This window comes from Ruegeria sp. YTSC230 (assembly GCF_059609665.1).
This window is the reverse complement of record NZ_JBXWMC010000006.1, coordinates 278310-332330: the sequence shown is the minus strand read 5'-3', so window position 1 is coordinate 332330 and position 54021 is coordinate 278310. Positions and strand designations below refer to the sequence as shown.

The window sequence follows — 54021 nt, the reverse complement described above, 5'->3', positions numbered from 1 at the left end:
TATGCCTGTTTTTCTTTGATCTAGCGCAACGATACGGCTTGTGCCAAGCCGTATCGGCAGAAATCCACTTGCCTGCGCGCTTACTCACGAAAATTTATAGTCGCGCGGGAAACCATAAGGCGCTTTTTTCCCAACGCTGGCCCGTTTGGCCAGCCACTGTGACATGTCCGCCTCGTGCCGGGTCTTGTCACCGCCCATGGACCACCTCAGCCCCTCTTCCCAGTTGAAGGTCGTGATGTCGGACAGGCCACCATCCAGTTCCAGTGTCCCCTGTCGGCCGCGCGCCATATTGTATTTTTGCAGGCGTACGCCCTTACCGCGACCCATTTCGGGCAGCTCTTCCACTGGGAACACCAAGAACTTGCCGTTCTGCGACACAACCGCGACGTGATCGCCCGAAACGGGCTTACAGATCATCGCCGTCTCGTCAGCTTTGACGTTCAGCACCTGCTTACCGTTGCGGGTCTGGGCCAACACGTCATCTTCGGGCACCATGAAACCGTTACCCGCGTCTGACGCCACCAACAGCTTGCGCCCTGGCTTGTGGATAAGGATGTCGATGATCTGTGCCTCATTCGGCAGATCGACCATCAGGCGCAGCGGTTCGCCCATACCGCGCCCACCCGGCAGATTGGCGGCGCTGAGCGTGTAGAATCGTCCGTTCGAGGCAAACACCAACAAGCGGTCAGTCGTCTCAGCGTGGAATATGAAACGCGGGCCGTCGCCGTCCTTGAACTTTAACTCGCGCTTCAGGTCGATGTGACCCGTCATAGCGCGAATCCAGCCCATCTGAGAGCAGACAACCGTGATCGGTTCTTTGTCGATCATTGCCTCAAGCGGCACTTCTTCGACCTGCCCGGCTTCGGCGAATTGGGTTCGGCGCGCGCCACCTTCATAGTCTTTGCCAAAGGTCTTCTTGGTCTCTTTCAACTGCTCGGCGATTTTGGCCCATTGCAGGGCCGGGTCGGCCAGCAGGTCTTCGAGATTGGCGCGTTCCAACATCAATGCGTCGCGCTCACGAACCAGTTCCATCTCTTCCAGACGGCGCAAGCTGCGTAGGCGCATGTTGAGGATCGCATCGACCTGAACCTCGGACAATTCGCCCTCGCCCGGCTTGGGCGAGACATAGTCGGCCTCGCTGGTGGCGCGAATATGGTCGATGCCCCAATCCTCGCGCATCAACGCAGCCTTGGGATCGTCGTCGTAACGGATGATGTCAATCACACGATCGAGGTTCAGGAAGGCGACGATAAAGCCCTCCAAGACCTCCAACCGGTGGTCGATCTTGGCCATACGGTGACGCGAACGGCGCAGCAGCACCTCTTGCCGGTGATCAAGGAAAGCGCGCAGCACTTCCTTCATCGAGCAGACCTTGGGCGTCACCCCGTCGATCAGCACGTTCATGTTCAAGCTGAATCGCACCTCAAGGTCCGAACTGCGATAGAGCATGCCCATCAAAACCTCAGGGTCCACGTTCTTGGAGCGCGGTTCGAGGATCAGGCGGATGTCATCTGCGGATTCGTCGCGTACGTCGGCAAGGATCGGGATTTTCTTGGTCTGGATCAGTTCCGCGATCTTTTCGATCAGTTTGGATTTCTGAACTTGATAAGGGATCTCGGTGACAATGATCTGCCACTGGCCGCGGCCCAGATCTTCGACCTCGTATTTGCACCGCAGACGGAAAGATCCACGCCCGGTTCGATAAGCCTGCGCAATATTCTCTGGGGGCTCGACGATAATGCCACCGGTCGGGAAGTCCGGACCCGGGACATAGTTCAGCAACGTATCATCGCGCGCATCCGGCACCTTGATCAGATGCAGGCAGGCATCACACAGCTCGGCAATATTGTGCGGCGGGATGTTCGTCGCCATGCCCACCGCGATCCCGCTGGACCCATTGGCCAGCAGATTCGGAAACTGCGCGGGCAGTACGACCGGCTCGGACAGCGTGCCATCATAGTTGTCGCGGAAATCGACGGCGTCTTCGTTCAGCCCCTCAAGCAACGCTTCGGCCACGATGGTCATCCGCGCCTCTGTGTAACGTGAGGCCGCCGGGTTATCACCGTCGATATTGCCAAAGTTACCCTGCCCGTCGACCAGCGGGTAGCGAACGTTGAAATCCTGCGCCAGACGCGCCATCGCATCGTAGATCGCGGCATCGCCATGCGGGTGATAGTTACCCATCACGTCGCCGGAAATCTTCGCGGATTTACGGAACCCGCCCGTTGCGCTGAGTCGAAGCTCGCGCATCGCATAGAGGATTCGCCTGTGCACAGGCTTCAGCCCATCGCGCGCATCGGGCAATGCCCGGTGCATGATGGTGGACAGCGCATAGGTCAGATAGCGTTCGCCAATCGCGCGGCGCAGCGGTTCAGCTATCTCGCCCCCATTGTCGGGGGCCTCCATATTGGGGTCGTCGATCGTATCGTTCATATATGATGTGATACGCCGCAAGCGCGCGCTGGTAAAGCAATCAGCTTAGATTTTGCTGGGGACAAGTCGCGCTTTTTGCAACAGGGGGAGACAAGTCCCGGAATTCCCCCGGTTTTCGACTCGGACCGCGAAATATGGTAAGCTGTCTTCATTAGACTGCTGCCAATTTCTTGTACCTAACGATTGACCTGGGGGATGCGCCATGACGCGCCTTATTATTTTGACTTTCACCGCACTTGGCTGGTGTTTTTACGTTATGAGCGGCGGACCAGATTTCGAACCGCGCGGCTTGCGGAGCGATCAACCCGTGCGCGTTGCTTCTGTACCCCAACCTGCGGAGGTAGCACCCACCCGGGTAGAAGAACTTGTGACCAGTGTGGCCGTACGGGCTCCGACTGTGCGTGCTCAACCCCAACCTGAACCCGAAGAGATCGTGCAAATCGTGGCCGAACCAGCCAGCCTTCAGTCTCTGTCCGGCATCTCGGTGTTCGATGATCAGAGCGCAAACATCACGCTTGCTTCGCTGGAAGACGGAGTAGCGGGATTGCGTCAGACCGATGATGCGCCCCTGCCGGAAACATCAGAGGCCGCGGCGATTCCCGAACCTGAAAAAGACATCCGCGAAATCTCGGGAACGCGGGTGAACATGCGCGATGGGCCCGGCACCATATACCCAATTGTCGGCAAAGCGGCCATCGGACAAAAGGTCGAAGTACTGAGCGATTCCGGAACCGGCTGGCTGCGCCTGCGCGTGTTGCCCGCGCAACAGGTCGGTTGGATTTCCGCCTCACTGGTTCGAAAAATTCAAAACTGACGCTGCACCGTCATTGTCCTGACCCTCACCTCGCAATAGCTTTGGCCTGAATTGAAGGTCAGGAAGATCATGCAGAAAACCATTCTTATCACCGGCTGCTCGTCCGGCATCGGTCTGGACGCGGCACACGGTATGCGTGCGCGCGGCTGGCGTGTCTTTGCATCCTGTCGCCAGCAGCGTGATTGCGACCGGCTGCGCGCGCAAGGCTTTGAAAGCCCGCGCATCGACTATACCGACGCCGCAAGTATCGCCTCGGGCCTGACTGAAGTGCTTGAGGCCACCGGAGGTACGCTGGATGCGCTGTTCAACAACGGAGCGCACGGCTTACCAGGCGCAGTTGAAGATCTGCCGACCGAAGGGCTGCGCGCGATATTCGAGGCCAACTTTTTTGGCTGGCATGAACTGACACGGCTGGTGATTCCAGTCATGCGCGCGCAGGGGCACGGGCGAATCGTTCAGAATTCGTCGGTTCTGGGCCTGGTGGCCTTCCCATGGCGCGGCGCATATGTCGCCACAAAGTATGCTATTGAAGGTCTTACCGACACGCTGCGTCTGGAACTTGCCGGAACAAATATCAAGGCCATCCTGATCGAACCCGGCCCAATCACGTCGAAAATCCGCGAGAATTCGATCCCCTTCTTTGAACGTTTCATCAACTGGGAGAACTCGGCCCTGCGCGAAAAATACGAGGCTTCGCTGTTGAAAAGACTGTACGAATCCTCAGGCCCGGATCGTTTCGAACTGCCTGCATCAGCGGTGACCGACAAGCTGGCCCATGCGGTTGAATCAAAAAGGCCGCGCGCGCGCTACTATGTCACTACGCCAACCTATATCGCCGGATATCTGCGCCGCCTTTTGCCCACCCGCACCATCGACCGCATTCTGTCGGACGTCTGAGGCGAAATTACCCGTTCGCTTTTCATGTACATGAGGCTAGATGATAGCCAAACGAAACAAGAAACGCGGACGGTGTGCTTATGGACCTTTTGATGGTCATTTTGCTGTTGGCCATGGCGGCGGTTGTCGTCGTGCTGGCGATCGGCATCTCCAATTTCGGCAAAAGCGGCAAAGCTGCTGCGATGAAAAGCAACAAGATGATGCGCCTTCGCATCCTGTTCCAGTTCATTGCTGTGGTGCTGATCGTGCTCTACGTCTACCTGCGCGGACAAGGAGCTCAATAAATGGTCGTTCTGAACAAGATTTACACCCGCACCGGCGATGATGGAAAAACTGCGCTGGGCAACGGCGAACGGGTCGCCAAGTATTCTGGTCGCGTGGCCGCGTATGGGACCGTTGACGAACTGAACGCTTTTGTTGGCGTTGCTCGGACCGAGGCGGAAGGCGACGTCGATGCCGCCCTGGCGCGCATTCAAAACGACCTGTTCGATCTGGGCGCAGATTTCTGTCGCCCCGACATGGAAAAAGACGCCGAGGCGGACTACCCGCCCCTGCGCATCGTTGCATCTCAGATCGATCGGTTGGAGGCGGAGATTGACGTGATGAACGAAACGCTAGAGCCGCTGCGCAGCTTCATCTTGCCCGGCGGGTCGCGTCTGGCAGCGAATCTGCATGTCTGCAGAACCGTATCCCGCCGCGCCGAACGCCTTGCGGTCGAATTGACCAACATGGAGCCCGTGAACGCAGTCGCGGTGAAATACCTCAATCGTCTGAGTGACTGGTTTTTTGTTGCCGCCCGCTGCGCCAACGAAAACGGAACTGCGGACGTTTTGTGGGTTCCGGGCGCAAACCGCTGAAGTTGGCGCGGGATCCGGCGAACCCTGCAGCGACCAACAAAGCAAAACCCCAGCCAAACGGGTGGGGCCCAAAGCTCTGGCACCGGCCACCAAAGCAATAAAATTTCACGCCGTTGCGTCAAAATACATGAAACGCGACGTCTCAAGTTCATGACGTGACGATTTTGCCCTGTTGCAGCGTGAACTGAGACGCTATTCAGTCCCCCGAGAGCATTGGTGGAGTCGCTTCGCGGCTTACCGTTTTTTGTGAGGAGCAAGCGCAAAATGAAGGTACTCGTGCCTGTCAAACGCGTGATTGACTATAATGTGAAAGTTCGCGTGAAAGCGGACGGTAGCGGTGTTGATCTCGCCAATGTCAAAATGTCGATGAACCCGTTCGACGAAATCGCTGTGGAAGAAGCGATTCGCCTGAAAGAAGCAGGCAAGGCTGACGAAATCGTTGCGGTTTCGATTGGCGTCAAGCAATCGCAGGAAACCCTGCGCACCGCACTGGCCATGGGCGCTGACCGCGCCATTCTGGTTGTTGCCGCCGATGACGTCCATCAAGACATCGAACCGCTGGCCGTTGCCAAGATCCTGGCCAAAGTGGTCGAGGAAGAGCAACCCGGCATCGTTTTGGCTGGTAAGCAAGCGATCGACAACGACATGAACGCTACCGGTCAGATGCTGTCGGCCCTGCTGGGCTGGTCGCAAGGCACCTTCGCGTCCGAGCTGGACATCGAAGGCGACAGCGCCAAGATCACCCGTGAAGTAGACGGCGGCCTGCAGACCATCAGCGTCAAGATGCCGACCATCGTCACTGTTGACCTGCGCTTGAACGAGCCGCGCTATGCGTCTCTGCCGAACATTATGAAGGCGAAGAAAAAGCCGCTGGACGAGAAAACCGCCGCCGATTACGGCGTCGACGTCACACCGCGTTTGGAAGTTGTCAAAACCGAAGAGCCGCCGGCACGTGCTGCTGGTATCGTCGTCGGTTCGGTTGATGAGCTGGTCGAGAAACTCAAAGAAGCGGGGGCTGTGTAATGGCTGTTCTTCTTCTCGCAGAAGTCAACAACGGCGAACTGGCGATGGACGCCACCGCCAAGGCTGTCACTGCCGCAAAGGTACTGGGTGACATCACCGTTTTGGCCGCGGGCGGTTCTGCCGCTGCTGCCGGTGAAGCCGCCGCCAAGATCGACGGTGTGTCCAAGGTACTGGTTGCCGAAGACGCGTCGCTGGGCCACCGCCTGGCTGAATCGACCGCGGCCCTGATCGTCGGTCTGGCTGATGGTTATGAGCACATCGTTGCTCCTGCCACCACCGACGCCAAGAACGTGATGCCGCGCGTTGCAGCCCTGCTGGACGCGATGGTGATCTCCGATGCATCTGGCGTGGTTGACGGCTCGACTTTTGAGCGTCCGATCTATGCGGGCAACGCGATCCAGACCGTGAAGTCACACGATGCCAAAAAAGTCGTCACCTTCCGTACCGCGTCCTTTGACGCGGCTGGCGAAGGCGGCTCGGCTGCGGTTGAGACCATCTCGGTTGGTGACAACCCAGGTCTGTCGTCATGGGTCGAGGACAAGGTTGCCGCAAGCGACCGTCCGGAACTGACTTCGGCTGGCGTTGTTGTCTCGGGCGGCCGTGGTGTCGGCTCGGAAGAGGACTTCAAACTGATCGAAGGTCTTGCTGACAAGCTAGGCGCCGCTGTTGGCGCATCGCGCGCCGCCGTGGACTCGGGCTATGCACCGAACGACTGGCAGGTCGGTCAGACCGGTAAGGTTGTTGCACCCGATCTGTATGTCGCGATCGGCATCTCGGGCGCGATTCAACACTTGGCTGGTATGAAAGACTCGAAAGTCATCGTTGCGATCAACAAGGACGAAGAAGCGCCAATCTTCCAGGTTGCGGATTTCGGGCTGGTTGCAGACCTGTTCCAGGCCGTGCCAGAACTGACCGAGAAACTCGGCTAACCGCTGGCTTAGCTTTTTCATCGCGAAATTTGGAAAGGCCCGCTTAAAGGCGGGCCTTTTTATTAATGCAGATTGCGTATTGGCCCCATCAAAGCTACCGCAATCGCCCGATGGGCAGCTGGGCCAATCATGTGCTCTGCCATTGGCTGTTGCAGTGTACCGAACAACATGTCCTCAATCTCGTCAGACTGGCCGCACACATGGGTTTTGACGTCGACGATATCCGTGCAGGATTTGCCAACGAACTGGATCATCTGATCCGTTACGTCGACATCAGCGAAGTCAATGTGATGCGCGCCCTGCTCTCCTCGAAGGACCTGCAGCCGCAAGAGGATCGCCGGGGTTTCCAGGCCTTGCAAAAATTCACCGATCTTCCGAACCCAGTTTCGACGCAGTTCGTCCAGAACAACTTCGATGCGCGCGTCGCGAACCTTTTGCAGGCAGGTCATCAGGTGGCGCACGAAATGAACCTCGGTGAAGTCAATTTCGGGATACAGGCTGATCAAGTCCTTCGTTGGCGCCAAAAACCGATCGTTGCGCCTGGAATGAACGCGATAAAAACGATTGGACTGCCCAAGAAGCCCTGGCACCTGCATGACGCACAGATCTGCACCCCTTAGCAAATTGCACAACCCCATGTCATCGCACAACGCGTCAACGCCGCTGAACAGGCATCCAAAGTTCAGAACGCGTCTTTCAAGCCGGTCTTCGAGAATTGCTGAGAATGGCCGGTCGACGAATCGCCCAAATGTCTCATCACCGCCAACGCAAGCTGCGTAAGGTTGATCCAGAACACGCCGAGCACCGCGAAACCACAGCCGCGATCCTTCATATTGGCATACCTCATGCCCGGGTCCCCCCGAGCCTGTTTGATGATAGCTCATATCACTCACCCATTTTTTCACCCGGTTGCCATCGTGCAGCCGCAAGTCTTGAGAAAATCCTAATGTGCGCATTTGAAGCAAAATCGAACTGTCGGATCCCCTTGCCGCCCGCCCCGATCTGTCGATACTGTCGCCGTATCCCGAGACACAAAGGCACCTGAACATGGATGTAAAATCGGTCGGAGTGATTGGCGCAGGTCAGATGGGCAATGGCATTGCTCATGTTCTGGCGCTGGCAGAGTATGACGTTCTGCTGAACGATGTCTCGCAGGACGCGCTGGACAGCGCCGTGGCGACGATTGAAGGCAATCTGGCCCGACAGGCATCAAAAGGCAAAATCTCGGACGAAATGATGCAAGCCACACTGAGCCGGATCAACACGACGTTGGAGCTGCCCCAGTTGGGTCAGACCGATCTGGTGATCGAAGCCGCAACCGAGCGGGAAGCAATCAAACAGGCGATTTTCGAAGACCTGCAGCCGCATCTTCTGCCCCATACGATTCTGACATCCAACACGTCGTCAATCTCGATTACCCGCCTGGCCAGCCGAACGGATCGGCCGGAACGCTTTATGGGGTTCCATTTCATGAACCCGGTGCCCGTGATGCAGTTGGTCGAGCTGATCCGGGGGATTGCCACGGATGAAGAGACGTTCAAATCGTGTAAAGCGGTTGTGGACCGGCTTGGTAAAACCGCAGCAAGCGCGGAAGACTTCCCGGCCTTCATCGTGAATCGCATCCTGATGCCGATGATCAATGAGGCCGTATATACTCTCTACGAAGGGGTCGGCAGCGTGCAGTCGATTGATCAGTCGATGCGGCTAGGCGCAAACCATCCAATGGGTCCGCTGGAACTGGCTGATTTCATTGGGTTGGACACATGTCTGGCGATTATGAACGTGTTGCACGACGGGTTGGCAGACACCAAGTATCGGCCCTGCCCACTGCTGACAAAATACGTCGAAGCCGGCTGGCTTGGCCGCAAGACCGAACGTGGGTTTTATGACTACAGAGGTGAAACTCCGGTTCCAACGCGCTAAAGGGGACCACCCCCCTCGCCCGGGATATTATGAGCCAAATGAAGAGCGGATCAGGAATCGCGTGATTTACCAAGCGCCATTGTGCGTTTTCTGAGCCACGCCATGAAACCGCGCGGATCACTTTCCAGCAGCTTCATATCCTCGTCCGAAATCGGCTCGCCAATCACCGGAGATTGCGGCTTGTTGCAAGAGCGAACGATTTCATGCAGCAGCAGCCCCTGTCGCAGGATCGGCGACAGCTTGTTGGCAATCTGATAGGCGCGTGAATTGCTGCCCGGAAAGAAGATCGGAACCACCTGCGCGCCGGATCGGCGGATCATCTTGGCGGTAAACACATTCCATTCCTGCTCTTGCGCAGGACCGAACCAGTCGTCCGAGGACATCACCACACCCGACGGGAACAGCGCAACCACGCCACCTTCCTTCAGGTGTTCCATCGCCTTGCCACGCATCTCAAGCATTTTGGCTTGCGCTTCGGGGTCGTGTGGAAAAGGAACCGGGATCATGAACGAGGTCGCGGCCTCATCCAGTCCGGTCAGGACCGAGCGGGTCAGGATGCGGTAGTCATTGCGAACCTGCCCGATCAATTCGGCCAGTATCATGCCGTCGACCATGCCATGCGGGTGATTGGCCACGACGATCACAGGCCCTTCTTTCGGGATATTTGCATATTGGTCCTGCGGCGTGGTCAGGTTGATTCCCATGACCTCAAGCGCACCGCCCCAGAACCTTTGACCACGATAGTATTCGTTCTTTTTTTCGAACTTATTGACCATCCGCAGAATGGTTAGCTTACCTGTACACCATTCGATGGCGCGGATAGCTGTAGACGTCCAAGCATCGTCGAAGGAATTCGCATAGGTCAGGGTTCTACGATCATAGATTTCGCCCTGATCTTCCGTCCCGTCCACCACCGGGCCTGTCTTGGTCTCGTGCGTCGTTTGCGCCAATTCCTGGTTTTCCCGTTCTTCGTATCGCGACTGGCAGGATTAGAACCCTTCCCCGAACTTTCCGTTCACAAGGGTTTCCAATGCATCCGCCAACGCCTCAGCATCCGGTCCGGACGTCTCGACGTCAATAGTCGTTCCGCGAGACGCTGCCAACATCAAAAGACCCATGATGCTGTCCCCTGATGCAGAAAGTCCGTCTTTGGACACCTCTGCCTGCGCGTCAAACCCCTCGACCACCTCAACCAGTTTAGCCGAGGCGCGGGCGTGCAGGCCTTTTTCATTGATTATTTTCAAGCTTCGGTTGGTCATTCTTAATCAATCCGGTCTTAATCTAACGTCACGTTTTGGGCATTGATATATTTGCGTCCAGCCTCCATCGCCCGCCGGACCGCATCCCCGATCGGCAGGTGGCGACTTTTGGCCAATTTAATCAGCATAGGCAGATTTGCACCGTAAAGAATACGCCGATCCTGCGGCGCACAGGCCTTCAGACTTAGATTCGATGGGCTGCCGCCGAATAGATCCGTGACGACAACCACACCGTCGCCGACATCGACACCGTCAGCGGCGGTGCAGATTTCCGACTGCTTGGCTTCCCGGTCGTGGTCAGCCTCAATCGAGATTGCGGCCAGGCCCGGTTGATTTCCGACAACATGCTGCATTGCGGCCAGATATTCCTGAGCCAGCCCGCCATGTGCTACGAGTACGATCCCGATCAATCCAGCCTCTCATTCAACGATCGACGTTCCATTTCGCGGTGCCTAATTGCCACTTGCTGCCCTTCCTGTGCAAGAGCCTTTGCGACCGCTTCTGCAGTTGCGACCGATCTGTGTTGCCCTCCAGTACACCCGAAGGCCACCGAGAGATGCGCTTTGCCTTCGGCGCGGTAGGCCGGAAGCAACAATTTCAGCAGATCGACAACACGGTCAAAAAACGGCGCGTAATTCGCGTCAGACTGTACATAGCGCGCCACGTCCTGGTTTCGACCATCTTCGGCTCGCAATTCCGGACGCCAGTAGGGATTCGCCAGAAACCTGCAATCAAAAACCATGTCCAATCCGTGCGGCAAGCCGCGTTTGTACGAAAAAGATTCGATGGATACCGCCAGATGTCGACCGCCTTCCGGAGCGAACCAATGCTCGACCTCCTTGCGTAGCTGGTGAACGTTAATCTGGCTGGTGTCGATCAGAATGTCCGCAATTTCTCTGATCGGGGCCAACAACTCTTTTTCCTGCAATACACCGGCTTCAGGGCCTGCATTGGCCGCAACCGGATGGCGCCTTCGGGTTTCCGAAAACCGCCGCAACAGCACTTCGTTTCGGCAATCCAAATAGAGAACTGTCAGCTCGACCTGCTCGGTCCGCCGCAGCCGCATAACAAGATCAATGAACCCGATGGTCGAGAAATCGCGATTTCGGGCATCGATGCCCAACGCCATTGGCCGATCGTTTTCCGAACCGTCCAACAAACGCATCAAAAGCCCCATCGGCAAATTGTCGATGGCTTCGAACCCCAAGTCTTCAAGCACACGGATCGCCGTTGTCCGCCCAGCACCCGAAGGGCCGGTGATCAGAACGATCCGCCGCTGTTGTTTCATTTGCTGGGCCATTCCGGGTTCACGCGCCCCATTTTCATCAGTTGCATCAATGCCGAAGCCAAGTTGGGAACGCCGCGCCCGCGAAGCAAGGGCACAGTTTGCCTAAGGGCTCGGATCGAGATCGGAACTGGCAAACGTGCTTCTTCCCGCTGGTCCAGATCCACCACATAGCGCAAGCCCACTGGTCCTACGGGTGGCGCGCGCAACAATCCGATACCGCGGGCCTCAATAACGCCGCGGATATTTGGGGCCGCATCAGCAGTCACTTCACCGCCGTTATTGCGTAAAGCCACGCGGTCATCACCAACAAGTTCGGCACCCAGCGCCATCATCTGCAAGACCAGCTCGGATTTTCCCGCCCCTGACGCGCCAACAACAAGCAGACCTCGCCCGCCAACGGCCACGCAGCTGGCGTGGAGTATGGCACTGTCTTGTTTTTCCAGATCATAGATTGACGGGGCACTCATGATTTACACGGGCAAACCGACTACAAAGCGCGCGCCTAGTGGGTCCGAGGTGATATCGGCATCGGTTGGCCGGATGTTTTCGGCCCAGATCACACCACCATGTGCTTCGACAATCTGCTTGGAGATTGCCAGCCCCAGGCCCGAGTTATTTCCGAAGTGCTCGGCGGGACGCTCGGAATAGAATCTTTTGAAGACCTTGGTCAGGGCCTGCTCCGGAATACCAGGACCGGTGTCTTCGACCACGACCAGCACCCTGTTTTCGCGCCGGCGGACCCAGACACGGATCGCATCGCCTTCCTCGCAAAACGAGGTGGCATTGGTGATCAAGTTGACAAAGACCTGCGCCAGTCGCGCCTCCAGCCCGTTGATTGTGATCGGATTGGACGGCAGATCGGTTATATAGTCGATCCCCTTGGCCCGTGCATCTTCACCCAGATGCTGGCTGATATTTCCAACCAGCTTCACCAGATCAAACGGCTGTTCTTCTTCCTTGACCAGTTCGGCATCCAGACGGGACGCGTTCGAGATATCGCTGACCAGACGGTCCAGACGGCGAACGTCATGTTCGATCACACCCATCAGTTTTTCACGTTGGTCATCGCGTTTGACCATTCGTAACGTTCCCACAGCTGATTGAAGGCTGGCCAGGGGGTTCTTGATTTCATGCGCGACATCAGCGGCGAACTGTTCGTTCGCGTCAATTCTGTTGTACAGCGCGGTCACCATGCCCCGCAGCGCGCGGCTGAGCAGACCGATTTCATCCGGACGTGCGGTCAGGTCGGGGATGCGGATACGGCCGGGGTTCACTCCGGCGCCTCGGTCCTTACCCAGTTCGGCGGCTGCCGCAAGATCCGCCAACGGGTTTGCGATGGTTGAGGCGAGAACAAGGCTAAGTCCGATCGACACAAGAAGCGCTACAACAAACATCTGAAGGATGCGCTCCTGCTCGCGACGGGCGAGGGCGTCAATCTCTCCGGATGGGCCGGCCATGGCAACTGCCCCGACGGCGACGCCATCCTGCAGGATCGGGGCGGCTGCAACGATGACCGTTTCGCCAAAGTCATCCTTGACGGCCTGCACCTGCATCTGCCCCTGCAGCGCACCGGGTACTATGGTCTGAACCCGTTGCGCCAGCGTAGGCGCTTCGCTGGGTTCTGTGGCGGTAAACACTCGCGACAAACCCGTCCACACGGCGTTCAAGGCGTCGCTGATCAAAGTACTGCCGGTCTGAACCTCGGACTCGGACGCCAACAGCGCCTGCTCGGATGCTGCGCCACGCGCCCATCCAATCAGAGTTCCCCGCTCGTCATAGACAAAGACTTCGCCCCCTTGGGGTAGGGCAAGGCCCTCCAGCGTGTCCTTTACATCCAGTGCGCCGGCATCTTGCGACAGGCCAGACGCTGTTTGGCGCAGTTGTGCTTCGAACACGTTGCTGACCAGTTGCGCATCCCCGATCAGGTTGCGCGCGGTCTGCTGAACCTGCTCATCGCGGGAATCGTCCAGATACAGCAAGCCGGTGACCAGCGTCACCAAGGCGATCAGGTTGAGCGTGATGATCTTGCGCGCAAGCGGCGACCCGCGCATTGCAAACAGGCCGCGGCGGCGGCGCGCTTGCCGAAGTTCGGCTGACTCGGGATCCTGTGGGATGACCCAATCATCCCCCAGAACGACATCACCGTCCCGCAATTCGCTGGCTTGTTCTGTATCGCGCACGAGACCCGGTTACCCCTAGTATATGGCCACGCCTATTCTTCGTTGTACCTGTACCCAATTCCGTACAGTGTTTCGATCGCCGAAAACTCGGGATCTGCGGCGCGCATTTTCTTGCGCAGTCGCTTAATGTGGCTGTCTATCGTACGATCGTCAACATAGACCTGATCGTCATAAGCCACATCCATCAGCTGATCGCGGCTTTTGACAAAGCCCGGACGCTGAGCCAGCGCTTGCAACAACAGGAACTCGGTCACGGTCAAAGAAACGTCCGAGCCCTTCCAGCTAACCGCATGGCGCAAAGGATCCATCCGCAGATCGCCGCGCTCCATAACCTTGGCGTCACCTGTGTTGGCGGTCGTCACATCGCCAGTTGTCGCCTCTTGCCGGCGCAGCAGCGCGCGGATGCGTTCAACCAATAGACGCTGAGAAAAAGGTTTCTTGACGTAGTCGTCCGCGCCCATGCGCAGGCCGAGAACCTCGTCAATTTCGTCATCCTTGGATGTAAGGAAAATCACCGGCATCTGGGTTTTCTGCCGAAGCCGCTGCAACAGGTCCATCCCGTCCATCCGCGGCATCTTTATGTCCAGAACAGCCATATCGGGCAGTTTCTTGTTGAAAGCGTCCAGCGCTGCCTGCCCATCATTATAAGTCTCAACCTCGAACCCTTCGGCTTCGAGTGTCATGGATACGGACGTCAGAATATTTCTGTCGTCGTCCACCAATGCAATCTTCGACATCGGGTTAACCCCTATTCCTGCTCACTCACGCAATAATTCGCTTATTAGTAGGGCATCTTTGTCGTTTTTATGGCTGCGAATCAATCCGTATCTGCGAATCGTGCGATTGTTGTCACACAGATGCGGCAAAAAAGCCGTTAATACGCGCGTAAAAGCGCCTTGTTTTCTGGCGAGAAATTAGTGGTGGCGCTAAACTTTGACTTGGTTGCGCTAACTGCGCCAAACCGTCCTGTTCATGCCCCAAACGACCATGTTAAGACCCGCGCATCCGCCGGTTTTTCCCGGTATACTGCCCCAAGAGCGCCCCCGGCCCAACTGCCGGCGCGCCGCCACAGGAGAAGAAACGCATGACATCTGGACGGGTTAACCCGCAATTCCGCCTCGAAGATCAGGGCATCGAGGGTCTGGGCAATGTCTATTACAACTTCATGGAACCGGCGCTGATCGAAGAGGCGCTGAAGCGCGGCGAAGGCACTCTTGGCAATGGCGGAGCCTTTCTGGTTACCACCGGCAAATTCACCGGCCGTTCGCCCAAGGACAAACACGTCGTCAAAACCGACAGTGTTGCCGATACCATCTGGTGGGAAAACAACGCCGCGATGACCCCCGAGGGTTTTGACGCGCTGTATACCGATATGCTCGAGCATATGAAGGGCCGTGATTATTTCGTGCAGGATCTCGTCGGCGGCGCCGATCCCGCCTATTCGATCAATGTGCGCATGGTCACCGAACTGGCATGGCACAACCTGTTCATCCGCCACTTGCTGCGCCGTCCGGATCGCGAAGATCTGGAAGAGTTCATTGCAGATTTCACCGTCATCAACTGCCCTAGCTTCCTGGCCGACCCGGCCAAGCATGGCTGCCACAGCGAGACCGTGATTGCGCTGAACTTCGACCGCAAAATGATCCTGATCGGCGGTACGGAATACGCGGGCGAGAACAAGAAATCGGTTTTCACCCTGCTGAACTACATGCTGCCTGAAAAAGGCGTGATGCCGATGCATTGTTCGGCCAATCACGCCGTTGGCAACCCGGTCGACACCGCCGTGTTCTTTGGCCTGTCTGGCACCGGCAAGACCACCCTGTCTGCAGACCCTGCCCGCACGTTGATCGGCGATGACGAACATGGCTGGTCGGATCGCGGCACCTTCAACTTCGAAGGCGGTTGCTATGCCAAGACCATCAATCTGAACGCTGAAGCCGAGCCGGAAATCTATGCGACAACCAGCAAATTCGGCACTGTGATCGAGAACATGGTCTTTGACCCCGAAACCAAGGAGCTGGATTTCGAGGATGACTCGCTGACCGCGAACATGCGCTGCGCCTATCCGCTTGAGTATATCTCGAACGCCTCGAGCAGCGCGCTGGGTGGGCACCCCAAGAACATCATCATGCTGACCTGTGATGCATTTGGTGTTCTGCCTCCGATCGCGCGATTGACACCGGCACAAGCGATGTATCACTTCCTGTCTGGCTTCACGTCGAAAGTTGCAGGAACCGAGCGTGGCGTCACCGAGCCTCAGCCCACCTTCTCAACCTGCTTTGGCGCGCCCTTCATGCCGCGTCGCCCGGAAGAGTATGGCAACCTGTTGCGCGACAAGATCGCCCAGCATGGGGCGACCTGCTGGCTGGTAAACACCGGCTGGACCGGCGGCGCCTATGGCGTTGGCAGCCGGATGCCGATCCGCGCAACCCGCGCGTTACTGACAGCTGCCTTGGAAGGATCGCTGCGCGACGCCGAGTTCCGTAAGGATGCTAATTTCGGCTTTGACGTCCCGGTCTCGGTTCCCGGCGTTGCCGAAGTTCTGCTGGATCCGCGCCGCACTTGGGATGATCAGGCAGCATTTGACAAGCAGGCTGAAAAACTGGTGCAGATGTTTGCCGAGAACTTCGAGCAGTATCTGCCCTTTATTGACGATGACATCAAAGCCGTCGCAATCGGTTGATATCAAAGGGGGCGGTTTTCGCCCCCTTCCTCTTCCCACAGACGAGTAACTTCGCGGTAATCTTCTTGTGGTTGTATAATGCACCTTGCATATACAAATTCATTGCCCGCTGCAGCAGATTGCAGTACTCCACTGTGTCATTATGACGTAAAAGCCCGGCGCTTTCGCACCGGGCAGGAAGTAAAAAGACCTTGGGGACACTCAATGAGCGCGCACTCACATTCGCGATTTGAGCAACCTAATCAGATATCTAGTGTAATCCATCGGGGATGGGTGTCAACATGAGACGTGCTGAAAAAATTCAGTTTCGGCGAGTTTCTAACTTTCGCTTTAGCGCGAAAGGCGACAGGGAAAACGACAGGTAAACAAATGACGGAAATCTCGAAACTGACCGAACTTCGCAAATTGATGCAGAGTATGGAACGGACGCTTGGGCTGGAACAACTCTCTCCGGTTGAGCGTGACATTTACTACGCGGCTGAAGAATTGTCGAAAGCCGATCAGGAAGTCCGTACGTTCGGTTTGATCGAGCATACCCTTGTTCAAAGCGTCTCGCGCCCGACATTTTTCCGTGCGCTGAAGTCGCTGGTCCAAAAAGGCTATCTGTCTCAAAGCGGCAACGCCAACCGGGGGCGGTATATCGTACATGCGCCCAGGTGACACCGCCAACCTGCGTGTTGATGGCTAATCATCGTGCGCAGATGGGCCTCTGACACTTTCTTCGCCTCATTGGCTTACATAGTTGCATCATTCCTCACCTTTGAGGTCTTGATGCCGCTGCAAAACGTGTTCTTTCCGGAATATCCAAGCCGGGCCAGCCTGCTGTTCCTACCTCACGGGGTTCGGGTCCTGGCGGCGTGGCTATTAGGGTGGCGTGCGATTTTCGCATTGTTGCCGGGCGTCTTTGCAGTCTTTGCATTCCTGGGGGGTGCAGATGTCTTTTTGCCCAGCCGCTTGTTGGCAATTGTCATCGCGGTCACAACGGTTCCCACCGTGTTCTACTTGCTCAAGTGGGCAGGTTGGGACTTGTTCCCCAGACCCGATCGCAAACCCTGCTGGTTGTGCGTCATGGGTGTCGGCGTGATCACGTCGTTCCTGGCATCCGCTATGACAAACATGAGTTTTGGCAGCGCAGGGGTAGAGTACATCGCCTTTCTGATCGGCGATATCTCGGGGCTGTTTTTCTTGATGCTGGGGCTTTACTTCGCGTTTCGGTTTATGGACCGCAGAACTTAACCTATCAGACCGCGGCGCAGCAAGTTCAACCCAGCGGCCAACAACACAACCAAAGTCACTTTTCGAAACAGCGCCTGATCGATTCTCGATTGCAACTGCATGCCCACCCACATCCCGATCACCGCCGGAACGATCAGGGCAGCCGAAAACGGCGCGGTGTCGGCCCGCAGGATACCTGATCCCATATGGGCGACCATCAAGGCAATTGCGCCCAGCCCATAAATGACCCCCTGCACCCGCATTTGCACGGCTTTCGGCGTGTTCAGAGCCGTCAGGTACGCCACTGTTGGTGGCCCCCAAATACCAGACATACCACCGACAAATCCTGCGACGGCCCCTATGAGAACCTCAACACGGGCCGATGGTTCTTTCAGCGCCAACTTCACACCCAGGACCTGGATCAAGGCAAAGAACGTGACCGGAACGCCAATCATCAACAGGAAGGTCGATGTCGGTACCAAAGTGACCAGCTTGGCTCCGGCCAGAAGGAACACCAAACCCACGATTAAAAAGATGCGAAACTCCCTGACCGACGACACGGCCGCGGAAACACCCTGTCCCAAAGCCTGAAAGACATTAGTTACCAGTGTCGGAAGGATCAGACCCGCGATGGCCAGCTCGGGCGGTAGAAAGACACTCAACCCTGAAACCATAACCATCGGCATGGCAAAACCGACGATACCTTTGATCCACCCAGCCAGAAACGCAACGCTCAGAGCCAGCAGAAGATCCTGTGGAGGTAGTAAAGAAAACAATGTCATGGCCCCCTGATATCATTCCTGACGGGCGCTGCACTGCAAAAACGCTCGAGAAATATTAGAACTTTTTCGCAACGTAATACGTATTTTTGTTGCGCTGCACGTGCAGCATGATATGACCAGACGACACGAGAAAAGGACACGATTCATGGCCCATGACGGACAGGATATGACCCAGATGACGACACCTGCGATTTTGCCCGATCTTCTGACGCTGACCCGTGCGGCCGCACCCGCCGTTGAAACAGTGTTTGAGCGTGCGCGTGAGTCGGTGCGCGGTATGGTTTCCGCTGATGGCCGTGTATCCGGTGCCTTGATCGAAGCCAATCAAACTGCCGCCCATGGCTTGTCATGGCTGGCCACATATTCTCAGTCCCTAAAACAGATGCAACGCTGGGCCGAGGCGCTGGAGGCCGATGGCAAGTTCGGCGAGATCGAACAATTGCTGCACCAAATCGCCTTTGGCGAATACCTGCACCAGGTTGCGGGCGGCATTCCGATGAACCAGGGCGAAGTCGTGCGCCTGCAGGACATGGGTCTTGGCTGGGACGCGCTTTCCGGATTTCAGATCCCCGAAATTCAAACGCTGATGGCACAGGCCAATTCTCAGGCCGCCCGCACACGGCTGGTGGCTCTGATGGAAGATCAGGCCGGTGCCACTATGTTCGGCGCCTCAGGCCTGGATGAAGAACTCGAGATGATCCGCGACCAGTTCCGCCGCTATGCGGTCGAAAAGGTCGAGCCCCACGCTCATGATTGGCACCTCAAAGACGAACTGATCCCGATGGAAGTCATCGAGGAACTGGCGGAAATGGGTGTCTTTGGCCTGACCATCCCCGAAGAATTTGGCGGCTTCGGCTTGTCCAAAGCCTCGATGTGCGTCGTGTCCGAGGAATTGTCGCGCGGTTATATCGGCGTGGGCTCTCTTGGTACACGCTCCGAGATCGCGGCCGAGCTGATCATCGCGGGCGGCACCGATGAACAAAAAGCCAACTGGTTGCCTAAACTGGCCAGCGCCGAAATTCTGCCGACAGCCGTTTTCACCGAACCAAACACTGGCTCGGATCTGGGCAGCCTGCGTGCACGTGCGGTCAAGAACGCGGACGGTGACTATGAGATCACCGGCAACAAAACCTGGATCACCCACGCGGCACGTACCCATGTGATGACGCTGCTGGCCCGAACCAACCCGGACACTACCGATCACCGCGGTCTGTCCATGTTCCTTGCGGAAAAGACGCCAGGCACAGACGAGACCCCGTTCCCTACCCCCGGCATGACCGGCGGTGAGATCGAAGTTCTGGGCTATCGCGGGATGAAGGAATACGAGCTGGGCTTTGACGGTTTCAAAGTCAAAGGCGAGAACCTGTTGGGCGGTGAAGAAGGCAAAGGCTTTAAACAGCTGATGGAAACCTTCGAAAGCGCGCGCATTCAAACCGCTGCCCGCGCCATTGGTGTGGCCCAAAGCGCGCTGGATATCGCGATGCAATACGCGCAGGACCGCAAACAGTTCGGCAAGTCGCTGATCAACTTCCCCCGTGTGTCCGGCAAACTGGCCATGATGGCGGTCGAAATCATGATCGCCCGTCAGCTGACATATTTCTCAGCCTGGGAAAAAGATCACGGTCACCGCTGCGACCTTGAGGCCGGCATGGCCAAGCTGCTTGGCGCTCGTGTGGCCTGGGCTGCGGCGGATAACGGTCTGCAAATCCATGGCGGCAACGGTTTTGCGCTGGAATACAAGATCAGCCGCGTTCTGTGTGACGCGCGCATTCTAAATATTTTTGAAGGGGCTGCCGAAATTCAGGCACAGGTTATTGCACGGCGTTTGCTGGGCTAACCGGAATTAGGCATCCCGTTTCCCCAACTAGACCCGGTCTTGTGCCGGGTCATTTTCTTTGTTCCGAACTCCAGTTTGAAATTCACGCCGTCTGTTCTGTGACAGGATAGAGACCTTTCTGATCCTCAATCGAAAAAACTTCCCCCTTTGCTTTTTGTTGAAACCCCTTTAGGGCACGCTGCGACCCAAACCGGGCCCAAGGATGGTGATGACAGAATGACCCAACTATTTTTTGCGCTTTGGGCGACCGTTGCAGCTCTGATACTGGGCGGATGCGCCACAACCCAGCCTGTGGCGGGCTACACCGAGGTGGACGAGCTGGCACTGGCGATCGAAAACCTTGGACCCCAAGTCGATCCCGCCGAGGCACAAAAGGCCGCCACCATCGCCTACACCTATTCGCAGCAACTGAAGCGGGATTGGAACGTCACAGACCCGGCGATTATCCATAACGCCAAGGTCATCAACGGGTTCCGGGAAAAGGGATTGTGCAACGACTGGGCGCAGGCCATGACCCGCCGCCTGCAGCAGGAAAACTTCCGAACTTTGGACGTGCACTGGGCTACGTCGCCCCCAACCGCCTTTCGGATCATCCACCATTCTGCCGCTATCAGCGCCAATGGAGACACGATGAAAGATGGCATCATCCTTGATCCATGGCGCAACAGCGGTGCACTGTTTTGGGATCAGGTAACTGACGACACCAGATACAATTGGCGGCCGCGCCTGGACGTTCGCGAAGAACTTATCAGCGGTGAGATCCCCTACTAATCTGGCTTCGCCGGTTCCCTCGGCACCAGTAAGAAAGTAAGACACCCGAATGATGCGTCTGATCCTGACACTGCCTTTGATTGGCCTGTTTCAATGCGACAGGGACGAATCTGTTGCCGCCTACGGCGCCGCGGACCAGACTTGGGTGCTGCAGGAAATCGACGGGCAGCCTTTCGAGGCCAGCGCCATTTTGCGGTTCCCCGAAGAGGGCAAGATCGCGGGTAACGCCCCTTGCAACAGCTATAGCGGCACCCTGAACGCGCCCTACCCCTGGTTCGAGATTATGGACCTGACCGCAACACGTGCGGCCTGTGCCGGGCTTGAGGCCGAAGGCTTCTATTTCGCTGCGCTGATTGCGATGACGCAGTCCGAAGTATCCGGCGACCTGTTGATACTGCGCAATGACGACGGGCACGAAATGGTGTTCAAAGCCGCCGAGTGAACTGATCCACAAATCTTGCCCGCGCATCCGGCAAGGGGTTATGCCCCAGGGACGGGGCTAGATGGTGTTCCAGAAAGTAACCGGTGGTTTTCAACCCTGCGGCAATCTCAGCGTCCGGCGCTTGCCCCTCACCGCGCAAACAGGGTGGCAGGGGCAACAGCTTATCCGCCCATTCGCCAGCACCATCGGCGCTAACGGCTCGACCAGTCTTGGGGGAGACATAGACCAACCCATCCGCCGCCCCTGTCACAGCACAGGCCGACAGGTCCAGGCCAAAGCCCAGTTCTTCAAGCAACGCCAATTCCCAGCGCAGGTAAGCTAGCGGCCAGATTTCGTCCTGCCCCAGCAGATCCAACAACTGTTCGGTCTGTTTGTAGATCGCTGGATGCGGTTCACGCTCGGGCAGGCAAAAGGACAACAGCGCAACGGACGCGTTCAATCCTGCCAACGCCATCCGACCCGAAAATGCCGCTGCTGCGCGTGAACGCAAAGGTTCAACCTGAAAAGCGCCAAGATGTTCTTCCAACCGCGCCCGCCACAAAACATCAAGCTGCGCACCGGGTTGCAGGATCGGGGCGATCTTGCGGCTGGTGCCGCCGCGTACGACGCCTGCATGACGACCGTGGCCTTCGGTGAAGACCTCGATAATCGCCGCCGTTTCGCCATGCCGACGAGACGTCAGAAGGATGCCGTGATCGCGCCAGTCCAAATCAGGCTCCTTTCGTCTCAGGCTCGCCCCCGGTTTGCAACAGACCGCAAGGCGGAAACATCCGCAAGGGCGCAGGCATCCAACTGGTCTTTGGAATTAGAACCGGGCCCTGAAGGCCACCCCAACCAACGGCGCGGTTTCATAGTTTTGGCGGCTGAGTTCCGTGCCGTTCGCATCATCCAGTGTAAGACGCCCATCCAATTCAGCGCCTGCAAAAACGTTAAGCGAAATGCCGGGATTGGGATTGTAGCCAAAGGAAACCACCACTGGAATACTTTTGTCCTCGCCTATCCCGTTTGGGGCCAGCCCTTCCTCGTCAAGCCGGAACCGAATGCGCTCAGAGCGAGCAGAAAGGCCGAGGGTCATCGTGTCATTCAGCGCATAGCTGAGTGTCAACCCCGGCCCCTGCGTTGCGCCAATCCCCGAGCCGGTATTCAGGTTCCAACGGTCATTGATATCCCAATCCACCAGAAGCGCCGGAAAAAAATCGATATCATCGTCTTCGAACTGCGAAAACGCTCCAAACGCAGGGCCGATGGTCAGGCTCTCGCTTAACTTCCAGGCAATACCAGCAAAGACACCATAAGTTCTGCCGTCCGCCGCATCAGCGCCGCTCTGGTAGTCCCAGCGGACCTGCGGTGACACGAAAACGCTTGCAGTATTGCCGGCACGAAATCGAAGTGGAACAGAGATTCTGATGTCGCGGATGTCCTCCCACGGTTGGTTATCCGCCTGACTAAAGTTGTAATCGAACCTGCCGATGCTTGCTGACAGCCCAACCGAAGTTCCACCATTCAGATTATACAAAGCGGTTGTTCGCAAAAACGCGCGGCTGGCCGAGAACTCCCCGCCTTCACTCAGGTCCGCGTTGCTTTGATAAGCGGCCAACCCATCGATTTGATAAACCCACCCCAACCTCTGCTGCGCAAAGGTGGGCGAAGTCACCATGCCCAAGACAAGGATCGTTGAACAGCAGGCCAAAGTGAAGGTTTTCATTTTTTTTCAACTCGATAGGGGCAAGGACACATTCTCAGATAGCATTCTGTCGGACACGATCAAATAATTGAAGGGAACTGAATTGTAGAGTGTGACAGCGAAGTCGAAGACAGACCCTGCGCACTGGTTTTTACTCACCACCGAAACGATGGCCGCCAGAAAAGACCTGAGATTGCGCTGTAACTCCCATCTATGGTCAATAAGTTACCAACCTCGTTTCCTTGACAACGCGGGGTTGCCACCCTTTATTTAACAACACAGTTAAACAGGAGGTCACGATGCGAGGCATAACCATTACATATTCCTTCGATGGCAACGAAGCCGAATGGCAGGCCACCATCCGCACATTTATCGAGGCAATCAACGCCGACCCTGAGGCGGCTGGAAAATTCACCTATCAGGTTGCGGTCGCTGATGACGGAAAGTCCCGGGTTCACTGGGGCCGCTGGGACAGCGTCGAGACATTGGCTCATGTGCAATCGCAACCCTATTTTCAGGCCTTCGCACCCAAAGTAAAGCAATTCGCCGGTGAAACATTGACCACCACCGGGCACGATATCACGCTTAAAAGCAGCGGCTGGTGACGCCTTGGCACCGGATCGTGGCGGCTGGTCAAAACGTTAAACCGGCGTGGATCAGGATGCCCACAACCATCAGGACATTCAGCACCATCGAGATACCGTTGCCCACATAAATAGGCAGCTTGCCGACCACCAGCCCGTAGGCGAACCATAAGAATGACAGCACAGCAAAGAGCGACCAAGACAGCAGAGACTGGCCGGTCGCATGTTGTGAATGCGTGAAGTACAACTTGATCAACTGCGGCAGCGTGGCAAAAGGGCCGACAATGCCAATGAAGATCATGAAGCCTTCAAACCGATGCATCCAATGACCAAGTTCTGATTTTTCAAGCTTTTCAGCGAGTGTTTCGGCCATACATACACCTATTATCTATTCAAACGGTGCGGCGATCCTCGCCGACAGAGTGCGGGTAAAATAGACGTTTTGGTCCGAGCGACCAAGACCCGTTGAACTGCGTGCTAGTCCAATCCCTCTTCGCCCAGCAGATGACGCCCTTGTCGGTCTTCAACCTCGATCACCCAAAGGTCAGGGTCAAAGCTGCGTTGCCGGGTGATGGCGTCGTCAACCTCTGCTTCGGCGCCGGAGGAAAGCTCGACCCATTTGCGCTCACCGCTCATCAGATCAAAGCTGCGCTGAAATGCGGCCGCTTGCCCATCCAAGGTGTTTAGTTTGACCAACACCGCGCCCGCTGTGTCGTCGCCGTGTGCCACGACAAAAGCCGGGATTTCCTGAAAACGCAGCCGCGCCAGATAGGCGTGGACCCAGAAATCAGCCGTCAGGCGGGTCATGCGTTTCCGTCTTTGAAATCCAGACCCATTTCAGAGTAACGCTCGGATTCCTCCAGCCAGTTCGGGCGCACTTTGACCTGCAGGAACAGATGTATCTTGCGGTCCAGGAACTCTTCCAGCTCGGCCCGCGCGGCTTGGCTGACCGCCTTGATCGTCTCGCCCTTTTTGCCCAGTACTATGCCCTTGTGACCGTCGCGCATGACATAGATGATCTGGTCGATCTTGGCAGAGCCGTCTTTGCGCTCTTCCCAGTTTTCGGTCTCGACCGTCAGCTGATAGGGCAACTCCTGATGCAGGCGCAGGGTCAGTTTCTCGCGCGTCATCTCAGCCGCGATCATGCGCAGGGGCAGATCGGCGATCTGATCTTCGGGATACAGCCACGGGCTTTCGGGCAATTCCGCAGCCAGCCATTTGCGCAGATCCTCAACGCCATAGCCCTTTTCGGCGGAAATCATAAAGGTTTCGGAAAACGGGTAGCGTGCGTTCAAGTCACTTGTCAGGGCCAGCAGCACCTCAGACTGGACCTTGTCGATCTTGTTGATCGCCAACGCAACCTTTCGGCCCTGCCCGATCTCTTCCAGACCTTCGAGGATACGCTCGACCCCTTCGGTGATGCCGCGATGCGCTTCGATCATCAGAACGACGACATCTGCATCCGCGGCTCCGCCCCAGGCCGCGGCAACCATGGCCCGATCCAAACGACGACGCGGTTTGAACAGGCCGGGTGTGTCTACAAAGACCAGCTGCGCATCGCCTTCCATTGCCACACCGCGAATGCGGGTACGGGTCGTCTGAACCTTATGCGTCACGATCGAAACCTTGGCCCCGACCATGCGGTTCAGCAGGGTGGATTTGCCTGCGTTGGGCTCTCCGATCAGGGCGATAAATCCGGCGCGTGTGGTCATGTGTCTGGCGTTCCTGGTTGCAAGTGCGCACCCCTATAGCAGAAAGGCCGCGCGGGCCAGAGGGATTTGTCGCATTGCGGTCATGCAAAATCGGTGGCACGCCTAATCCAAGCCGCGCCAATTCCAGCCAGGCGACCATCGGAAAATGAGGCAAGACATGAAACGTCGCGAGTTTCTTTTGGGCAGCGGGGCCGCTGCCGGCGCGCTGGGTCTGGGCGGTTTCGGGTTGGCGCAGGGGACGCCGGAGTTAACCATTCAACCAGCAAGCTTTGCCCTGCGGGATACGGTGACGACCGGAATGGTCAGCCTGTCCCCTAACGCACCGCCGCCGGTATTGTATGGCAAGCAAGGGGAAGTGATGCGGTTACCCGTGCGCAATACGCTGTCGGAATACACGGCAATGCACTGGCACGGGATGCGGATCGCGAACAATATGGACGGCGTCCCTTACCTGACCCAAATGCCATTGGGTGAAGGAGAGGTCTTTAACTATGAATTCACTCCGCCCGATGCAGGCACCTACTGGTATCATCCACATTGCATGACGATGGAGCAGATGGCCCACGGTTTGACGGGCGTCATGGTGATTACAGAACCCCATGACCCCGGATTTGACAGCGAACAGGTGATCAACCTGCGCGGTTTTCGGTTGGATGAAGATGGCGCGTTCCTGCCCGCCTATACCCAGCGCGGCGCCGCGCGGGCCGGGACCTTTGGCAATGTCCACACCGCCAACTGGGTGCAGGGTGCTGTCTACGATCATGCCGCAGGCAGTCTGGTGCGACTGCGAGTCGTAAATACGGACACAACGCGTATCTACAAACTGCATCTTGAGGGCGGCGATGCACGGATTATCGCGTGGGATGGCCATCCGCTTGAGATTAACATCCCGATGCCCAACACTGATGAGCCACTTCTTGTCGGGCCCGGTCAGCGTGTGGATTTTGCGGTAGAAATGCCCGGCGACGAGGGGCGCAGCGTTGCGCTGATGGCAAAATTGCCCGGTCAGCCGCACAGACCTATGGCACAGCTGCGCGCAATCGGATCATCAGCGTCACGGGACCTGCAAGAGTTGCGCCCTCTGCCCGTCAACCCGGTCGCGAAACCCGATCTGACCAATTCCGAGCTGCACGAGTTTGTATTTGGCTGGACCCCCGAAGGTGGTAAACCCAACAACGGGTTCTGCGGCTCGCTGGGGTATAACTTCTGGTCCATCAATCGCAAACCATGGCCCGGCGACGCGGCGCAGGGTGTTGGGCCTTTGGCAACGCTGGAAATGGGCAAAAGCTATGTCCTTCGGCTGCGAAATGAATCTCCTAACTTGCACCCGATCCACCTGCACGGGTTGGCTTTTGTGCCGATACGGTCGAACCTGCGCCAACTGCTGCCTCTGATGACCGACACGATGCTGTTGCTAAAAGACGAGGTTGCCGAGATCGCGCTGGTCGCTGATAACCCGGGCGACTGGGCGTTCCACTGTCATGTCATCGAGCACCAAAAGACCGGGCTGACTGGATTTATCCGGGTGGTCTGAGGGGCGTGCTAGACGCCCCCCAGGCATTTCATGCGTTCTGGCGCTCAATCAAGCGCAAGACGGCAACCATGACGATCCCGTAAAGAACATGCCCGATTAGTGCGACCCAAGTGATCGCCGAGAAGTTCAGGAACGTCGGCAGACCGGACAAGGTCGTGATACCACCCAAAGCAAAAACCCAGAGACCAAATCCGTAAATAGCCGAGGCCACAAACATATGAACGGGGCCAAGTACCTTAACCCAGACCGGTTTGAAGATCAGAAACCACCCCAGCGGATAGGCAATCAGGCCCACAAGATAGAAATGCACGAAAAAGCCCAAAAACGCATTGCTGGGCAGGCCGAGACTGGACAACAGGCTCTGGGCCAGCCCTTCCGGTGAAAGATTGGCCCAGCCGATGCCGGGGCTGACAACCTGCCCCCAGAAATCGAAGGCGATCGTCGCGATAAAACCGGCGATGAACAAAAAGCCGATATTCACTGTGGTCAGTTTTGCGCTTTGCATTTGAATGCCTCAAATCATTGTATCTGTTTCGCTTTGCTCGCTTGTTCTTAGACATGCGCCAAAGCGGATGATGTTCAGATACGCCCGCGACCCGAGATCTGCTATAGGCCTCAAGTTAGATTGAGAATTGTGACATGTTCGGGCTGTCGAGGGTTGCTATTTCAACTGATCCAGCAGCGCCTTTGCGGCGGCTTGTTCCGCCTGACGTTTCGACCCTGCCGTTGCCTGCGCTTCGGTTCCGTCCTGCAACCTAGCCGCAATCGTAAACACCGGTGCGTGGTCGGGACCGCTGCGTTTGACTTCGATGTAAGCGGGCGGTTTTTGCCCACGCGCCTGCGCCCATTCCTGCAGCGATGTTTTGGCGTCCCGCGCATCCGCTTCAACGTTGTGGACGCGATCCCCCCACAGTCGCAGGATGACATCGCGCGCAGCCTCAAAACCGGCATCGCGATAGATTGCGGCGATCACAGCCTCCATCGCATCACCCAGCAAGGCCTGTTTGCGGCGCCCACCTGACAGCATCTCGGACCGGCCCAGTTTCAGCACCACGCCAAGATCGATTTGCCGAGCCACATCGGCGCAGGCCTCTTTGCGGACCAAAGCGTTGAACCGAGGGGCCAACTGCCCTTCGGATGCTTTTTTGTCGGCCTCCAGCAGGGCGGTTGCCATGACAAGACCCAGAACCCGATCGCCCAGAAACTCCAACCGCTGATTGTCGGGTCGTGTCGAGGACGAGACCGATCCATGGGTCAGTGCACGCACCAGCAGTTCAGGGTTCGAGAATTCGTACCCCAGACGCTGCTGGAACGCCTTTATCTCGGTCGAAAGCTTCAATTGACCGCCTTAAAGAAACGATCCCCGCGCCATGTCCAGAAGAACAGCATCGACCGGCCAGCGGATGAGAACAGGATGCGATCAGCCCGCCCGATCAGGTCTTCGTAAGGCACATAGCCAACGCCACCTGCGGATTGTGGCACGCGGCTGTCGCTGGAGTTGTCGCGGTTGTCCCCCATGAAGAAGTAATGCCCTTCGGGAACCGTATAGATGCCGGTATTGTCAGCGGCCTGGTTGCCGATGTTCAGCACTTCGTAAGACACACCGTTTGGCAAGGTTTCGATCATCCGCGATTTTTCGCAGTCACCGCCAAAGCCGACAGGACCGTTTTCGCAGCGCGGGCGCAAACCTTGCGAACCTTGTGGTTCGGCGACTTCGGTGAATACACCATCAGGTTCCTGTTGTACGGCTGTGCCGTTTAGAATGATTTGACCGTCCCGCACTTGAATGCGATCCCCGGGCAGACCGATCAGGCGTTTGATGTAATCGCGGCCGCTAACCGGGTGGCGGAAAACAATGACGTCACCGCGTTCGGGGTCACCACCCCAGATACGGGTGTTTTCATCGCTCTGCATCCAGCCACAAAGATCTTCGGCGTCAACATTCAAACCGACGCTTGGGATGATCAGGCTGGGACAGGACGCGTAAGAATAACCGTAAGACATTTTGTTGACGAACAGGAAATCCCCGATCAACAAGGTGGGCTTCATCGAACCCGACGGAATCCAGAACGGCTGAAACAGGATCGTGCGGAAGACGCCCGCGATCAGCAGGGCATAGACGATGGTCTTGATCGTCTCCCAAACGGCGTTACCTGTTTTGGCTTCCTCGGCCATACTGCTCTCCGGTCGTTTATTCGTTGGGGTGCTACATGCGGGTCAGTTACGGGCAAGTCAAGGCTGCGCGGGGCCATCGTGAAGCGGACGCGCCTCGATCACCACGAATGCCTGTGCCCAGGGGTGATCGTCGGTCAGGGTGACGTGGATGATGGCCTCATACCCTTCGGGCGTCATCTCTTTCAGTCGATCCGCCGCCCACCCCGTGACATGCATCACTGGCTGACCCGTGCGCAGATTGGTCACCGACATATCCTTCCAGGCGATGCCCATAGCCAGACCCGTGCCTAACGCCTTGGAGCACGCCTCTTTCGCGGCCCAGCGTTTGGCGTATGTTCCGGCGACATCAGCGCGACGTTCCGCTTTGCTCTGTTCGGTTTCGGTGAAGACACGATTGCGAAACCGGTCGCCAAACCGGTCGAGTGTGCCCTGAATGCGGTCGATATTTGCAAGGTCCGTGCCGATGCCGAGGATCATAGGTTCTCACTTAATACATTGAGCTCAGGTCTGCGCATTTCTCGTAACCCGCGGTCCAATAAAGCGCGGCAGGTAATGGTGCAGACTACAATCGCGACTGCCAAATAGTACGCATCCATCGGATCTACTAGTAGTGAGTCGAAAGGGATACTTTCACCAATGGCCACGACAACGAGCGACGATAGAACCAGGGCGATCACCAAACCCATAACCGCCATCGCGGTACTCGCAGTCAAAAGATGAATCCCTTTGGGCCACTCTGATTGCTTCTTTGCGTAGTGGGAACCTTCCACATATGCGGCCAAGCCAAACGCAGCGAGTTCGAACAAATGAAAATAGTCTAGGACGCTGATCCAAATTTTCTCGGATAAATTCGCAATTAAATACAGATACATAAAGATACTTGGAGAAGCCCCCAGCGATCCGTGATCTACCAACAAGACACGCACAACTGCTTCAATGAAGAAAAGAACCAGAATACAGACGAACGCTGCCGAAAATACCCATGTAAATCTGAGTATGTTAAAGTTCACGCGAATGCCTCTTTCACCCCAACCGCACCGTCAAAATCTTGTAACTCGCCACCCCAAAGAACCCGGCAAAGGCGGAGTCGAACCAGCGACGGGCGCGGCTGTAGACGCGCACCATACGCTCGGAAGAGAAGAGAAAGGCGTACCCGATGAAGACCAGCAACGATCCTGCGTATAGTATGGCGAAATAGCCCAACAACATCGATAGGCTGGAATCACTCGGGGCGACGATGGCATAAATCGACCCCCAGCTCAGGATCGCCTTAGGGTTGGTCAGGTGAATGGCCGCGCCCTTGGCAAAGATTGTGCGAAAAGAGCCGGTGACAGGGTTGCCCATAGCAACCTCATCAGACGTCATCGCCCGGCGCAGCGCCTTGATCGCCAACCAGCCTAAATAGGCCACCCCCACATAGCGGATGATCTCGAACACCCAGGCATTTGCCAACATGACTGCTGACAGGCCCAGCGCTGCGGCGATGCCCCAAGCGGCAGAACCAGCACAAATGCCCAAAGCAAACACCAGGCCAGCGCGGCGACCTTCGTTCATTGCCGTTCCGGCAATCCCCATTGTTGCAGGCCCCGGAGAGCCACCGGCCATCAGCCAGGCAAACCAAATGGCAACAAAACCGGGCGTGATCATCCGCGCGCCTCATCCATTAGACGCCGCATCTCGGCCATGGCAGGCGTGAGGCCGCGAAAGATCGCCTCGCCAATAAGGAAGTGGCCGATATTCAGCTCGCGCACTTCGGGGAATGCCGCGATCGGTTGTACGGTGTCATAGGTCAGGCCGTGACCCGCGTGCACCTCAAGGCCCAGTGAATGGGCAAAAGCGGACATTTCGCGCAGGGCTTCCAACTCACTGTTGGCCTTGTCCGCGTGGCCCTCAGCCATGGCATCGCAATAGGCACCGGTGTGCAGCTCGATCACTTCAGCGCCGATACGATGCGCGGCCTCGATCTGGCGCTGATCAGCAGCGATAAAGATCGATACACGACACCCGGCATCGCGCAGCGGAGCGATAAAATGAGCCAGCTTGTTTTCCTCGCGCGCGACTTCCAGCCCGCCTTCAGTGGTGCGTTCCTCGCGCTTTTCAGGGACGATGCAAACGGCATGCGGCTTATGGCGCAAGGCAATTTTCTGCATCTCGGGCGTCGCGGCCATCTCAAAGTTCAACGGCACCGATAAGACATCCATCAACCCGTCGATATCTGCATCCGAGATATGGCGGCGGTCTTCGCGCAGATGCGCGGTAATGCCGTCAGCCCCGGCCTCTTCCGCCAGCTTGGCGGCACGCAGCGGATCAGGATAGGCCCCGCCCCGCGCGTTGCGAACCGTGGCCACGTGGTCGATATTTACGCCAAGACGCAGGTGGTTGTCAGACATCGCTCGAATCCTTCTTAAGGCCCTGGTCTGAACCTAGGGTATTCATCAATGGAACGGCAGGCTTAGTTTCGGCCAAGCGTTTGATTTCGTCAAACTTTGCCTTGATCTTGTCGCGACGGCGCTGCTGATAGGTGCGGATCAGCGGCAAGCTGAGATAGGAGCAAATTACACCCGCCAGAATGCCCGGAAGAACGCCGCCAATCATGTAGGGAAAGAAAACCTCGTTATAGAAGATGCTGAGCCCATGCCAGTCCGCGACACGGTCGGTGAACATGGCAATAAAGTTGTTCTTCAGATCACCCATTGCATCTGTGAACTTGCCCATCAGACCATGCGTGTCGCCTTTGTGGAACTTGGTTCCCAGCAGGAAATGCCCGGTCTGCAGGCAAACCACACCGATTGGCACATAGGTGAGTGGGTTGCCAAAGAATGTTCCACTCAGTGCCGCCAGAATATTCCCGTTCAGCAAGCGTGCCACCACAGCAGCGACCAGAAAATGCAATCCGTAGAACGGAGTGAATGAGGCAAAGACGCCTGCACCGATGCCACGCGCAATTCGCTCGGGGGAATCCGGCAGCCTACGAACACGATGCTTGACGTAGTGAAAGGCCCGCGTCCATCCACCACGAGGATAGACGAATTCAGACGCGATCTGGACAGGCGAGCGTCGGTCTCGGCGCTTAAATACCACTCCTGATCACCCCTTCTCAGCCAGCCGCTACTGCGGTTTTGGTCCTGTCCCTATAGCGTTCGACCGCGGCAACGTCGCTTTCGGCCTCAAGCATCAGCATCAGCGAATGCAACTGTTCCAGGTCACGCAATTCGACACTGACCAGAAGGCGGTAAAAATCCGGTTTGCGGTCGACAAATTCCAGGTTCGAAATATTTGCCTTTTTCTCGCCTATCAACGTACAAATGCGCCCTAGCACCCCCGCATCATTGCCAATCGTGACGTCCAGCGTCGCACCATGAACGGCCGGGTGCGTGCCAGAATGCCAGTGGAGATCAACCCAGCGATCTGGTTCGCTTTCGAACTCGGACAGGCGGTCGCAATCGATTGCGTGCACCACAACGCCCTTGCCGCGATAGGTAATGCCGACGATGCGTTCGCCAGGCAAAGGTTGACAACAGGGCGCGCGGTCGAATTTCTGGCCGGGTTCAAGGCCGATCACCGCGCGGCGCGGAGAAATGGCGTCACCGTCATCCTGGGTAAGTTCAGGGTAAACGGCGCTGACCACATCATGCGCCGTCAGCTCGGCGCTGCCGAGACGCGCCAGCAATTCGTGACGATCCTTCAGGCGTAGGTGTTTCGCCGCGGTATCCAGCGCCTTGTCGGTAGCCTTTCGACCGACATGTTCGAAACCGGAACGCGCAAGTTCCTTGCCCAGCTTGATGAACCGCTCGCGGTCGACCTCGCGCAGCGCACGCCGAATGGCGGTCCGGGCCTTGCCGGTCACCGCAATCTCAAGCCACGTTACCTGAGGCGTCTGGCCGTCAGCGGTAATTACATCTACCGACTGACCATTCTTGATGCGCGTCCACAATGGCACACGAATGCCGTCCACCTTGGCACCAACGCAGGCATGTCCAATACGGGTGTGGATCGCATAGGCGAAATCAATCGGCGTGGCCCCGCGCGGTAGCTTGACCACATCACCTTTGGGCGTGAAGCAAAACACCTGATCCGAGTACATTTCCAGTTTGACCGCTTCGAGGAAATCTTCGTGATCTTCCTCGCTGTCGAACTGTTCGGTCAGGTTTGCAATCCACTTGGCCGGATCAACGGCAAATGGGTTTTCCGAGCGGACACCGTCGCGGTACGACCAATGCGCTGCAACGCCGGTTTCTGCCACATCATGCATCTGACGGGTGCGGATCTGAACCTCGACCCGTTTCCCGTCGCGGCCGGAAACTGTTGTGTGGATCGAGCGATAACCGTTCGATTTCGGCTGCGAAATATAATCCTTGAACCGACCCGGCACCGCGCGCCAACGCTGGTGGATCGCACCTAGCGTCCGGTAACAATCTTCCTCGGACCGGGTAATGATGCGAAAGCCGTAGATGTCGGACAGGCGCGAAAAACCCTGATCCTTTTCCTGCATCTTACGCCAGATCGAATAAGGCTTTTTGGCGCGACCAAACACTTCGGCTTCGATGCCCGCCTTTTCCAGCTCGTGCCGCATGTCGCCGGTGATCCGGTGAATCACGTCGCCGGTTTCACGTTGCAAGGTGATAAAGCGGCGAATGATCGACTGGCGACCTTCGGAATTCAGAACGCGGAAAGCAAGATCCTCAAGCTCTTCGCGCATCCACTGCATACCCATGCGACCCGCGAGCGGCGCATAAATATCCATCGTCTCGCGTGCCTTCTGCACCTGCTTTTCCGGGCGCATTGCCTTGATAGTGCGCATGTTGTGCAGACGGTCAGCGAGTTTGACCAGAATAACCCGCAGATCCTTGGACATGGCCATGAACAGCTTGCGGAAATTCTCGGCCTGTTTGGTCTCGCGGCTGGACAGCTGCAGGTTGGTCAGCTTGGTGACGCCATCGACCAGCTTGGCAACCTCTTCCCCGAACAGTTCGGACACTTTGCCATAATTGGCCTTGGTGTCTTCGATCGTGTCATGCAGCAACGCCGTAATGATCGTCGCATCATCAAGACGCTGTTCGGTCAGGATGGCGGCCACGGCAACAGGATGCGTGAAATAGGGTTCGCCTGAATGGCGAAACTGACCGTCATGCATCTGCTTTCCGAACTCATATGCTCGGGCGATGCGGTCAGCATTAGTCTTGGGGTTGTAGTTGCGGACCAGCGCAATCAGGTCGTCTGCAGAAATCATCCGGTCCGCACCTTTTTCTTTGGGGATTACCCCTGGCCTTGAGCCTCCATCAGAGCGCGCAGCAGCTTCTCTTCCGACATATCGTCATCGGCAGGTTTGTCCGACTCCGCACCCATCAGCAGAGCCATCTGATCTTCTTCCGGCTCGTCGACCTCAATCTGGGTCTGGTTGGCCTCGATCAGGCGCTCGCGCAGTTCATCCGCGCTTTGAGTTTCGTCCGCAATCTCGCGCAGCGACACGACGGGATTCTTGTCATTGTCACGGTCGACGGTGATAGGGCCGCCAGCAGAAATCTCGCGCGCACGATGGGCGGCAAGCATCACCAGTTCAAACCGGTTAGGAACCTTGTCTACGCAATCTTCAACCGTCACGCGGGCCATGGGGCGCTCTCCGTTACTGAATCCATGTCAGGAAGAGGTTTATCTAAGGGCGAATCCCCGCCTTGACAAGCAAGAAATGCTGCAAATGCACCGTTCACACAGCCGTGACTGCCACAATATCCGACGCGGGCAGGTCTGCCAGCATTTCGGTTACCGTCCGGCCCAGCACCGGATGCCTCCAATCCGGGGCGACGTCCGCCATCGGAACAAGGACGAAGGCACGATCCTGTAGGCGCGGATGTGGAATAATCAGCCGGTCCGGCGCCTTTTGCGTCTGTTCCTGTGCTGGCAGGGTCAGCCAACTGTCAAATTCGGTGCGATCTGGCAGAACCAGATCATCATAGCAGACCAGATCCAGATCCAGCGTTCGCATACCCCATCGCTGCACCCTTTCGCGGCCAAACTGATGCTCAATTTGGTGAAGCAGGTGCAACAAATCGGCCGGTGTCCTGTCCGTTTCGATCAAAGCAGCCGCATTGACGTAGTCAGGCCCGGCACCTGCCGGGAAGCACGGGGTCTCAAAAAAACGGCTGACCTCACGAATCACCACCCCTTGACGCAACATCGCGTCAAGTGCGCTTTGAAGTGTCACCTTGGGGCCAATACCTCTCAATTTGAGATTTGCGCCCAGCGCGATAACCGCTTTTGACATAGATTTGTACGTTCCATTCACTATATTCGGCGAATTGCATGCTTGCGATACGACCGAAATGGCCTAATTATAGAAGATCAGCGCGCCGCATATTTCCAAATACCCACTCACGTAACACCACGGCGTCCTGTATTGTACCGGAAGGACCTATTTATGTTCTATAAAGACGAACGGCTAGCGCTGTTCATCGACGGCTCGAATCTTTATGCGGCCGCAAAAGCACTGGGGTTTGACATCGACTACAAATTGCTGCGCCAGGAGTTTATGCGCCGCGGCAAAATGCTTCGGGCTTTTTACTATACGGCGCTATTGGAAAACGACGAGTATTCCCCGATCCGCCCCTTGGTTGACTGGCTGCATTACAACGGCTTCACCATGGTGACAAAACCGGCGAAGGAATACACCGACAGCATGGGGCGTCGGAAAGTCAAAGGTAACATGGATATCGAACTGACGGTCGACGCCATGGAACTGGCACCGCGTGTCGATCATATCGTGTTGTTCTCGGGCGATGGGGATTTCCGCCCGCTGATTGCCAGCTTGCAACGTCAGGGCGTGCGCGTTTCGGTGGTTTCGACCATCCGCAGCCAGCCGCCGATGATCTCGGACGAGCTGCGCCGCCAGGCTGACAACTTCATCGAACTTGAAGACCTGCGCGACGTGATCGGGCGACCTCCGCGTGAAATGCCCATGGAGCCACGCAGCGTTGCTGCGGGTGGACAGTAAGACCCGGCCACTCACCAAGCCCGGGGGAAGAAATTAGCGCGGTCAGGCTGTACCAACCTGGCCGCGCTTCTTTAACTAAAAGCAGGTACTGAAACACCTGCTGGCTAGCAGTGATTCATGTCAGATCAATGACAACGTCCTGTCTGGACCATAGCCGGGAAAAGACTTACCTGTGGCCTATGGAGACCAAGACATGACCAAGCCGCCCCTTACCCTATACCTCGCCGCGCCGCGCGGGTTCTGCGCCGGTGTCGACCGGGCGATCAAGATCGTTGAAATGGCGCTGCAGAAATGGGGGGCCCCGGTCTATGTGCGCCATGAAATTGTGCACAACAAATTCGTCGTAGATGGTCTGCGCGCCAAGGGGGCCGTTTTTGTCGAAGAGCTGGACGAGTGTCCTAACGACCGACCCGTTATTTTTTCAGCGCATGGCGTACCGAAATCCGTTCCCGCGTCGGCGGCCCAGCGGGAAATGATCTACGTCGATGCCACCTGCCCGCTGGTCTCCAAGGTCCATGTCGAGGCGCAGCGCCATGCTGAAGCCGGATTGCAGATGATCATGATCGGGCACAAGGGCCATCCAGAAACCATCGGCACCATGGGCCAATTGCCTGACGGCGAAGTGCTGCTGGTTGAAACCGTCGATGACGTGGCCTCGGTTCAGGTGCGCAATCCGGAAAAGCTGGCATTTGTCACCCAGACGACGCTTTCGGTGGATGACACCAAGGACATTATCGCGGCCCTCGAAACCCGGTTCCCGGCCATCGTTGGCCCGCATAAAGAAGACATTTGCTACGCCACCACGAACCGGCAAGAGGCCGTTAAGGCCGTGGCTCCGAAGTCGGATGCTTTGCTGGTTGTGGGCGCACCGAACTCGTCGAACTCACGTCGGCTGGTCGAGGTTGCTGCGCGCGCCGGGTGCAACTATGCGCAATTGGTGCAGCGCGCCCACGATATCGACTGGCGGGCGCTGGAAGGCATCTCAACCATCGCCATTACCGCAGGCGCGTCAGCACCCGAAGTGCTGGTGAATGAGGTGATTGACGCTTTCGACACCCACTATGACGTAACGGTTGAACTGGTCGAAACTGCCGTCGAAAATGTCGAATTCAAAGTGCCTCGCGTCCTGAGGCAAACCGCATGAGAGGCGTCCCCAGGGCGCCGTTGGTTCTGGCGCTGGCGGGGCTGATCCCGTTCATTTGGGGCGCGCTGACCTCCTTGAACGGCGATTTGCAGGATTGGGGCAGGCAAGAGCTTGGGTCGCGGTTCGTCGGGCCGTATATTCAACTGTTCTACGGCTCGGTGATCTTAAGTTTTATGTCCGGTGTTCTGTGGGGGTTCGCCACCAAGACCTCGGGCAGTAAGGCAGCGACGTGCTATGTGCTGTCGGTCCTCCCGGCGCTTTGGGCGTTTTTCATGACCGGCGGTGGACCCGTCGAGGCGGGCATCAACCTGATGTACGGCTTCGCCGGTTTGCTGATGCTGGACGCGATATTTGCATATTGGCGACTGACCCCGACATGGTGGCTGAGGCTGCGCGTTCTGCTGACAGCCATCGTCCTGATATGCCTTGCCGTAGGAGTGTACCTGTGACCGATCGCAAGACAATTGACGCCTACACCTCGCGTGTTGCCGAATACCTGAGCGTCCCATTGCCGCCCGAACAGATCGAAGCGCGTATGGCCTTTGCCGAAGCGGTTGCGCCGGGTGGCTATGTGCTGGACCTCGGCTCAGGCCCTGGGGCGGATAGCATGTTTTTCCTGCGTGAGGGGCTGCGGGTTCGGGCATTGGATGCGACGCCGGCCTTTGTGGAACACGCCCGCGAAAATGGCGTAGATGCGCATGTCGGTACATTTGACGATGTGACCGATACGGCCACGTTTGACGGCATCTATGCCAGCTTTTCGCTGCTGCATGCACCGCGCAAGGATTTCCCGCGCCATTTGGCGGCCATCCACCGGGCATTGAAGCCCGAGGGTATCTTTTTCCTTGGTCTGAAACTGGGAACCGGTGAACACCGTGACGACATTGATCGCTATTACACCTATTTCTCACAGACCGAGATCGAAGAGGCGCTGGCCGAGGCAGGGTTCACAATTGACCGGATTACAACCGGAGTCGGCAAAGGTCTGGCCGGGTCTTATGACGGCTTTATTCTGGTGATCGCCCATGCCTGAGTTGTTTGCCTATACCGATGGTGCCTGTTCGGGCAATCCTGGCCCGGGGGGCTGGGGCGTGCTGATGCGCGCGATGGACGGCGAAAAAGTCCTGAAAGAGCGCGAGCTGAACGGCGGCGAGGCTGAAACCACCAACAATCGCATGGAATTGCTGGCAGCGATCAGCGCGCTGGAAACGCTGGAGCGGGCCTCGAAGATCACCGTGGTAACCGACAGCGCCTATGTGAAGAATGGCGTCACCGGCTGGATTTTCGGCTGGAAGCGCAACGGCTGGAAAACCTCGAACAAGAAGCCGGTCAAGAATGTCGATCTGTGGCAGCGACTGGACGAGGCGCAGGCGCGCCATGACGTGACCTGGGAATGGGTCAAGGGCCATGCTGGCCATCCCGAAAACGAAAAAGCCGACGAGCTGGCCCGCGCGGGCATGGCCCCGTTCAAACCCAAAAAGGCGCAAACGTGAGCGGTCTGGCACTGCTCGACTATGCCTCAGTTCTGGTTTTTGCCCTGACGGGTGCATTGGTGGCTAGCCGGGCACAGCTGGATTTGGTGGGTTTTGCCTTTATGGCCTGCCTGACTGCTGTGGGCGGCGGAACCGTCCGCGACCTGCTGCTGGACCGGCACCCGGTGTTTTGGGTTGGTCAACCGGACTATATCCTGATCGCCACAGCGGCTGCCGTGGTTGTGTTTTTTACTGCTCATTTGGTGGAAAGCCGATACAACTTGCTGGTCTGGCTGGACAGTTTCGCCCTGTCGATTGCCGCAGCAGCAGGTGCTGGCGCAGCCTTGTCGCTGAACCAATCCGGTGTGATCGTTGTGCTGATGGGCGTCACAACGGGCTGCCTTGGCGGCTTAATGCGGGACGTGGTCTGCAACGAAGTGCCACTGGTCCTGAAACAGGGTGAGCTCTACGTCTCTTGCGCGTTTGCCGGGGCTTTTGCCGCTGTGATTGCGACCCGACTTGGTTTCGACGAGCTGGCCACACTGGCCGCATGTGCGTTGATCTGCTGGGCATTGCGGGCGGGATCATTGGTGTTTGGCTGGCGGCTTCCGGTTTACAAGGCGCGCCCGCCGCGGCAATAAATGGGTGCAAAATGTTCGATCTGCATTTCCTGTGCCACAGAAATGAGAACTGAAATGAAATTCACTTTCCCCATTTTTGTCGCCTCACTAGCTCTTCTGGGTGCGTGTGCAGAGCGATACGACGCGGTCAGCTTCGTTGTACAGGGCGACGAAATCGTTGCTTCGGGGGCTATTGATCACACGACACTCAGCGCTTTTGAAGAAATCACTGCGGCCAATCCCGAGATCAAGACACTTGTACTGCAGAACATCGAAGGCTCGGTCGATGATGATGCAAATGTCGTTTTCAGCCGCGTTGTGCGAGACGAAGGGTTCGATACTGTGGTGCCCTCAAACGGCTTGGTCGCCTCTGGTGGCACCGATCTGTTCCTGGCCGGCAATCGACGCACTCTGGAACCTGGCGCATGCGTCGGGGTTCATAGCTGGGGCGGCGGCGGATATGTGGCTGCCAACCTGCCCGAAAGCCACCCCGAGCACGATCGCTATCTCGACTATTTCAATGATATTGGTGTCGACCCGGCCTTTTATTGGTTCACGCTTGATGCAGCGTCCGAGGACGAAATGCACTGGATGTCAGCAGAGGAAGCCAATCGTTTCAAAATGGCGACGCGCAATTCGAAATCGTTGGGATCAACAGTGATTTGCGACGAGCGGTAGCCACGCTCAACGTCGTAGATAGGTCTGCCAGATCCAGATCACCAGCAGAGCCCCCAGAACGGCACCCACAAAACCGGACAACCATCCTGCCACGGTGATCAAGGCCCGCAACAGAAATCCGCCAACCAGTGCACCAACGATGCCAATCAACATGGTTGTGGGGATGTTGGCCTCGATCCGCATTAAACGGGTGGCCAGGAACCCTGCGGCGGCTCCGATGACGATCAGGGCGATAACAGGCATGTCACTTCCTCCAATGGGTCGGCACGATGATCAGCGCGCCGACGGATGACACAATAGCGTTCAATCCCGGGGACCCAAAAGCAAGGTTAAACCCGAACATCCTGCCAAACATGATCTGAGCAAAGAAAAACAGAAAGGCGCCGCCGATACAAATGATGATAGATTGCAGATAGCCGTTTCGGGTAAACCCGGTTTTTTCCGCGAGGCTTCCAACGACGGCTGCGATTAACACCGTCCCCATCAAAGTCATGTACAAGTCTGTTATTCCTTCTAAATCCGACTTCCCTTGGCCACAGGCCAGCCCCGCAGAAAGGTTTCCTTATCCTGTGCGCCTTTGCCCGCCCGTTGCAGGCGCAACAGATCAACGGCACCCTCGCCGCAAGCTATTGTCAAGGCATCGTCCAGAGCTTCGCCGGGTACGCCCTGCCCCTCGGCCAGACGCGACGCCAGTAGTTTCACGCGGTCCCCGTCAATCTCGGTCCAGGCACCTGGGAACGGGGACAGACCACGGATCTGCCGGTCCACCTCTGCTGCGGGCCGGGACCAGTCAATCCGTGCCTCTGATTTGTCGATCTTGGCGGCATAGGTCACACCGACCTCGGGCTGCGGCTCGGGCGTCAGATCTGGCAGGTCATGCAAAGCCTCAACGATCAGTTTGGAGCCCATTATCGACAGCCGGTCATGCAACTGGTCGGTGGTTTCCTCGATCCCGATATCGGTTGCTTCGCGCACAAGAACCGGGCCTGTGTCCAACCCGGCCTCCATCTGCATGATGCAGATACCGGTTTGCGCATCGCCGGACATGATGGCGCGATGGATCGGGGCCGCCCCGCGCCAGCGCGGCAACAGGCTGGCATGGATATTCAGACATCCCTGGGCAGGCGCGTCCAGAATAGGCTGCGGCAGGATCAAACCATAAGCGACCACCACGGCCACATCTGCGTTTAGTGCAGCAAAGGCATCCTGTTCTTCGGCCAATTTCAGAGACGTCGGATGGCGGACAGTCAGGCCCAGCGCCTCGGCCCGTGCGTGAACTGGTGTCGGGCGGTCCTTTTTGCCCCGACCAGCCGGGCGCGGGGGCTGGCAATACACTGCGACAATGTCATGCCCAGCTTCGACAAGCGTATCCAGAACCGGGACCGAAAAGTCGGGCGTACCCATGAATACAACGCGCATCTCTACCCCAGCTTTTTGGCTTTGCGCAGCAGCATGTCCCGTTTGACCTTGCTGAGCCGGTCGAAATACATCTTCCCGTTCAGATGGTCGATCTGGTGCTGTACGCTTGTGGCTTCGATCCCGACAAAGTCGCGGCGATCCACCATCCCCTGCTCATTCAGGAACTTGACCGTCACCGCGCGTGGGCGCTTCACCTTGGCCGAAACACCAGGCAGGTTCGGGCTGGCCTCATCATGTTCGCGCAATTCGATTGAGCTGTGCAGGATTTCCGGGTTGGCCAGACGCACAGCCTTACCGCGTTCAGCCGAGCCGTCCACCACAGCCAGGCGCAACATCACGCCGATCTGCGGCGCGGCAAGGCCAACACCGGGCATCGCTTCCATCGTGTCGACCATGTCGTCCCAGATGGCACGGATTTCATCGGTGATCTCGGCGACGTCCTCCGCCTTGGTGCGCAGGCGTTTATCGGGCCATGGCAGGCAGGTGCGAGCGGTCATGCGCGGGCCTGCTCGCGCTTTAGTTTCTGCATCTTCCGCGTGATCATCTGCCGTTTCAGCGGCTTGAGATAGTCGATGAACAGCTTGCCGTTCAAATGGTCGATCTCATGCTGAACACAGGTCGCCCACAGGCCGTCGAATGTTTCCTGTTGCAAGTTCCCATCCTGGTCAATCCACGTGACATCAACCACTTTGGGGCGCGTGACTTCGGCGAATTGCTCGGGGATCGACAGGCAGCCTTCTTCGTAGACATTGGTCTCATCGGACGAGGCGATAACCTCGGGGTTGAACATGATCAGCGGACGTGCGGCTTCGCCGTCTTCCTTAATGCAGTCCAACACGATCAACCGATCCAGCACGCCGATCTGAGGCGCGGCCAGACCAACGCCAGGCGCGTCATACATCGTCTCCAGCATGTCGTCGGCCAGCTTGCGCAGCTCGTCGCTGATATCTGCCACAGGCGCGCAGACCTTTTTCAGGCGGGGGTCGGGATGGATCAGGATATTACGTTTCATGGGGTTGATTTAGGCCATCCCGCACTGCACCGCAACGCCCCCCTTGCACCCGCTGGAATTGTAGCTAGCTTTCGTCCGGACAGATGGAGCAGACATGACTTTCAACGACCTGATCGACCGCCGGGGAACCAACAGTTCAAAATGGGATAAGATGGAGCAAATCTACGGTGTGCCCCCGCAGGACGGGCTGGCCATGTGGACGGCAGATTCCGATTACCCAACAGCGCCTTGCGTAATTGATGCGGTTCGAAAAGCGGCTGACCATGGGGTCTTTGGGTATTCGTGGATTCACCCGGAATATCTGGCATCGATTCAGTGGTGGATGAAGAACCGCCATAGCTGGGACATCGACACCGATTGGGTGCTGACTTCACAGGGGTTAGGCAATGCGATCGCCCTGTCTCTGGATGTCTGGAGCGAACCCGGCGACGGCGTCGTCATCTTCAGCCCCGTTTACCATGAGTTTGCCCACAAGGTGAACAAATCGGGACGTCGCGTTGTCGAGTGCCCGCTAGTTCGCCAAGGCGAAACCTATGGGCTGGATCTGGACGACGCTCAGTCGCGTCTGGACGGGTCGGAAAAGCTGTTGCTGTGGTGCTCGCCGCAAAACCCCTCGGGCCGGGTGTGGACACCGGATGAACTGCGTGCCGTGGCCGCATTCGCCGAACGTAATGGGTTGATTTTGGTCTCGGATGAGATCCACCACGATCTGGTTTATCCTGGCAATACGTTCGTGCCGATGGATGTGGCTGCGCCGGATGCGCGGCCGTGGACCGTGACCCTGACTGCGGCGTCCAAGACATTTAACATCGCCGGTCAACGCACCGGTAACATGATCATTCCGGACCCCAAACTGCGCGCGGCTATGCGGTACCGCATTCAGACGCTGGACTATGACCCCAGCGCGTTGGGCGTGGCGATGATAACTGCCGCCTATTCGCCCGAGGGTGCGGCATGGGTTGACGAACAGGTCGCGCATCTGGCGGGCAACTGCCAGGTCTTTGACGCAGCAATCGCCGAGATCCCTGGTCTGTGGTCCATGCCATTGCAGGCTACTTATCTGGCTTGGGTAGAATTCTCAGGAACCGGCATGACCCATGAAGAGTTTGTCCGTCGCCTGCGCGAAGATGCCAAAATCGCAACGTCCTCAGGCCCTGGTTTCGGCGCAGGTGGTGAGACCTTCGAACGGTTTAACTTGGCCACTCAGCGTGCACGGGTCGAAGAGGCATGCGCCCGGCTAAAGCATGCATTTGCTGATTTGCAGTGAACGAGGCGGCCAACGGCGATGTCGTTGGCCCTGCCCTCAATCCTTGTGCCCAAGCAACGCAATCGGCGCGTCCGGCGCGCGGTAGAAATCCAGCGGAGCCTTGTCGGCTGCGGCCGTGCTGCGTTTAAACTCGTACCGCATTTCGCCTGCTTCATCCTCATCCGCGATGATTAGGCATTGGTACAAGTGACTGACACCATCATAGATATCCACAAGCCCGCGCAGTTGAGGCGTGGTTTCGGCCTCAACTGTAAATCCGTCTTTCCACAATCGAAGAATCTTGTAGGTATTGTCGCCAATATCGACACGAAGGCGGCTGATCTTTTTCAATCCTGCGATTCGCGCCGCATCCAATTCGGCAGTAATTTCCTTTGAAACATAAGTACTCATAAAAATATCTCCCCCGGCAGTGTATTCTATTGTGAGGCGCAAATTGTAAAAATCCAGTGAACCTGATCACAGTCAGCGCCGGGATTTCAATTTGTTGCACAGAAATCCCAATCCTTCCTGTGCGTATGCGCAGGAAGGATGCGCGCGCCCTCGCATAGGAACGCCCCATGTACCCGCCTATGTTTGGCGCAAACGCTTTTCGGAGGGCATGAGCAATGGGCCTGTTGGTCGACGGTAAATGGCACGACACTTGGTATGACACCAAATCCACGGGCGGCGCGTTCAAACGCAGCGCCGCGCAGTTTCGCAATTGGCTGACGGCAGATGGCAGCGCCGGACCATCGGGCAAGGGTGGCTTCAACGCTGAAACCGACCGCTACCACCTCTATGTCAGCCTGGCCTGTCCATGGGCGCACCGCACTCTGATCTTCAGGGAACTGAAAGGTTTGAACAAGCACGTCTCAGTCTCGGTGGTACATCCCGACATGCTGGACAAAGGCTGGACCTTCGAGACTGATGACTACGGCGCAACCGGGGACACACTGTACGGTCTGGGCTTTGCTCACCAGATTTACACCAAGGCCGACCCGACATATTCGGGTCGTGTCACAGTGCCGATCCTGTGGGACAAGAAACAGCAGACGATCGTTTCGAACGAAAGCTCGGAAATCATCCGCATGTTCAACTCGGCCTTTGACGGGATTACCGGCAACGCCGACGATTATTGGCCCGAAGCGATGCGCGATGAGATCGAAGAGGTGAATGCGCGCATCTATTCCAACGTCAACAACGGCGTCTACAAATCCGGCTTTGCCACCAGCCAACAAGCTTATGACGCCGCCGTGGACCCGCTGTTTGAAACGCTGGACTGGTTAGAGGATCGTTTGGCTTCAAAACGTTATCTGATGGGGGATCGCCTGACTGAGGCTGACTGGCGGTTGTTCACGACGCTGATCCGGTTCGATCCCGTCTATCATCTGCATTTCAAATGCAACCGGCGGCGACTGATCGATTACCCCAACCTGTGGGCTTATACGCGCGAGCTGTATCAATGGCCGGGCGTCGCTTCGACGGTGAACATGCACCACATCGTGCGCCACTATCACTATAGCCACGAAAGCATCAATCCGCATCGGATCATCCCGACCAACCCGGTTTTGGACTACATGGAACCGCACGGGCGTGGTCAGCGGCCCGCCGCGTAATGTTCAACCATCGCCGCCAGATCTTCTGGCGGCGTGCCGCTTTGCACATAAGCGCACGCGTTTGGACTGTGGGCAAAGATCGAACCGTCTGAAAAAAAGGTGGTGTTGGTAACAAAGATCACTCGCGCCTCGGGGCGGCGATAGCTGGCGAAATCAGCCACTGCCAACGCACTGCCATTTTCCAGCACCAGATCCAACACGATGATATCGAAATCCGTGCCATACAACGCAAGGATCGCAGCCTCTTGCCCGGCAACAAGCGTCACTTCGGCGCCTTGCCGTTCCAGATGTCTTTTCCAGACCCGACCAAGGTCGGGGTTACTCTCAACAATCAGTACATTCATTTGCAACAACCTCGGCACTTGGTAGAGTGTGCGGTGCCGACCCCCGTGGTTTGTGATCACGCTTATTCCTTAACAAAGTGTTAACGGTGCCGGTCAACCGGGCCGATCACGCGGATTTGCTTGTGTAAGCGGCAAAAATCCGCTTGAAGCACCGGAAACACGCAATTCCGACGAGAACACCGATGGCAAGCCCAAACGCAGATTTGAACCCCCGTGCCGTGCGCGACCATGGCGGCGGGCTGGACGGCGCTATCGCCCGGTTCGGCGGGGCACGCGACAATTGGCTGGACCTGTCCACCGGCATCAACCCACACCCGTATCCGGTGTCGGGACTGACCCCGTCGGATTGGGCCGCGCTGCCGGATCACGGTGCGTTTGAACGGCTGTCTGCCGCAGCACGCCAGTTCTGGTCTGTTCCAGATGGTGCCGCGATTCTGCCCGCGCCCGGCGCATCAGCAGTAATCGCCCGCATGCCTGCGCTTGCTGCGACGGGTCGGGTTCAGATCACAGCACCTACCTACAACGAACACGCGGCAGCTTTCGCCGCGCAGGGTTGGACAGTTGAATCGAACGGTCCAGCCGAGGCGCGCGTCCTTGTGCACCCGAATAATCCGGATGGACGTATCTGGTCCGAACAGAACGCCGATGCCCCGCTAACCGTGATTGATGAGAGTTTTTGTGACGTTTGCCCTGACGCATCCCTAATTCATCTGGCCGAGCAGCCAAGTGTGATCGTGTTGAAAAGTTTCGGCAAGTTCTGGGGTTTGGCCGGGCTACGGCTGGGATTTGCAATTGGCCGCCCTGATTTGATCTCAAAGCTGAACGATTTGACCGGGCCGTGGTCTGTCTCTGGCCCTGCCCTTCGGATCGGGGAACGGGCGCTGCGGGACACGGACTGGGCCAAAGCAACCCGTCAGCAGTTGGCGGCAGCGACAGAACAGCTAGACCGGATCATGACCGGCAAGGGGGCAAAACTGGTCGGCGGCACCACGTTGTTCCGCCTTTATGACGTCGACGATGCCGCCGCTTGGCAGGCCAAGCTGGCCCGCGCCCATATCTGGAGCCGCATATTCCCCTACTCAAACACTTATCTGCGCCTTGGCTTGCCGCCTGCAGACGGATGGCGTCAGCTTGAGGCCGCGTTGTGAGCACGGCTTTTCTGCTGGTTTGCGCCATGTGTCTGGACGCGGCGCTTGGAGAGCCAGATTGGATCTGGTCGCGCATTCGTCATCCGGCAGTGATGATCGGCACTGTCATCGGCTGGTTGGACCTGCGCCTGAACCGCGGAACGAATAGGCGCTTGAAAGGCGTGGCCATCGTGCTGCTGCTGATCTTTGGCGCAGTGATTCTGGGCCGCACGCTGACCTTGTTTGGGCCGGTGATCGAAATCGTCCTTGCCGCAATTCTGCTGGCACAGAAGTCACTGGTGACCCATGTGCGCGATGTCGGTGACGGGCTTCGCTCCTCCTTAACCGAGGGCCGCGCCAAAGTCGCCATGATCGTTTCGCGCGATACGCGGGACATGACCGACGCGCAGGTCGCGCGATCCGCTATTGAAAGCGCTGCAGAAAATCTCAGCGACGGCGTAATTGCGCCCGCGTTTTGGTTTCTGGTCGCGGGCCTGCCGGGGTTGCTGATCTACAAGGCGGTCAACACTGCCGATAGCATGATCGGCTACCGGTCGGAAAAGTACCGCGACTTCGGCTGGGCCGCGGCGCGTCTGGACGATTTGTTGAACCTCATTCCCGCCCGTCTGACCTGCGTGATGATCGTGGCGCTATCCGGTCAATGGGCGCGCTGGCCAGAAATGGTCGCGGATGCACGTCGCCATATCTCACCCAACGCCGGTTGGCCCGAGGCCGCGATGGCGCGCGCCTTAAACGTCGCCCTTGCCGGGCCGCGCAGCTATGACGGACAGGTCTGCGATCTGGCCTGGGTCAACGGTGATGCGCCACGTAACATCGGCGCGCCGGAGATTTTCCGCGCATGTGACATGCTTTGGCGGGTTTGGGGGCTTGCGCTGGGCCTCGTGTCGGTGTGGGTTGGGGTCAGCTTTATTTTCTGACGGACCCTAAAATGCGTTTACTCTCGGGCATCATTGCCGCCACCCTGCTCGCCTCTCCCGCCCTGGCCCAATGTGGCGGCGGGTTCAATTCCTTTGTGAAGGGTCTGAAGGCCGAGGCCGTTCAGCAAGGGTTCGATAAATCCACCGTGAACAGCTTTTTCAAAGGTGTTCAGCAGGACAGCGCGGTTCTAAAGGCGGATCGGGCGCAAGGCGTATTCCAAATACCGTTCATCGATTTTTCACGCCGTCTGATTTCGCAAAACCGGATTGATCGCGGCAAATCCATGTCTCGCAAATACGATGCGGTGTTTGACCGGATTGAGCGGGAATATGGCGTGTCGCGCGGTGTACTGCTGGCGTTCTGGGCGTTCGAGACCGACTATGGCGCGGTACAAGGTGACTTCAACACCCGCAACGCTCTGGTCACTCTGGCGCATGACTGCCGCCGACCTGAGTTGTTCCGACCACAGGTTTTTGCAGCCATCGAGCTCTACACCCAAGGGGATTTCGACCCCAACCGCACGACCGGAGCCTGGGCAGGTGAGATCGGTATGGTGCAGATGTTGCCCCGCGACATTCTGGAAAATGGCGTGGACGGGGATGGCGACGGCAAGGTCTCGCTAAAAACCTCAGCCCCGGATGCGCTGATGTCGGGCGGCAAGATGCTGTCGCATCTGGGCTGGCGTCCGGGTGAGCCCTGGCTGCAGGAGGTAACTGTTCCCGCCCAGATGGACTGGTCCCTGTCCGGCCCCGGCAAGTCGCGGTCCGTATCCGAATGGCAGGCGATGGGCGTTCAAGCGCGCAGCGGATCTCTGGCCAATCTGCCCGCGTCGCTGATCCTGCCACAGGGTCGCAACGGCCCCGCATTCTTGGCCTACCCAAACTTTGACGTCTATTTCGAATGGAACCAGAGCTTTGTTTATGTCCTGACCGCTGCCTATTTCGGTACGCGGTTGGAGGGCGGCCAAATCTATGACGCAGGTTCCCCGCCACAAGGCCTGTCGGGCGCGCAGATGAAGCAATTGCAGACCAAGCTTCAAGCGCGTGGGCATAATGTGGGCAAGATCGATGGTATTCTGGGTGCCGGCACGCGGGCTGCCGTTCAGGCCGAACAGGCACGGCTGGGGTTGCCCGCGGATGCGTGGCCAACAGCTGATTTGCTCAATCAGTTATGAGCCCCGATGCGTCCCGCACAGACGGGACACATCCGGACGCAACACCACAGAGTTATGCAACCTCGGCGCGGTGATGCGGCGCTTTTGGTTCAAACGCGTGTGAAGTCAACGCCCCTCCCCGCGTTTCAATCGCCGTATTGGCAGGGATTTCAGTCCATTCGCCGCTATTCGCGTCCAACGGTTCGGACGAAATAATGAACCCATCCTTACACGCCTTGTAGTGGAGGCTTGGGGCAAAGCGGTCCGAGGCATATCGGGCGGCAAAAAGGCGATCGCCGTCCGACCAACAAGCGGCAAAGCGAAGATATGGCATTGTACCTCGGCGTCGTGACAGATCTTCGACACGTTGGACTGCCCGCTCCATGGCGCCGATCGGATCGATATCCAGACCTTCGCCATGGGCAATCAGGAAAATCGCTTCGCTTTCGGTTGCGCCAAGCCGGTGGCTGTAGAGGTCAGGTGGTATCATCCCGTCCAACTCCTGCCGGATACGGTCATGCCCTCCGGCCTGCCCATTATGCATAAAACTCCATTTTCCAACACCAAACGGGTGGCAGTTGTTCCGCGAAGTTGCAGTACCCGTTGATGCCCGCACATGGGCCAGAAAGAGATGCGACCGGGTGTGATGCGTAAGCTGTTTCAGATTGGCATCCGACCAGGCGGGGTTAGTGTCCTTGTAAAAACAAGGCGTCTCACGTTCGGAATACCAGGCAAGGCCAAATCCATCTGCGTTGATCGGCGTCTTTCCGATCAGAGCATTTCGGCTCTGAATGACAAGCGATTGCTCTTGGTTCAGAACCAATTCATCTAGATAACGCTTTGCGCCTGCCCAAGCCAGAAATCGGCACATCTGTTAGCCCCATTGAGTATGAATTTTTTTTGAGAGCATACCACCGGCTCAGATAAGAAAACTCACCATTCTTCGCGGGCATTCGGTATTATTTCGATCAAATGACAACGCAAAACGCGAATTTTAAATCAGCTAATGCCGTACTTGGATCCAATGCCTGATCGTCGAGGCGGCATCCAAACTCATTCAGGCCGGACCGGGTATCGGTCGCCTTTCTCGTCAATCAAAACTAGGCGCTTACCGCTGCGTACGTAGAGATCGCAGCGGCTGAACCCGTTACGATACGCGATGCAGACACTGCCGTCGTCGGCAATGGAATATGTCCCAAACGCGGAATCCCCGCTGGCGTAGGTAAAGGAATAAGCCCCACCAGCCGAAAACTTGGACTGTCCGTCGTCATAGAAGGTCAGCGTTCGCCCCGCGAGGGCGTCCAGCTCGGCAGATGAAAGCGGGACATCTCCGGGTTTTGTTGGCCATTCCGCCGCCACAACCGGGCTGGCAGCCAACAAGGCAAAGATCAGATATCGGGTCATGCTGCCACCTTAACCCGCCACGCGGCGATTGAGGCATAACGTTGCAGTGAACGATCAGGCGACCATCTGTTCGGCCTTTTTCAGATCGACCGAAACCAACTGGCTGACGCCCTGTTCCTGCATGGTCACGCCAAACAGCCGATCCATCCGCGCCATGGTCACCGCATGGTGGGTGATGATCAGGAAGCGAGTGTCCGTCTGGCGGCACATTTCGTCCAGCAGGTCGCAGAAACGGGTGACGTTGGCGTCATCCAGTGGCGCGTCGACCTCATCCAGCACACAGATCGGCGCGGGGTTGGCGAGGAAGACGCCAAAGATCAGCGCGGTCGCCGTCAAGGTCTGCTCGCCGCCCGAAAGCAGGCTGAGGGTGGATAGCTTCTTGCCCGGCGGCTGGCACATGATTTCCAGCCCGGCATCCAGCGGATCGTCGCTTTCGACCATGACCAGATTCGCCTCACCGCCACCGAACAGGTGCTTAAACAGCATGGCAAAGTTCGAATTCACCTGCTCAAACGCGGTCAAAAGACGCTCGCGGCCTTCCCGGTTAAGGCTGGCAATCCCACTGCGCAGGGCCTTGATCGCTTCTTCCAGATCAGCCTTTTCGGTGTTCAGCGTATCGAACTCTTCCTGAACTTCCTTGGCGTCTTCTTCGGCCCGCAGGTTCACCGCACCCATCGCGTCTCGCTGGCGCTTGTGGCGGTTTACTTCGGCCTCAAGCGTGTCGGCTGCAGGCATCTGGTCAGGATTCACATCCAGTTGGTTCAGCAACTGGTTCGGCGTCAGCTGCTGATCTTCAGCGATCCGCTCAGCAGCTGCCACGACGCTTTCTTTGGCTGCGTCACAGCGCGCCTCAGCCGCTGCACGGGATTCGCGGGCTTCAGACGCCAAACGTTCAGCTTCTCGCTCGGCCAGCACAACTTCGCGCTGCTGCGTCTCAGCCTCGGCAAGCTTGTCGGCGGCCTCGGCACGCCGGGCCTCGGCTGTCTCGATCAACTCGTTCAGTTCTTCGCGGGCTTCGGCGATCTCACCCGGGGCGGCCATCGCCTCAGACAGTTCTTCCTCAGAGCTATCCTTGCGTTCGACCAATTCCGCGATACGTTTTTCTGCTGAATCCAGTCGGTGCCGCCAGCCACTGAGGTCCTTGGTCACTTCCTGGGCCCGCCGGGTTCGTGCCTCGCCTTCGCGGCGCAGCTCATCATGGGATGAGCGATGGGTCAGCATGGTGATCCGCGCGGCCTCAACCGTCTGTTTGATATCCTCGACCTGCGCGCGCGCGCTGTCGACGTCACCCAGGCCGGCCAGAGCGCCTTCGGCCTCGCGCAGTTGCGCGCGGGCAGACATGGCATCATCCTTGTGTCTATCAACGGCAAGGGTAAGCGTTTCCAACCTGCCCTGCGCCAGATTGCGGTCAGCCTCGGCCCGGCTCAGCCCGCGCGCGGATTCCGCCATCCGCTGATCGGCGGCGCGTCGGGCTTCGCGGGCCCGGCGGTCTGCCTCGGTGACATCCGCCAGTTGCTGCGACAGCGCCTCATGTGCGGCACGTGCACCATCAGCCTGCGCTTCGGCGCGGGTAAGCTCCTGTTTCAGAGCTTCAAGCTTGTTGAGCTGCTCCAACCGCAAAGCTGCAGCGCTTGGCGCATCTTCGGCCCATGCCCGGAACCCGTCCCAACGCCACAAGTCACCCGAACGGGACACCAGACGCTGCCCCGGCTTTAATGAGGCTTGCAGCCGCGCGCCCTGATCCGCATCAACCAATCCGATCTGAGCGATCCGGCGGCTCAGGCGGTCTGGGCCCGAGACATGCAACGCCAATGGTTCTGCCCCATCGGGCAGGGGCTGATCTGCATCGTAGCCTGACACCTGCACCCAACCGGATGGTCCATCGGCATCGACCAACGGTGTACGCAGGTCATCAGCCAGTGCCGCCCCCAGCGCCTTTTCATAGCCGGGCTCGACCCGCAGCAGATCCAAGACCTGCCCGCCTTCGGCGGTATCCCGTTCGACCAGCTTGGCCAAGGCGGATGTCTCGGCACGGATCGCGCCCAGTTCACCCTCGGCCTCAGACCGCTGAGCGCGTGCTTCGGCTTCTCTCGCTTGCGTTTCATTGCGCAGCTCGTCCGCTGCGGCCAGCGCTTCGTCGGCGGCCTCAGCGGCCTCGCGCGCTTCTTCCTCACCCTCTTGCGCTTCCTCAAACGCTTCGCTGGCGCGGGTCAAAGCATTGCGAGCTTCGTCTACCGCAGCACGGGCTTTCTCTTCTTCGCCTTCGGACCGGGTCAGCGTCTTGCGGCTGTCTTCGACCAAACGCTGAGCCGACTGGTGACGCGCCACAAGACGCGCCACATCTTCGGTTTCCTGCGACAGGTGATCTTCTCGATCTTGCAGCACGGATGCGGCTTCGCGCGCGATCTCGGCGGCCTCAGCCACTTTGTCGTCATGCCCATCTGCCGCTTTGGCCAGTTCGCGCGCTTCCCATTCCAGACGCTCAATCATCTGGCCCGCGTCCCGGTTCAGGCCGGTTTCGCGTTCGATATCGTTGGCCAATTGCTGAATTCGGTTGGTCAGCGTCTCGATCGTCTGACGCGCGCGGGTTTCCTGATCAGCCAGTTGGTCGCGCTGTACCTGCTGTCGTTGCAAGACGGCGGCGGCGATTGCCTCTTCCTCGCGCAGAGGCGGCAGAATTTCCTCGATTTCAGACCGCTTGGCGCTGGCGGCGCGGGCTTCGGCCTCCGCGCGCGAGGCTTCGGTGACCCGCTCGCGCAAGACGTCTTCGGCCTGTTGGCGGGCCATGTCAGCCTCTTTCCAGCGGCGATAGAGCAGCATGCCTTCAGCCTGCCGTAGTTGCTCCCCAATCTCACGGTACCGCGCCGCCTGACGCGCCTGCCGTGCAAGCTGCGCCAATTGGGTGCCAAGCTGTTCGAGAACGTCATCCACACGGGTCAGGTTGGATTCGGTGCCCTTCAGCTTTAGCTCCGCCTCGTGGCGGCGCTGATAAAGGCCCGAGATACCGGCTGCCTCTTCCAAAATGCGGCGACGCGCGCGGGGCTTGGCGTTGATCAGCTCGGCAATGCGGTTCTGCCCCACCAGTGCAGGTGAATGCGCGCCGGTCGAGGCATCGGCAAAAAGCATCTGGACATCGCGCGCCCGAACATCTTTGCCGTTGGTCTTGTAAGCGCTGCCGACATCGCGGGTGATGCGACGCACAATTTCCAACTGATCGCTGTCATTGAACCCCGAAGGCGCCAAACGTTCCGAGTTATCCATCGTCAGGACAACTTCGGCAAAATTGCGGGCCGGACGCGTTGCGGCCCCGGCAAAGATCACATCCTCCATCGCGCCACCGCGCATGGATTTGGGGCGGTTTTCACCCATTACCCAACGCAACGCTTCCAGAAGATTGGACTTGCCGCAGCCATTTGGGCCCACCACACCGGTCAACCCATCCGCGATAATCAGATCGGTCGGGTCAACAAAGCTTTTGAAGCCGGTGAGTTTGAGTTTGCTGAAACGCAAAAGCCGCTCGTCCCATGATTCCTATATCTGGAAGTCTGCGCAACCCATTGGGGGTGAGTCAACGGAGTAACGCAGGATATGGGATTTCACGCCAAGTTATCCACAATATCTTGCCAAAATACGCAAAAAAGCGCGTATCTCAGTAAGGAGCACACTCAAAAACCTGATATCCATAGTCTTCGTAGTAGCCATAGTCGATACATTCATAGGGACCGCGAAGAAGGCTGCCGAAAATCAGCTTTTGCCCAAGTTCCCGGTCACATCCCAGAATGCCCACGGTGACTGCAGCATCGCCCAGAACATCCAACAACGGGCAACCCGACACCT

64 protein-coding genes (1 of these 64 cut by a window edge) are annotated in these 54021 nt (G+C 57.6%); 27 read left to right on the top strand and 37 right to left on the bottom strand.

The window, feature by feature from the left end:
* Nucleotides 1-84 precede the first annotated feature (84 nt).
* Complete coding sequence (locus AC2FD9_RS14495) at nt 85-2433, bottom strand: DNA topoisomerase IV subunit A (protein ID WP_282120875.1); 2349 nt, start codon at nt 2431-2433, stop codon at nt 85-87.
* Between the two features lie 202 nt (nt 2434-2635).
* Here AC2FD9_RS14495 and AC2FD9_RS14490 point away from each other — a divergent pair, with 202 nt between their 5' ends.
* The 6 genes from AC2FD9_RS14490 to AC2FD9_RS14465 all read left to right on the top strand — a co-directional run bounded on the left by AC2FD9_RS14490 (nt 2636) and on the right by AC2FD9_RS14465 (nt 6953).
* Nucleotides 2636-3247: an SH3 domain-containing protein gene (locus tag AC2FD9_RS14490; protein ID WP_261307855.1), complete on the top strand. Its 612-nt coding sequence runs from the start codon at nt 2636-2638 to the stop codon at nt 3245-3247.
* Nucleotides 3248-3316: 69 nt separating this feature from the next.
* A complete protein-coding gene (locus AC2FD9_RS14485; protein WP_058273251.1) occupies nt 3317-4144 on the top strand; it encodes an SDR family NAD(P)-dependent oxidoreductase in 828 nt (275 codons plus the stop codon).
* 80 nt (nt 4145-4224) lie between these two features.
* Nucleotides 4225-4428 (top strand): twin transmembrane helix small protein, encoded by a 204-nt coding sequence (locus tag AC2FD9_RS14480; protein ID WP_058273252.1) that lies wholly within the window; start codon nt 4225-4227, stop codon nt 4426-4428.
* On the top strand, nt 4429-5001 hold the full coding sequence (locus tag AC2FD9_RS14475) for a cob(I)yrinic acid a,c-diamide adenosyltransferase (RefSeq protein ID WP_058278922.1): 573 nt from the start codon (nt 4429-4431) through the stop codon (nt 4999-5001).
* A gap of 264 nt (nt 5002-5265) precedes the next feature.
* Nucleotides 5266-6024: an electron transfer flavoprotein subunit beta/FixA family protein gene (locus AC2FD9_RS14470; protein WP_058278923.1), complete on the top strand. Its 759-nt coding sequence runs from the start codon at nt 5266-5268 to the stop codon at nt 6022-6024.
* On the top strand, nt 6024-6953 hold the full coding sequence (locus AC2FD9_RS14465) for an electron transfer flavoprotein subunit alpha/FixB family protein (protein ID WP_496837503.1): 930 nt from the start codon (nt 6024-6026) through the stop codon (nt 6951-6953). Before AC2FD9_RS14470 ends, AC2FD9_RS14465 begins: the two co-directional genes overlap by 1 nt.
* A 62-nt stretch (nt 6954-7015) precedes the next feature.
* Here the strand turns inward: AC2FD9_RS14465 and AC2FD9_RS14460 are convergent, their stop codons facing one another.
* Nucleotides 7016-7837 carry a DUF6473 family protein gene (locus tag AC2FD9_RS14460; protein WP_496837502.1) on the bottom strand — a complete coding sequence of 274 codons (822 nt, stop codon included), beginning with the start codon at nt 7835-7837 and terminating at the stop codon, nt 7016-7018.
* A 163-nt stretch (nt 7838-8000) separates the two neighbouring features.
* On the opposite strand from AC2FD9_RS14460, the gene AC2FD9_RS14455 reads away from it, so the two are divergent.
* On the top strand, nt 8001-8876 hold the full coding sequence (locus tag AC2FD9_RS14455; RefSeq protein ID WP_058273257.1) for a 3-hydroxybutyryl-CoA dehydrogenase: 876 nt from the start codon (nt 8001-8003) through the stop codon (nt 8874-8876).
* Nucleotides 8877-8926: 50 nt separating this feature from the next.
* Here AC2FD9_RS14455 and AC2FD9_RS14450 read toward each other — a convergent pair whose 3' ends face one another.
* The 7 genes from AC2FD9_RS14450 to AC2FD9_RS14420 are packed head-to-tail and all read right to left on the bottom strand — an operon-like array spanning nt 8927 to nt 14340.
* A complete protein-coding gene (locus AC2FD9_RS14450; protein ID WP_109312295.1) occupies nt 8927-9826 on the bottom strand; it encodes a lysophospholipid acyltransferase family protein in 900 nt (299 codons plus the stop codon).
* A gap of 39 nt (nt 9827-9865) precedes the next feature.
* The gene (locus AC2FD9_RS14445; RefSeq protein ID WP_058273259.1) at nt 9866-10135 is read right to left on the bottom strand and encodes an HPr family phosphocarrier protein; all 270 of its coding nucleotides are present in this window, start codon (nt 10133-10135) and stop codon (nt 9866-9868) included.
* Nucleotides 10136-10152: 17 nt separating this feature from the next.
* Entirely contained in the window at nt 10153-10545 is a 393-nt protein-coding gene (locus AC2FD9_RS14440) for a PTS sugar transporter subunit IIA (RefSeq protein ID WP_108861263.1), read from the bottom strand.
* Nucleotides 10542-11423: an RNase adapter RapZ gene (gene rapZ / locus AC2FD9_RS14435; RefSeq protein ID WP_496837499.1), complete on the bottom strand. Its 882-nt coding sequence runs from the start codon at nt 11421-11423 to the stop codon at nt 10542-10544. Before rapZ ends, AC2FD9_RS14440 begins: the two co-directional genes overlap by 4 nt.
* Nucleotides 11420-11890, bottom strand: coding sequence for an HPr kinase/phosphorylase (locus tag AC2FD9_RS14430; RefSeq protein ID WP_496837498.1), 471 nt, complete (start codon nt 11888-11890; stop codon nt 11420-11422). The genes rapZ and AC2FD9_RS14430 overlap by 4 nt, the downstream gene beginning before the upstream one ends.
* Before the next feature lie 3 nt (nt 11891-11893).
* Nucleotides 11894-13603: a sensor histidine kinase gene (locus AC2FD9_RS14425; protein WP_496837496.1), complete on the bottom strand. Its 1710-nt coding sequence runs from the start codon at nt 13601-13603 to the stop codon at nt 11894-11896.
* A gap of 32 nt (nt 13604-13635) precedes the next feature.
* Nucleotides 13636-14340, bottom strand: coding sequence for a response regulator transcription factor (locus AC2FD9_RS14420; protein WP_170561191.1), 705 nt, complete (start codon nt 14338-14340; stop codon nt 13636-13638).
* A 347-nt stretch (nt 14341-14687) separates the two neighbouring features.
* Between AC2FD9_RS14420 and AC2FD9_RS14415 the strand changes: the two genes are divergently transcribed.
* From AC2FD9_RS14415 to AC2FD9_RS14405, 3 genes are all read left to right on the top strand, one after another.
* Entirely contained in the window at nt 14688-16286 is a 1599-nt protein-coding gene (locus AC2FD9_RS14415; protein WP_109312292.1) for a phosphoenolpyruvate carboxykinase, read from the top strand.
* A gap of 369 nt (nt 16287-16655) precedes the next feature.
* Nucleotides 16656-16946, top strand: coding sequence for a hypothetical protein (locus AC2FD9_RS14410; RefSeq protein ID WP_058273655.1), 291 nt, complete (start codon nt 16656-16658; stop codon nt 16944-16946).
* A gap of 111 nt (nt 16947-17057) precedes the next feature.
* Nucleotides 17058-17522, top strand: coding sequence for a hypothetical protein (locus AC2FD9_RS14405; protein WP_496698571.1), 465 nt, complete (start codon nt 17058-17060; stop codon nt 17520-17522).
* Here the strand turns inward: AC2FD9_RS14405 and AC2FD9_RS14400 are convergent.
* A complete protein-coding gene (locus AC2FD9_RS14400) occupies nt 17519-18283 on the bottom strand; it encodes a sulfite exporter TauE/SafE family protein (protein ID WP_496837494.1) in 765 nt (254 codons plus the stop codon). The genes AC2FD9_RS14405 and AC2FD9_RS14400 overlap by 4 nt on opposite strands.
* Before the next feature lie 145 nt (nt 18284-18428).
* Between AC2FD9_RS14400 and AC2FD9_RS14395 the strand changes: the two genes are divergently transcribed.
* The 3 genes from AC2FD9_RS14395 to AC2FD9_RS14385 all read left to right on the top strand — a co-directional run bounded on the left by AC2FD9_RS14395 (nt 18429) and on the right by AC2FD9_RS14385 (nt 21333).
* Nucleotides 18429-20120, top strand: coding sequence for an acyl-CoA dehydrogenase family protein (locus tag AC2FD9_RS14395; protein ID WP_496837493.1), 1692 nt, complete (start codon nt 18429-18431; stop codon nt 20118-20120).
* A gap of 216 nt (nt 20121-20336) precedes the next feature.
* Entirely contained in the window at nt 20337-20891 is a 555-nt protein-coding gene (locus AC2FD9_RS14390) for a hypothetical protein (protein WP_496837492.1), read from the top strand.
* A 49-nt stretch (nt 20892-20940) separates the two neighbouring features.
* Nucleotides 20941-21333, top strand: coding sequence for an META domain-containing protein (locus AC2FD9_RS14385; protein ID WP_058278935.1), 393 nt, complete (start codon nt 20941-20943; stop codon nt 21331-21333).
* On the opposite strand, the gene recO is transcribed toward AC2FD9_RS14385, so the two are convergent.
* Nucleotides 21317-22042 carry a DNA repair protein RecO gene (gene recO, locus AC2FD9_RS14380; protein ID WP_058273270.1) on the bottom strand — a complete coding sequence of 242 codons (726 nt, stop codon included), beginning with the start codon at nt 22040-22042 and terminating at the stop codon, nt 21317-21319. The genes AC2FD9_RS14385 and recO overlap by 17 nt on opposite strands.
* A 96-nt stretch (nt 22043-22138) precedes the next feature.
* The gene (locus tag AC2FD9_RS14375) at nt 22139-23038 is read right to left on the bottom strand and encodes a hypothetical protein (protein ID WP_496737186.1); all 900 of its coding nucleotides are present in this window, start codon (nt 23036-23038) and stop codon (nt 22139-22141) included.
* 278 nt (nt 23039-23316) lie between these two features.
* Between AC2FD9_RS14375 and AC2FD9_RS14370 the strand changes: the two genes are divergently transcribed.
* Entirely contained in the window at nt 23317-23622 is a 306-nt protein-coding gene (locus tag AC2FD9_RS14370; RefSeq protein ID WP_496837490.1) for an NIPSNAP family protein, read from the top strand.
* A gap of 28 nt (nt 23623-23650) precedes the next feature.
* On the opposite strand, the gene AC2FD9_RS14365 is transcribed toward AC2FD9_RS14370, so the two are convergent.
* The 3 genes from AC2FD9_RS14365 to era form a co-directional block, all read right to left on the bottom strand.
* A complete protein-coding gene (locus AC2FD9_RS14365; RefSeq protein WP_282169906.1) occupies nt 23651-23974 on the bottom strand; it encodes a SemiSWEET transporter in 324 nt (107 codons plus the stop codon).
* Between the two features lie 104 nt (nt 23975-24078).
* Nucleotides 24079-24408, bottom strand: coding sequence for a DUF1491 family protein (locus tag AC2FD9_RS14360; RefSeq protein ID WP_496837489.1), 330 nt, complete (start codon nt 24406-24408; stop codon nt 24079-24081).
* Complete coding sequence (gene era, locus AC2FD9_RS14355; protein ID WP_058273275.1) at nt 24405-25313, bottom strand: GTPase Era; 909 nt, start codon at nt 25311-25313, stop codon at nt 24405-24407. Before era ends, AC2FD9_RS14360 begins: the two co-directional genes overlap by 4 nt.
* A gap of 157 nt (nt 25314-25470) precedes the next feature.
* On the opposite strand from era, the gene AC2FD9_RS14350 reads away from it, so the two are divergent.
* Complete coding sequence (locus tag AC2FD9_RS14350) at nt 25471-26847, top strand: multicopper oxidase family protein (RefSeq protein ID WP_496837487.1); 1377 nt, start codon at nt 25471-25473, stop codon at nt 26845-26847.
* A gap of 28 nt (nt 26848-26875) precedes the next feature.
* On the opposite strand, the gene AC2FD9_RS14345 is transcribed toward AC2FD9_RS14350, so the two are convergent.
* The 11 genes from AC2FD9_RS14345 to folK all read right to left on the bottom strand — a co-directional run bounded on the left by AC2FD9_RS14345 (nt 26876) and on the right by folK (nt 35284).
* Nucleotides 26876-27352: a hypothetical protein gene (locus AC2FD9_RS14345; protein WP_282169908.1), complete on the bottom strand. Its 477-nt coding sequence runs from the start codon at nt 27350-27352 to the stop codon at nt 26876-26878.
* Between the two features lie 156 nt (nt 27353-27508).
* Nucleotides 27509-28186: a ribonuclease III gene (gene rnc, locus AC2FD9_RS14340; protein WP_496837485.1), complete on the bottom strand. Its 678-nt coding sequence runs from the start codon at nt 28184-28186 to the stop codon at nt 27509-27511.
* Nucleotides 28183-29022, bottom strand: coding sequence for a signal peptidase I (gene lepB, locus AC2FD9_RS14335; RefSeq protein WP_108861278.1), 840 nt, complete (start codon nt 29020-29022; stop codon nt 28183-28185). Before lepB ends, rnc begins: the two co-directional genes overlap by 4 nt.
* A 57-nt stretch (nt 29023-29079) precedes the next feature.
* Nucleotides 29080-29499, bottom strand: a complete 420-nt coding sequence (gene acpS / locus AC2FD9_RS14330; RefSeq protein WP_496698548.1) for a holo-ACP synthase — start codon at nt 29497-29499, stop codon at nt 29080-29082.
* Nucleotides 29496-30032, bottom strand: coding sequence for a hypothetical protein (locus tag AC2FD9_RS14325; protein ID WP_496837483.1), 537 nt, complete (start codon nt 30030-30032; stop codon nt 29496-29498). The genes acpS and AC2FD9_RS14325 overlap by 4 nt, the downstream gene beginning before the upstream one ends.
* A gap of 13 nt (nt 30033-30045) precedes the next feature.
* Nucleotides 30046-30669: a LysE family translocator gene (locus AC2FD9_RS14320; protein ID WP_496837481.1), complete on the bottom strand. Its 624-nt coding sequence runs from the start codon at nt 30667-30669 to the stop codon at nt 30046-30048.
* Entirely contained in the window at nt 30666-31412 is a 747-nt protein-coding gene (locus tag AC2FD9_RS14315) for a pyridoxine 5'-phosphate synthase (protein WP_496837480.1), read from the bottom strand. Before AC2FD9_RS14315 ends, AC2FD9_RS14320 begins: the two co-directional genes overlap by 4 nt.
* Nucleotides 31405-32103: a DUF2062 domain-containing protein gene (locus AC2FD9_RS14310; protein ID WP_108861282.1), complete on the bottom strand. Its 699-nt coding sequence runs from the start codon at nt 32101-32103 to the stop codon at nt 31405-31407. Before AC2FD9_RS14310 ends, AC2FD9_RS14315 begins: the two co-directional genes overlap by 8 nt.
* 16 nt (nt 32104-32119) lie before the next feature.
* Nucleotides 32120-34252 carry a RelA/SpoT family protein gene (locus AC2FD9_RS14305; protein WP_058278948.1) on the bottom strand — a complete coding sequence of 711 codons (2133 nt, stop codon included), beginning with the start codon at nt 34250-34252 and terminating at the stop codon, nt 32120-32122.
* A 26-nt stretch (nt 34253-34278) separates the two neighbouring features.
* Nucleotides 34279-34632 carry a DNA-directed RNA polymerase subunit omega gene (rpoZ, locus tag AC2FD9_RS14300; RefSeq protein WP_010437681.1) on the bottom strand — a complete coding sequence of 118 codons (354 nt, stop codon included), beginning with the start codon at nt 34630-34632 and terminating at the stop codon, nt 34279-34281.
* Between the two features lie 94 nt (nt 34633-34726).
* On the bottom strand, nt 34727-35284 hold the full coding sequence (folK, locus tag AC2FD9_RS14295) for a 2-amino-4-hydroxy-6-hydroxymethyldihydropteridine diphosphokinase (RefSeq protein ID WP_496837478.1): 558 nt from the start codon (nt 35282-35284) through the stop codon (nt 34727-34729).
* Between the two features lie 153 nt (nt 35285-35437).
* On the opposite strand from folK, the gene AC2FD9_RS14290 reads away from it, so the two are divergent.
* The 7 genes from AC2FD9_RS14290 to AC2FD9_RS14260 all read left to right on the top strand — a co-directional run bounded on the left by AC2FD9_RS14290 (nt 35438) and on the right by AC2FD9_RS14260 (nt 39924).
* A complete protein-coding gene (locus AC2FD9_RS14290; protein WP_058278950.1) occupies nt 35438-36010 on the top strand; it encodes a LabA-like NYN domain-containing protein in 573 nt (190 codons plus the stop codon).
* 193 nt (nt 36011-36203) lie between these two features.
* Nucleotides 36204-37154, top strand: coding sequence for a 4-hydroxy-3-methylbut-2-enyl diphosphate reductase (gene ispH, locus AC2FD9_RS14285; protein WP_496755551.1), 951 nt, complete (start codon nt 36204-36206; stop codon nt 37152-37154).
* Nucleotides 37151-37603 (top strand): DUF3429 domain-containing protein, encoded by a 453-nt coding sequence (locus AC2FD9_RS14280; protein WP_496723284.1) that lies wholly within the window; start codon nt 37151-37153, stop codon nt 37601-37603. Before ispH ends, AC2FD9_RS14280 begins: the two co-directional genes overlap by 4 nt.
* The gene (locus tag AC2FD9_RS14275; protein WP_496755552.1) at nt 37600-38187 is read left to right on the top strand and encodes a class I SAM-dependent methyltransferase; all 588 of its coding nucleotides are present in this window, start codon (nt 37600-37602) and stop codon (nt 38185-38187) included. Before AC2FD9_RS14280 ends, AC2FD9_RS14275 begins: the two co-directional genes overlap by 4 nt.
* Nucleotides 38180-38647, top strand: coding sequence for a ribonuclease HI (rnhA, locus tag AC2FD9_RS14270; protein ID WP_108861286.1), 468 nt, complete (start codon nt 38180-38182; stop codon nt 38645-38647). The genes AC2FD9_RS14275 and rnhA overlap by 8 nt, the downstream gene beginning before the upstream one ends.
* Nucleotides 38644-39267 (top strand): trimeric intracellular cation channel family protein, encoded by a 624-nt coding sequence (locus AC2FD9_RS14265; protein WP_058273289.1) that lies wholly within the window; start codon nt 38644-38646, stop codon nt 39265-39267. Before rnhA ends, AC2FD9_RS14265 begins: the two co-directional genes overlap by 4 nt.
* Nucleotides 39268-39321: 54 nt before the next feature.
* Nucleotides 39322-39924 carry a COG3904 family protein gene (locus AC2FD9_RS14260; RefSeq protein ID WP_496837476.1) on the top strand — a complete coding sequence of 201 codons (603 nt, stop codon included), beginning with the start codon at nt 39322-39324 and terminating at the stop codon, nt 39922-39924.
* A 6-nt stretch (nt 39925-39930) separates the two neighbouring features.
* On the opposite strand, the gene AC2FD9_RS14255 is transcribed toward AC2FD9_RS14260, so the two are convergent.
* Genes AC2FD9_RS14255 through def (AC2FD9_RS14235) form a run of 5 tightly spaced genes read right to left on the bottom strand, consistent with a single transcriptional unit; the run spans nt 39931 to nt 42355 of the window.
* A complete protein-coding gene (locus AC2FD9_RS14255; protein ID WP_058273291.1) occupies nt 39931-40167 on the bottom strand; it encodes a GlsB/YeaQ/YmgE family stress response membrane protein in 237 nt (78 codons plus the stop codon).
* Between the two features lies 1 nt (nt 40168).
* Entirely contained in the window at nt 40169-40423 is a 255-nt protein-coding gene (locus AC2FD9_RS14250; RefSeq protein ID WP_058278955.1) for a hypothetical protein, read from the bottom strand.
* A gap of 14 nt (nt 40424-40437) precedes the next feature.
* A complete protein-coding gene (gene fmt / locus AC2FD9_RS14245; protein ID WP_496837473.1) occupies nt 40438-41343 on the bottom strand; it encodes a methionyl-tRNA formyltransferase in 906 nt (301 codons plus the stop codon).
* Between the two features lie 2 nt (nt 41344-41345).
* Nucleotides 41346-41840 (bottom strand): peptide deformylase, encoded by a 495-nt coding sequence (gene def / locus AC2FD9_RS14240; RefSeq protein ID WP_496837472.1) that lies wholly within the window; start codon nt 41838-41840, stop codon nt 41346-41348.
* Entirely contained in the window at nt 41837-42355 is a 519-nt protein-coding gene (gene def, locus AC2FD9_RS14235) for a peptide deformylase (protein WP_496837471.1), read from the bottom strand. Before def (AC2FD9_RS14235) ends, def (AC2FD9_RS14240) begins: the two co-directional genes overlap by 4 nt.
* 94 nt (nt 42356-42449) lie before the next feature.
* Here def (AC2FD9_RS14235) and AC2FD9_RS14230 point away from each other — a divergent pair, with 94 nt between their 5' ends.
* Nucleotides 42450-43622, top strand: a complete 1173-nt coding sequence (locus AC2FD9_RS14230) for a MalY/PatB family protein (protein ID WP_496837469.1) — start codon at nt 42450-42452, stop codon at nt 43620-43622.
* Between the two features lie 36 nt (nt 43623-43658).
* Here AC2FD9_RS14230 and AC2FD9_RS14225 read toward each other — a convergent pair whose 3' ends face one another.
* Entirely contained in the window at nt 43659-44012 is a 354-nt protein-coding gene (locus AC2FD9_RS14225) for a hypothetical protein (protein WP_109312266.1), read from the bottom strand.
* 215 nt (nt 44013-44227) lie between these two features.
* Here AC2FD9_RS14225 and AC2FD9_RS14220 point away from each other — a divergent pair, with 215 nt between their 5' ends.
* On the top strand, nt 44228-45217 hold the full coding sequence (locus AC2FD9_RS14220; protein WP_058278961.1) for a glutathione S-transferase family protein: 990 nt from the start codon (nt 44228-44230) through the stop codon (nt 45215-45217).
* Here AC2FD9_RS14220 and AC2FD9_RS14215 read toward each other — a convergent pair.
* Nucleotides 45199-45561, bottom strand: coding sequence for a response regulator transcription factor (locus AC2FD9_RS14215; RefSeq protein WP_108861296.1), 363 nt, complete (start codon nt 45559-45561; stop codon nt 45199-45201). The genes AC2FD9_RS14220 and AC2FD9_RS14215 overlap by 19 nt on opposite strands.
* 182 nt (nt 45562-45743) lie before the next feature.
* On the opposite strand from AC2FD9_RS14215, the gene cobD reads away from it, so the two are divergent.
* From cobD to AC2FD9_RS14200, 3 genes are read left to right on the top strand one after another with little or no spacing between them, the layout of a single operon-like run.
* Entirely contained in the window at nt 45744-46709 is a 966-nt protein-coding gene (gene cobD, locus AC2FD9_RS14210; RefSeq protein ID WP_496723306.1) for a threonine-phosphate decarboxylase CobD, read from the top strand.
* The gene (cbiB, locus tag AC2FD9_RS14205; protein WP_282169920.1) at nt 46706-47626 is read left to right on the top strand and encodes an adenosylcobinamide-phosphate synthase CbiB; all 921 of its coding nucleotides are present in this window, start codon (nt 46706-46708) and stop codon (nt 47624-47626) included. Before cobD ends, cbiB begins: the two co-directional genes overlap by 4 nt.
* An 11-nt stretch (nt 47627-47637) precedes the next feature.
* Entirely contained in the window at nt 47638-48801 is a 1164-nt protein-coding gene (locus AC2FD9_RS14200; protein ID WP_496767204.1) for a lytic murein transglycosylase, read from the top strand.
* 52 nt (nt 48802-48853) lie between these two features.
* On the opposite strand, the gene AC2FD9_RS14195 is transcribed toward AC2FD9_RS14200, so the two are convergent.
* From AC2FD9_RS14195 to AC2FD9_RS14180, 4 genes are all read right to left on the bottom strand, one after another.
* Nucleotides 48854-49651, bottom strand: coding sequence for a class II glutamine amidotransferase (locus AC2FD9_RS14195; RefSeq protein ID WP_282120838.1), 798 nt, complete (start codon nt 49649-49651; stop codon nt 48854-48856).
* Nucleotides 49652-49833: 182 nt separating this feature from the next.
* Nucleotides 49834-50184: a hypothetical protein gene (locus AC2FD9_RS14190; protein WP_058273303.1), complete on the bottom strand. Its 351-nt coding sequence runs from the start codon at nt 50182-50184 to the stop codon at nt 49834-49836.
* Between the two features lie 54 nt (nt 50185-50238).
* Nucleotides 50239-53694: a chromosome segregation SMC family protein gene (locus AC2FD9_RS14185; protein ID WP_496837465.1), complete on the bottom strand. Its 3456-nt coding sequence runs from the start codon at nt 53692-53694 to the stop codon at nt 50239-50241.
* A 139-nt stretch (nt 53695-53833) separates the two neighbouring features.
* Nucleotides 53834-54021: the final stretch of a hypothetical protein gene (locus tag AC2FD9_RS14180; protein ID WP_496837464.1), read on the bottom strand. Its footprint extends 208 nt past the window's final position; the window shows 188 of its 396 coding nt (coding positions 209-396); its start codon lies beyond the right edge, outside the window; it ends in the stop codon at nt 53834-53836.

What these genes read in the sequence shown, in the direction of transcription:
- AC2FD9_RS14465 (WP_496837503.1), top strand. Translation starts at nt 6,024, where the DNA reads ATGGCTGTTCTTCTTCTCGCAGAAGTCAACAACGGCGAACTGGCGATG.
- AC2FD9_RS14360 (WP_496837489.1), bottom strand. Translation starts at nt 24,408, where the DNA reads ATGACCCGCCTGACGGCTGATTTCTGGGTCCACGCCTATCTGGCGCGG.
- AC2FD9_RS14400 (WP_496837494.1), bottom strand. Translation starts at nt 18,283, where the DNA reads ATGACATTGTTTTCTTTACTACCTCCACAGGATCTTCTGCTGGCTCTG.
- AC2FD9_RS14370 (WP_496837490.1), top strand. Translation starts at nt 23,317, where the DNA reads ATGCGAGGCATAACCATTACATATTCCTTCGATGGCAACGAAGCCGAA.
- AC2FD9_RS14375 (WP_496737186.1), bottom strand. Translation starts at nt 23,038, where the DNA reads ATGAAAACCTTCACTTTGGCCTGCTGTTCAACGATCCTTGTCTTGGGC.
- def (WP_496837471.1), bottom strand. Translation starts at nt 42,355, where the DNA reads ATGAAACGTAATATCCTGATCCATCCCGACCCCCGCCTGAAAAAGGTC.
- cobD (WP_496723306.1), top strand. Translation starts at nt 45,744, where the DNA reads ATGGCAAGCCCAAACGCAGATTTGAACCCCCGTGCCGTGCGCGACCAT.
- AC2FD9_RS14405 (WP_496698571.1), top strand. Translation starts at nt 17,058, where the DNA reads ATGCCGCTGCAAAACGTGTTCTTTCCGGAATATCCAAGCCGGGCCAGC.
- AC2FD9_RS14215 (WP_108861296.1), bottom strand. Translation starts at nt 45,561, where the DNA reads ATGAATGTACTGATTGTTGAGAGTAACCCCGACCTTGGTCGGGTCTGG.
- AC2FD9_RS14460 (WP_496837502.1), bottom strand. Translation starts at nt 7,837, where the DNA reads ATGAGCTATCATCAAACAGGCTCGGGGGGACCCGGGCATGAGGTATGC.
- AC2FD9_RS14345 (WP_282169908.1), bottom strand. Translation starts at nt 27,352, where the DNA reads ATGCAAAGCGCAAAACTGACCACAGTGAATATCGGCTTTTTGTTCATC.
- AC2FD9_RS14260 (WP_496837476.1), top strand. Translation starts at nt 39,322, where the DNA reads ATGAAATTCACTTTCCCCATTTTTGTCGCCTCACTAGCTCTTCTGGGT.
- AC2FD9_RS14420 (WP_170561191.1), bottom strand. Translation starts at nt 14,340, where the DNA reads ATGTCGAAGATTGCATTGGTGGACGACGACAGAAATATTCTGACGTCC.
- def (WP_496837472.1), bottom strand. Translation starts at nt 41,840, where the DNA reads ATGACCGCTCGCACCTGCCTGCCATGGCCCGATAAACGCCTGCGCACC.
- AC2FD9_RS14255 (WP_058273291.1), bottom strand. Translation starts at nt 40,167, where the DNA reads ATGCCTGTTATCGCCCTGATCGTCATCGGAGCCGCCGCAGGGTTCCTG.
- AC2FD9_RS14230 (WP_496837469.1), top strand. Translation starts at nt 42,450, where the DNA reads ATGACTTTCAACGACCTGATCGACCGCCGGGGAACCAACAGTTCAAAA.
- acpS (WP_496698548.1), bottom strand. Translation starts at nt 29,499, where the DNA reads ATGATCCTCGGCATCGGCACGGACCTTGCAAATATCGACCGCATTCAG.
- lepB (WP_108861278.1), bottom strand. Translation starts at nt 29,022, where the DNA reads ATGGCCGAGGAAGCCAAAACAGGTAACGCCGTTTGGGAGACGATCAAG.
- AC2FD9_RS14290 (WP_058278950.1), top strand. Translation starts at nt 35,438, where the DNA reads ATGTTCTATAAAGACGAACGGCTAGCGCTGTTCATCGACGGCTCGAAT.
- AC2FD9_RS14225 (WP_109312266.1), bottom strand. Translation starts at nt 44,012, where the DNA reads ATGAGTACTTATGTTTCAAAGGAAATTACTGCCGAATTGGATGCGGCG.
- AC2FD9_RS14365 (WP_282169906.1), bottom strand. Translation starts at nt 23,974, where the DNA reads ATGGCCGAAACACTCGCTGAAAAGCTTGAAAAATCAGAACTTGGTCAT.
- AC2FD9_RS14200 (WP_496767204.1), top strand. Translation starts at nt 47,638, where the DNA reads ATGCGTTTACTCTCGGGCATCATTGCCGCCACCCTGCTCGCCTCTCCC.
- AC2FD9_RS14195 (WP_282120838.1), bottom strand. Translation starts at nt 49,651, where the DNA reads ATGTGCCGATTTCTGGCTTGGGCAGGCGCAAAGCGTTATCTAGATGAA.
- AC2FD9_RS14220 (WP_058278961.1), top strand. Translation starts at nt 44,228, where the DNA reads ATGGGCCTGTTGGTCGACGGTAAATGGCACGACACTTGGTATGACACC.
- era (WP_058273275.1), bottom strand. Translation starts at nt 25,313, where the DNA reads ATGACCACACGCGCCGGATTTATCGCCCTGATCGGAGAGCCCAACGCA.
- AC2FD9_RS14280 (WP_496723284.1), top strand. Translation starts at nt 37,151, where the DNA reads ATGAGAGGCGTCCCCAGGGCGCCGTTGGTTCTGGCGCTGGCGGGGCTG.
- AC2FD9_RS14470 (WP_058278923.1), top strand. Translation starts at nt 5,266, where the DNA reads ATGAAGGTACTCGTGCCTGTCAAACGCGTGATTGACTATAATGTGAAA.
- AC2FD9_RS14390 (WP_496837492.1), top strand. Translation starts at nt 20,337, where the DNA reads ATGACCCAACTATTTTTTGCGCTTTGGGCGACCGTTGCAGCTCTGATA.
- AC2FD9_RS14320 (WP_496837481.1), bottom strand. Translation starts at nt 30,669, where the DNA reads ATGATCACGCCCGGTTTTGTTGCCATTTGGTTTGCCTGGCTGATGGCC.
- AC2FD9_RS14415 (WP_109312292.1), top strand. Translation starts at nt 14,688, where the DNA reads ATGACATCTGGACGGGTTAACCCGCAATTCCGCCTCGAAGATCAGGGC.
- rpoZ (WP_010437681.1), bottom strand. Translation starts at nt 34,632, where the DNA reads ATGGCCCGCGTGACGGTTGAAGATTGCGTAGACAAGGTTCCTAACCGG.
- ispH (WP_496755551.1), top strand. Translation starts at nt 36,204, where the DNA reads ATGACCAAGCCGCCCCTTACCCTATACCTCGCCGCGCCGCGCGGGTTC.
- AC2FD9_RS14350 (WP_496837487.1), top strand. Translation starts at nt 25,471, where the DNA reads ATGAAACGTCGCGAGTTTCTTTTGGGCAGCGGGGCCGCTGCCGGCGCG.
- fmt (WP_496837473.1), bottom strand. Translation starts at nt 41,343, where the DNA reads ATGCGCGTTGTATTCATGGGTACGCCCGACTTTTCGGTCCCGGTTCTG.
- AC2FD9_RS14475 (WP_058278922.1), top strand. Translation starts at nt 4,429, where the DNA reads ATGGTCGTTCTGAACAAGATTTACACCCGCACCGGCGATGATGGAAAA.
- AC2FD9_RS14495 (WP_282120875.1), bottom strand. Translation starts at nt 2,433, where the DNA reads ATGAACGATACGATCGACGACCCCAATATGGAGGCCCCCGACAATGGG.
- AC2FD9_RS14305 (WP_058278948.1), bottom strand. Translation starts at nt 34,252, where the DNA reads ATGATTTCTGCAGACGACCTGATTGCGCTGGTCCGCAACTACAACCCC.
- AC2FD9_RS14190 (WP_058273303.1), bottom strand. Translation starts at nt 50,184, where the DNA reads ATGACCCGATATCTGATCTTTGCCTTGTTGGCTGCCAGCCCGGTTGTG.
- AC2FD9_RS14480 (WP_058273252.1), top strand. Translation starts at nt 4,225, where the DNA reads ATGGACCTTTTGATGGTCATTTTGCTGTTGGCCATGGCGGCGGTTGTC.
- AC2FD9_RS14430 (WP_496837498.1), bottom strand. Translation starts at nt 11,890, where the DNA reads ATGAGTGCCCCGTCAATCTATGATCTGGAAAAACAAGACAGTGCCATA.
- rapZ (WP_496837499.1), bottom strand. Translation starts at nt 11,423, where the DNA reads ATGAAACAACAGCGGCGGATCGTTCTGATCACCGGCCCTTCGGGTGCT.
- AC2FD9_RS14315 (WP_496837480.1), bottom strand. Translation starts at nt 31,412, where the DNA reads ATGTCTGACAACCACCTGCGTCTTGGCGTAAATATCGACCACGTGGCC.
- AC2FD9_RS14395 (WP_496837493.1), top strand. Translation starts at nt 18,429, where the DNA reads ATGGCCCATGACGGACAGGATATGACCCAGATGACGACACCTGCGATT.
- AC2FD9_RS14485 (WP_058273251.1), top strand. Translation starts at nt 3,317, where the DNA reads ATGCAGAAAACCATTCTTATCACCGGCTGCTCGTCCGGCATCGGTCTG.
- AC2FD9_RS14445 (WP_058273259.1), bottom strand. Translation starts at nt 10,135, where the DNA reads ATGACCAACCGAAGCTTGAAAATAATCAATGAAAAAGGCCTGCACGCC.
- folK (WP_496837478.1), bottom strand. Translation starts at nt 35,284, where the DNA reads ATGTCAAAAGCGGTTATCGCGCTGGGCGCAAATCTCAAATTGAGAGGT.
- AC2FD9_RS14490 (WP_261307855.1), top strand. Translation starts at nt 2,636, where the DNA reads ATGACGCGCCTTATTATTTTGACTTTCACCGCACTTGGCTGGTGTTTT.
- rnhA (WP_108861286.1), top strand. Translation starts at nt 38,180, where the DNA reads ATGCCTGAGTTGTTTGCCTATACCGATGGTGCCTGTTCGGGCAATCCT.
- AC2FD9_RS14455 (WP_058273257.1), top strand. Translation starts at nt 8,001, where the DNA reads ATGGATGTAAAATCGGTCGGAGTGATTGGCGCAGGTCAGATGGGCAAT.
- AC2FD9_RS14385 (WP_058278935.1), top strand. Translation starts at nt 20,941, where the DNA reads ATGATGCGTCTGATCCTGACACTGCCTTTGATTGGCCTGTTTCAATGC.
- AC2FD9_RS14410 (WP_058273655.1), top strand. Translation starts at nt 16,656, where the DNA reads ATGACGGAAATCTCGAAACTGACCGAACTTCGCAAATTGATGCAGAGT.